This window comes from Vibrio sp. vnigr-6D03 (assembly GCF_002835515.1).
Taxonomy (GTDB): Bacteria; Pseudomonadota; Gammaproteobacteria; order Enterobacterales; family Vibrionaceae; genus Vibrio; species Vibrio penaeicida.
Genome location: NZ_PIZL01000019.1, coordinates 288,357 through 346,027, shown reverse-complemented (window position 1 = coordinate 346,027; position 57,671 = coordinate 288,357). Strand labels below are relative to the sequence as shown.

The 57,671-nt window shown below is 44.8% G+C and carries 52 protein-coding genes and 1 tRNA gene (2 of these 53 cut by a window edge); 31 read left to right on the top strand and 22 right to left on the bottom strand.

Features of this window, described 5'->3' with window-relative positions; genetic code table 11:
- The 6 genes in view from mreD to tldD are tightly spaced (at most 38 nt apart) and all read left to right on the top strand, a layout consistent with a single transcriptional unit that may run on beyond the window.
- On the top strand, positions 1-319 hold the 3' portion of the coding sequence (mreD, locus tag CW749_RS16665) for a rod shape-determining protein MreD (RefSeq protein ID WP_101113394.1). 170 nt of this gene lie to the left of the window's left edge; the window shows 319 of its 489 coding nt (coding positions 171-489); the start codon falls outside the window, past its left edge; it ends in the stop codon at positions 317-319.
- Positions 320-336: 17 nt separating this feature from the next.
- Positions 337-909, top strand: a complete 573-nt coding sequence (locus tag CW749_RS16660) for a Maf family protein (RefSeq protein WP_101113393.1) — start codon at positions 337-339, stop codon at positions 907-909.
- Positions 910-928: 19 nt separating this feature from the next.
- Positions 929-2,398 (top strand): ribonuclease G, encoded by a 1,470-nt coding sequence (rng, locus tag CW749_RS16655; protein WP_101113392.1) that lies wholly within the window; start codon positions 929-931, stop codon positions 2,396-2,398.
- 11 nt (positions 2,399-2,409) lie between these two features.
- Positions 2,410-6,282, top strand: coding sequence for a YhdP family protein (locus CW749_RS16650; RefSeq protein WP_272897859.1), 3,873 nt, complete (start codon positions 2,410-2,412; stop codon positions 6,280-6,282).
- Between the two features lie 38 nt (positions 6,283-6,320).
- Positions 6,321-7,148 carry a carbon-nitrogen hydrolase family protein gene (locus tag CW749_RS16645; RefSeq protein WP_101113391.1) on the top strand — a complete coding sequence of 276 codons (828 nt, stop codon included), beginning with the start codon at positions 6,321-6,323 and terminating at the stop codon, positions 7,146-7,148.
- On the top strand, positions 7,145-8,590 hold the full coding sequence (gene tldD / locus CW749_RS16640; RefSeq protein WP_101113390.1) for a metalloprotease TldD: 1,446 nt from the start codon (positions 7,145-7,147) through the stop codon (positions 8,588-8,590). Before CW749_RS16645 ends, tldD begins: the two co-directional genes overlap by 4 nt.
- Positions 8,591-8,699: 109 nt before the next feature.
- Here tldD and yjgA read toward each other — a convergent pair whose 3' ends face one another.
- Entirely contained in the window at positions 8,700-9,227 is a 528-nt protein-coding gene (gene yjgA, locus CW749_RS16635; RefSeq protein ID WP_101113389.1) for a ribosome biogenesis factor YjgA, read from the bottom strand.
- A 121-nt stretch (positions 9,228-9,348) separates the two neighbouring features.
- On the opposite strand from yjgA, the gene pmbA reads away from it, so the two are divergent.
- Together pmbA and CW749_RS16625 are read left to right on the top strand one after the other, a co-directional pair.
- On the top strand, positions 9,349-10,692 hold the full coding sequence (gene pmbA, locus CW749_RS16630; RefSeq protein ID WP_101113388.1) for a metalloprotease PmbA: 1,344 nt from the start codon (positions 9,349-9,351) through the stop codon (positions 10,690-10,692).
- Positions 10,693-10,916: 224 nt separating this feature from the next.
- The gene (locus tag CW749_RS16625; protein WP_101113387.1) at positions 10,917-11,927 is read left to right on the top strand and encodes a DNA cytosine methyltransferase; all 1,011 of its coding nucleotides are present in this window, start codon (positions 10,917-10,919) and stop codon (positions 11,925-11,927) included.
- Positions 11,928-12,043: 116 nt separating this feature from the next.
- On the opposite strand, the gene CW749_RS16620 is transcribed toward CW749_RS16625, so the two are convergent.
- Both CW749_RS16620 and CW749_RS16615 read right to left on the bottom strand, forming a co-directional pair.
- The gene (locus CW749_RS16620; RefSeq protein ID WP_101113386.1) at positions 12,044-12,859 is read right to left on the bottom strand and encodes a hypothetical protein; all 816 of its coding nucleotides are present in this window, start codon (positions 12,857-12,859) and stop codon (positions 12,044-12,046) included.
- A 678-nt stretch (positions 12,860-13,537) separates the two neighbouring features.
- A tRNA-Leu gene (locus tag CW749_RS16615) sits at positions 13,538-13,622 on the bottom strand.
- Positions 13,623-13,815: 193 nt separating this feature from the next.
- On the opposite strand from CW749_RS16615, the gene CW749_RS16610 reads away from it, so the two are divergent.
- Positions 13,816-14,286, top strand: coding sequence for an RDD family protein (locus CW749_RS16610; RefSeq protein ID WP_101113385.1), 471 nt, complete (start codon positions 13,816-13,818; stop codon positions 14,284-14,286).
- A gap of 266 nt (positions 14,287-14,552) precedes the next feature.
- Here the strand turns inward: CW749_RS16610 and lptG are convergent, their stop codons facing one another.
- Positions 14,553-15,623, bottom strand: a complete 1,071-nt coding sequence (gene lptG / locus CW749_RS16605; protein ID WP_101113384.1) for an LPS export ABC transporter permease LptG — start codon at positions 15,621-15,623, stop codon at positions 14,553-14,555.
- Between the two features lie 3 nt (positions 15,624-15,626).
- Positions 15,627-16,724: an LPS export ABC transporter permease LptF gene (gene lptF / locus CW749_RS16600; RefSeq protein ID WP_101113383.1), complete on the bottom strand. Its 1,098-nt coding sequence runs from the start codon at positions 16,722-16,724 to the stop codon at positions 15,627-15,629.
- 191 nt (positions 16,725-16,915) lie between these two features.
- Here lptF and pepA point away from each other — a divergent pair, with 191 nt between their 5' ends.
- From pepA to CW749_RS16585, 3 genes are all read left to right on the top strand, one after another.
- Positions 16,916-18,427 (top strand): leucyl aminopeptidase, encoded by a 1,512-nt coding sequence (pepA, locus tag CW749_RS16595; RefSeq protein ID WP_101113382.1) that lies wholly within the window; start codon positions 16,916-16,918, stop codon positions 18,425-18,427.
- Positions 18,428-18,560: 133 nt separating this feature from the next.
- Entirely contained in the window at positions 18,561-19,010 is a 450-nt protein-coding gene (locus CW749_RS16590; RefSeq protein WP_101113381.1) for a DNA polymerase III subunit chi, read from the top strand.
- Between the two features lie 106 nt (positions 19,011-19,116).
- Positions 19,117-21,990 (top strand): valine--tRNA ligase, encoded by a 2,874-nt coding sequence (locus CW749_RS16585; RefSeq protein WP_101113380.1) that lies wholly within the window; start codon positions 19,117-19,119, stop codon positions 21,988-21,990.
- Between the two features lie 131 nt (positions 21,991-22,121).
- Here CW749_RS16585 and CW749_RS16580 read toward each other — a convergent pair whose 3' ends face one another.
- From CW749_RS16580 to mlaF, 8 genes are all read right to left on the bottom strand, one after another.
- On the bottom strand, positions 22,122-22,853 hold the full coding sequence (locus tag CW749_RS16580; RefSeq protein WP_101113379.1) for a 1-acylglycerol-3-phosphate O-acyltransferase: 732 nt from the start codon (positions 22,851-22,853) through the stop codon (positions 22,122-22,124).
- A gap of 135 nt (positions 22,854-22,988) precedes the next feature.
- Entirely contained in the window at positions 22,989-24,251 is a 1,263-nt protein-coding gene (murA, locus tag CW749_RS16575; protein WP_101113378.1) for a UDP-N-acetylglucosamine 1-carboxyvinyltransferase, read from the bottom strand.
- A 9-nt stretch (positions 24,252-24,260) separates the two neighbouring features.
- Complete coding sequence (gene ibaG / locus CW749_RS16570) at positions 24,261-24,515, bottom strand: BolA family iron metabolism protein IbaG (RefSeq protein ID WP_101113377.1); 255 nt, start codon at positions 24,513-24,515, stop codon at positions 24,261-24,263.
- A gap of 12 nt (positions 24,516-24,527) precedes the next feature.
- Positions 24,528-24,887 (bottom strand): lipid asymmetry maintenance protein MlaB, encoded by a 360-nt coding sequence (locus CW749_RS16565; RefSeq protein ID WP_101113376.1) that lies wholly within the window; start codon positions 24,885-24,887, stop codon positions 24,528-24,530.
- Entirely contained in the window at positions 24,887-25,546 is a 660-nt protein-coding gene (gene mlaC / locus CW749_RS16560; RefSeq protein ID WP_101113375.1) for a phospholipid-binding protein MlaC, read from the bottom strand. Before mlaC ends, CW749_RS16565 begins: the two co-directional genes overlap by 1 nt.
- Positions 25,546-26,037 (bottom strand): outer membrane lipid asymmetry maintenance protein MlaD, encoded by a 492-nt coding sequence (gene mlaD, locus CW749_RS16555; RefSeq protein WP_101113374.1) that lies wholly within the window; start codon positions 26,035-26,037, stop codon positions 25,546-25,548. Before mlaD ends, mlaC begins: the two co-directional genes overlap by 1 nt.
- A gap of 2 nt (positions 26,038-26,039) precedes the next feature.
- Positions 26,040-26,828, bottom strand: a complete 789-nt coding sequence (mlaE, locus tag CW749_RS16550) for a lipid asymmetry maintenance ABC transporter permease subunit MlaE (RefSeq protein WP_101113373.1) — start codon at positions 26,826-26,828, stop codon at positions 26,040-26,042.
- Positions 26,825-27,640: a phospholipid ABC transporter ATP-binding protein MlaF gene (gene mlaF / locus CW749_RS16545; protein ID WP_101113372.1), complete on the bottom strand. Its 816-nt coding sequence runs from the start codon at positions 27,638-27,640 to the stop codon at positions 26,825-26,827. Before mlaF ends, mlaE begins: the two co-directional genes overlap by 4 nt.
- Positions 27,641-27,896: 256 nt before the next feature.
- Here mlaF and CW749_RS16540 point away from each other — a divergent pair, with 256 nt between their 5' ends.
- The 15 genes from CW749_RS16540 to CW749_RS16470 all read left to right on the top strand — a co-directional run bounded on the left by CW749_RS16540 (position 27,897) and on the right by CW749_RS16470 (position 41,203).
- Positions 27,897-28,862 (top strand): calcium/sodium antiporter, encoded by a 966-nt coding sequence (locus CW749_RS16540; protein WP_101113371.1) that lies wholly within the window; start codon positions 27,897-27,899, stop codon positions 28,860-28,862.
- 26 nt (positions 28,863-28,888) lie between these two features.
- Complete coding sequence (gene kdsD, locus CW749_RS16535) at positions 28,889-29,860, top strand: arabinose-5-phosphate isomerase KdsD (RefSeq protein WP_101113370.1); 972 nt, start codon at positions 28,889-28,891, stop codon at positions 29,858-29,860.
- Positions 29,860-30,417 carry a 3-deoxy-manno-octulosonate-8-phosphatase KdsC gene (gene kdsC / locus CW749_RS16530; RefSeq protein WP_180958431.1) on the top strand — a complete coding sequence of 186 codons (558 nt, stop codon included), beginning with the start codon at positions 29,860-29,862 and terminating at the stop codon, positions 30,415-30,417. Before kdsD ends, kdsC begins: the two co-directional genes overlap by 1 nt.
- Positions 30,414-30,977 carry an LPS export ABC transporter periplasmic protein LptC gene (gene lptC, locus CW749_RS16525; RefSeq protein WP_101113368.1) on the top strand — a complete coding sequence of 188 codons (564 nt, stop codon included), beginning with the start codon at positions 30,414-30,416 and terminating at the stop codon, positions 30,975-30,977. The genes kdsC and lptC overlap by 4 nt, the downstream gene beginning before the upstream one ends.
- The gene (gene lptA / locus CW749_RS16520; protein WP_101113367.1) at positions 30,958-31,455 is read left to right on the top strand and encodes a lipopolysaccharide transport periplasmic protein LptA; all 498 of its coding nucleotides are present in this window, start codon (positions 30,958-30,960) and stop codon (positions 31,453-31,455) included. The genes lptC and lptA overlap by 20 nt, the downstream gene beginning before the upstream one ends.
- Positions 31,456-31,460: 5 nt before the next feature.
- A complete protein-coding gene (lptB, locus tag CW749_RS16515; RefSeq protein ID WP_101113366.1) occupies positions 31,461-32,186 on the top strand; it encodes an LPS export ABC transporter ATP-binding protein in 726 nt (241 codons plus the stop codon).
- A gap of 61 nt (positions 32,187-32,247) precedes the next feature.
- Entirely contained in the window at positions 32,248-33,720 is a 1,473-nt protein-coding gene (locus CW749_RS16510; protein ID WP_101113365.1) for an RNA polymerase factor sigma-54, read from the top strand.
- A 23-nt stretch (positions 33,721-33,743) separates the two neighbouring features.
- Positions 33,744-34,031 carry a ribosome hibernation promoting factor gene (gene hpf / locus CW749_RS16505; RefSeq protein ID WP_101113364.1) on the top strand — a complete coding sequence of 96 codons (288 nt, stop codon included), beginning with the start codon at positions 33,744-33,746 and terminating at the stop codon, positions 34,029-34,031.
- 1 nt (position 34,032) lies between these two features.
- Positions 34,033-34,476, top strand: coding sequence for a PTS IIA-like nitrogen regulatory protein PtsN (gene ptsN / locus CW749_RS16500; protein ID WP_101113363.1), 444 nt, complete (start codon positions 34,033-34,035; stop codon positions 34,474-34,476).
- Positions 34,477-34,478: 2 nt separating this feature from the next.
- Positions 34,479-35,372, top strand: coding sequence for an RNase adapter RapZ (gene rapZ / locus CW749_RS16495; RefSeq protein WP_101113362.1), 894 nt, complete (start codon positions 34,479-34,481; stop codon positions 35,370-35,372).
- Positions 35,373-35,401: 29 nt separating this feature from the next.
- Positions 35,402-35,674, top strand: coding sequence for an HPr family phosphocarrier protein (locus CW749_RS16490; protein ID WP_101113361.1), 273 nt, complete (start codon positions 35,402-35,404; stop codon positions 35,672-35,674).
- A 134-nt stretch (positions 35,675-35,808) separates the two neighbouring features.
- Positions 35,809-37,167, top strand: coding sequence for a magnesium transporter (gene mgtE, locus CW749_RS16485; RefSeq protein WP_101113360.1), 1,359 nt, complete (start codon positions 35,809-35,811; stop codon positions 37,165-37,167).
- A gap of 283 nt (positions 37,168-37,450) precedes the next feature.
- Positions 37,451-39,088, top strand: coding sequence for an AMP-binding protein (locus CW749_RS16480; protein WP_101113359.1), 1,638 nt, complete (start codon positions 37,451-37,453; stop codon positions 39,086-39,088).
- Entirely contained in the window at positions 39,085-40,425 is a 1,341-nt protein-coding gene (locus CW749_RS16475) for a hypothetical protein (RefSeq protein WP_101113358.1), read from the top strand. Before CW749_RS16480 ends, CW749_RS16475 begins: the two co-directional genes overlap by 4 nt.
- 13 nt (positions 40,426-40,438) lie before the next feature.
- Positions 40,439-41,203, top strand: a complete 765-nt coding sequence (locus CW749_RS16470) for an enoyl-CoA hydratase (RefSeq protein ID WP_101113357.1) — start codon at positions 40,439-40,441, stop codon at positions 41,201-41,203.
- A gap of 82 nt (positions 41,204-41,285) precedes the next feature.
- Here the strand turns inward: CW749_RS16470 and CW749_RS16465 are convergent, their stop codons facing one another.
- From CW749_RS16465 to CW749_RS16455, 4 genes are all read right to left on the bottom strand, one after another.
- On the bottom strand, positions 41,286-42,731 hold the full coding sequence (locus CW749_RS16465; protein ID WP_101113356.1) for a HAMP domain-containing sensor histidine kinase: 1,446 nt from the start codon (positions 42,729-42,731) through the stop codon (positions 41,286-41,288).
- Positions 42,728-43,534, bottom strand: coding sequence for a response regulator transcription factor (locus CW749_RS16460; RefSeq protein WP_101113355.1), 807 nt, complete (start codon positions 43,532-43,534; stop codon positions 42,728-42,730). Before CW749_RS16460 ends, CW749_RS16465 begins: the two co-directional genes overlap by 4 nt.
- 189 nt (positions 43,535-43,723) lie before the next feature.
- Complete coding sequence (locus CW749_RS28230) at positions 43,724-43,900, bottom strand: hypothetical protein (protein WP_180958430.1); 177 nt, start codon at positions 43,898-43,900, stop codon at positions 43,724-43,726.
- 187 nt (positions 43,901-44,087) lie between these two features.
- Positions 44,088-45,461: a PhoH family protein gene (locus CW749_RS16455; RefSeq protein ID WP_101113354.1), complete on the bottom strand. Its 1,374-nt coding sequence runs from the start codon at positions 45,459-45,461 to the stop codon at positions 44,088-44,090.
- Positions 45,462-45,864: 403 nt separating this feature from the next.
- Between CW749_RS16455 and rapA the strand changes: the two genes are divergently transcribed.
- The 3 genes from rapA to CW749_RS16440 all read left to right on the top strand — a co-directional run bounded on the left by rapA (position 45,865) and on the right by CW749_RS16440 (position 50,565).
- A complete protein-coding gene (rapA, locus tag CW749_RS16450) occupies positions 45,865-48,774 on the top strand; it encodes an RNA polymerase-associated protein RapA (protein ID WP_101113353.1) in 2,910 nt (969 codons plus the stop codon).
- A gap of 75 nt (positions 48,775-48,849) precedes the next feature.
- Positions 48,850-49,587, top strand: coding sequence for a bifunctional tRNA pseudouridine(32) synthase/23S rRNA pseudouridine(746) synthase RluA (gene rluA / locus CW749_RS16445; protein WP_101113352.1), 738 nt, complete (start codon positions 48,850-48,852; stop codon positions 49,585-49,587).
- 24 nt (positions 49,588-49,611) lie between these two features.
- Positions 49,612-50,565 carry a D-2-hydroxyacid dehydrogenase gene (locus tag CW749_RS16440; protein WP_101113351.1) on the top strand — a complete coding sequence of 318 codons (954 nt, stop codon included), beginning with the start codon at positions 49,612-49,614 and terminating at the stop codon, positions 50,563-50,565.
- Between the two features lie 74 nt (positions 50,566-50,639).
- Here CW749_RS16440 and CW749_RS16435 read toward each other — a convergent pair whose 3' ends face one another.
- The 4 genes from CW749_RS16435 to argR form a co-directional block, all read right to left on the bottom strand.
- Positions 50,640-51,080, bottom strand: a complete 441-nt coding sequence (locus CW749_RS16435) for a universal stress protein (protein WP_101113350.1) — start codon at positions 51,078-51,080, stop codon at positions 50,640-50,642.
- A 54-nt stretch (positions 51,081-51,134) separates the two neighbouring features.
- Positions 51,135-53,714, bottom strand: coding sequence for a TRAP transporter permease (locus CW749_RS16430; protein ID WP_101113349.1), 2,580 nt, complete (start codon positions 53,712-53,714; stop codon positions 51,135-51,137).
- Between the two features lie 261 nt (positions 53,715-53,975).
- Positions 53,976-54,944 carry a TAXI family TRAP transporter solute-binding subunit gene (locus CW749_RS16425; protein WP_101113348.1) on the bottom strand — a complete coding sequence of 323 codons (969 nt, stop codon included), beginning with the start codon at positions 54,942-54,944 and terminating at the stop codon, positions 53,976-53,978.
- A gap of 316 nt (positions 54,945-55,260) precedes the next feature.
- Positions 55,261-55,731: a transcriptional regulator ArgR gene (argR, locus tag CW749_RS16420; protein ID WP_101113429.1), complete on the bottom strand. Its 471-nt coding sequence runs from the start codon at positions 55,729-55,731 to the stop codon at positions 55,261-55,263.
- Between the two features lie 397 nt (positions 55,732-56,128).
- Here argR and mdh point away from each other — a divergent pair, with 397 nt between their 5' ends.
- A complete protein-coding gene (mdh, locus tag CW749_RS16415) occupies positions 56,129-57,064 on the top strand; it encodes a malate dehydrogenase (protein WP_101113347.1) in 936 nt (311 codons plus the stop codon).
- A 211-nt stretch (positions 57,065-57,275) separates the two neighbouring features.
- Here the strand turns inward: mdh and ispB are convergent, their stop codons facing one another.
- Positions 57,276-57,671, bottom strand: partial view of an octaprenyl diphosphate synthase gene (gene ispB / locus CW749_RS16410; protein WP_101113346.1) — the 3' end only. It continues 576 nt past the right edge of the window; only the last 396 of its 972 coding nucleotides appear in the window; the start codon falls outside the window, past its right edge; the stop codon is at positions 57,276-57,278.

The following is a 57,671-nucleotide window of genomic DNA, read 5'->3' as shown; positions in this document are numbered from 1 at the left end:
TACTGCGTTAGTACTTGGGTTGATTTGGGACCTACTACTGGGCTCCACTCTAGGTATACGTGGCATGATGATGTCAATCACCGTTTACTTAGTGGCCATGAACTTCCTTGTTTTAAGAAACATGGCACTGTGGCAGCAAGCCATTATTATCGGTGCGTTGACGGCATTGGCTGAATTATTGGAATTCTTTGGTGAATACCTCATTCAGGATGTTACGTTTAATCCACTGTCCCTGTGGGCTGCGGTAGTGAACTGTATTTTGTGGCCATGGATATTCCTTTTGCTGCGTCGAGTGAGACGCCATTGGCATATTCGGTAATTGATAAGGAAAAAGGTATGTCCCAGACAGAGCGCAGGTTAACCTTAGCTTCTAGCTCACCAAGACGAAAAGAATTGCTTGGTAAATTGGGCTACCCGTTTGACACGGTTTCTCCCGATATCTTAGAAGAAAAAAGCGAAAGTGAGTCCGTTTCCCAATATGTGGTACGACTTGCGAAAGAAAAAGCGCAAGCCGGTTTATTGATGACCGATCAAGCAGATATTGTTATTGGCTCTGACACCATTGTCGTCGTTGATGGTGAAGCGCTAGAGAAACCAGAGAATTTTGAATGCTCACGAACTATGTTGAGCCGCTTGTCAGGACGCAGTCATCAGGTGCTAACCGCCGTGACTGTATTAGACAAAACTCGCAGCGAGTCTGTACTTGTTGAAACAAACGTATGGTTTAAATCCCTGTCAGAACAAGAAATAACAAGTTACTGGGAAACAGGCGAACCGTGCGATAAAGCTGGCAGTTATGGAATTCAGGGGATTGGTGGGAAGTTTATTTCTCGCATTGAAGGGAGTTACCATGCCGTTATGGGGCTACCATTGATGGAAACTGACCAGCTCTTGCACAAGTTTTTCTAATTTAATTTGAGGCACACGAATGAGTGCAGAGTTGTTGATAAACGTTACTCCGAGCGAAACTCGGGTAGCGATGATTGTAGGTGGAATACTACAAGAAGTTCACATTGAACGAGAGTCGAAAAGAGGCATAGTCGGTAATATTTACAAAGGTCGTGTGAGCCGAGTATTACCAGGAATGCAAGCCGCCTTTGTTGATATTGGTTTGGAAAAAGCCGCTTTCCTACATGCTTCTGATATCGTCCCGCATACAGAATGTGTTGCTGAAAATGAAAAGCAGCAATTCCAAGTCAGAGACATCTCTGAACTGGTTCGCCAAGGGCAAGACATTGTCGTACAGGTCGTAAAAGATCCGCTTGGCACAAAAGGTGCTCGCCTTACGACAGACATTACGCTTCCTTCCCGTTATTTAGTCTTTATGCCTGGTGCAAGCCACGTGGGTGTATCTCAACGTATAGAAAGCGAAGATGAACGCGAACGATTGAAAAAAACGGTCTCCAGTTATTGCGATGAGCACGGTGGTTTTATCATTCGCACCGCTGCTGAAGGGGCGGATGAGCAAGAATTATCTCAAGATGCCGCTTTCCTAAAGCGTTTATGGATGAAAGTCATCGAGCGCCGCAAAAAATACAAAACTCGTTCGACGCTTTACGGTGAACTGGGCTTGGCGCAGCGAATTTTACGCGATTTTGTCGGAACAGAACTCGATAGCATTCAAGTCGATTCAAGACTTGTGTACGAAAACCTTAGAGAATTCGTATCGGAATTCGTGCCTGAGCTGCATGAAAAACTGAAGCTTTACGAAGGCGATAAGCCTATTTTCGATATGTACGATACCGAGAATGAGATTCAGCGTTCTTTAGACAGAAAAGTTGAGCTTAAGTCGGGTGGTTATCTTATTATCGATCAGACAGAGGCGATGACAACAGTCGATATCAACACAGGTGCTTTTGTTGGTCGTCGAAATTTGGAAGAAACCATATTCAATACGAATGTTGAAGCGACTCAAGCCATTGCCCGTCAGCTTAGGCTGCGCAATCTTGGGGGCATCATTATTATCGACTTCATTGACATGATGTCAGATGAACACCGTAAGCGAGTGATCACTTCACTGGAATTGGCGCTCGCTCACGACAGAGTTAAAACGAACATCAATGGATTCACACAGTTGGGTTTAGTTGAGATGACACGTAAGCGAACTCGTGAAAGTATTGAACATGTTCTGTGTTCCGAGTGTCCAACCTGTAAAGGTCGTGGTTCAGTGAAAACGGTCGAGTCTGTGTGTTATGAGATCTTACGTGAAGTGACTCGTGTAAACCGCGCTTACGATGCTGATAAGTTCGTTGTGTATGCGTCTCCTGCGGTTTCAGATACCCTGACCGGCGAAGAGTCACATGCATTGGCAGAGCTTGAAGTCTTTATTGGAAAAGAAGTAAAAATTCAACCTGAACCACTGTATGTCCAGGAACAATTTGATGTCGTTATGATGTAAATGGAGCAACAGTGAAGTTTCTGCCATCTCTACTTTGGCGTACGCTCATTTGGAGTTTAGTAACCGTAATGGTGATCCTAGCGATCACCGTTACTGTTTTGCGTGTCTCTCTTCCTCGCTTAGACAAGTATCAAGCCGATATCGAAACGTGGGTTTCTCAATCTACCGGAATAGAATTCCAAAGTGAAAAGGTCAGTGGATATTGGAAAAATACTCACCCTTTCATTGCATTAGAAAACCTGCAAGCCATTCTTCCCGATGAAGAAAAAACCCAAATTCTCATCCGAGAAGCCGAAATAGAATTGGACGTTTTTGCATCTCTCCGCAACCTAACACCTGTCGTGTCGACGCTACGTGTTGATGGGCTGAGTCTAGATGTTCAGCACATCAAATGGTTGAAAGAAGGCAATCAAGCCATCGGAAAACCCGAAGCATCTTCCCCGTCATCTGAAAGTGTTTTAAACGATATTGAATACTTGCTTCTGCGCCAATTGAACGATTTTTCTATTGCCAATTCCAACGTAACTTATCAGACGTTTACCGGAGATATAAAAACGTTAGAAATTGAACATTTAAAGTGGCGGAACTTTGGAGATCGGCATCGCGCTGATGGCGTTATTGGTATTGCAGATAACGACATAAACAGCTTAACGGTGAAAGCTGACTTTATCGAGTCGGGAGACTTGTCTCGAATCAGTGGTGATTTCTTTGTTAGCGCTGAAAATCTTCAAGTGACGCCTTGGCTCACGAAATACTTGAAAGATAAAGTGGGCATTGCTCAGGGACACGCGAGCTTTAATTCTTGGATTACGTTGGACAAAGGCCAGCCTAAAAATGCTTACTTAGAAATTCTGCCAAGCGAAATCAGTTGGAATAAAGAAGCGCAGCATAGCTTAATGCTGGAACACGGTATTGTCAGTATGGCGCCGTCAGGCTCTGGTTGGCAAGTGAATGCCCACTCACTAAGACTCCGAACAGATGATACACCTTGGCCTTTTTTGGATGCAGCATTTAAATTTAACAAAGAAAACTGGCAGTTAAATGTATCTGAATTGAATGTCGCAACCCTAACGCCATTTGTTCATTTGATGCCAGAGTCGGATAAGCTTAACCAGTGGCTGGATACCGTTCAGCTCGGGGGCAGGGTAGAAGATATCCGTGTTTCTATGGGGAAAGACCTATCAAGTATGCGCTTTTCTGCCAACCTAGAAGATGGAGCCATGCAACAGTGGGAGCTGCTACCTGAGTTGCATCACCTAAGTGCCCAATTGTCTGGTTCGCTCGATCAGATTAATGCTCGTGTTTCTCTGATTGATGATGAACTGCCTTATGGTGATGTATTTCAAGCCCCGCTTAAAATTCGCCAAGCGCAAGTGGACATTACATGGAAAGATCAGGGAGATTGGGGTTGGAGTTTATGGGCGGACAAAGTCACAGCAGCCACACCTGACCTCCAAGTGTTAGGTGCCTTTAAATTAGATTTCCCCAAAGGGAAAAGCCCATTCCTTTCTTTTTACGCTGAAGCTGATGCCTTCAACGCAGGTGAAACGTGGCGTTATCTTCCAACTCTGGCGTTAGGTACGGAGTTGACGGATTACCTGTCAACGGCGATTCAGGCAGGTAAAGCGAGCACATCTAAGTTGCTTTGGTATGGTAGTTTGGATCGATTCCCATACTCTAACAATGACGGCATGTTCCAAGCATTGGTAAATTTAAAGCAGTCGCAGTTTAGCTTTGACACGGCGTGGCCGCCACTTAAGAACCTTCAGCTTGATTTGTTGTTCCAAAACGAAGCCATGTTTATGGACTCTCGAAGCGCGACACTCATGGACGTGAAGGCAAGTCGAATTACGGGAAGAATCCCATCGCTGTCGGAAAATGGTCATATAGAAATTGAAGCCACAGCAAAAGGCAAAGGTGATGCTGTTCGTGATTACATGATGGCCACACCTTTGGTTGATTCTGTTGGTGCTGCTTTAACTGCCGTTCAAGTAAAAGGCTTGGTTGATGCGGATTTTCAGCTAAAGATTCCTTTTGATGGAAGCGATACTCGAGCTTGGGGCTGGGCAAAACTGCCGGATAATCAAGTTAATATAAAAACGCCATCAATGACGTTAAGTAATGCCTCTGGTCTCATTGAATTTGATAATGATGTGGTTCGATCGTCTGGTCTATCTGCAGAACTCTTGGGTCAGCCCATTTCCTTAGACTTTTTAGGGCAAACTCAGAGTAAGAACTACAATGTGAACATCGATGTTCTTGGAGATTGGGATGTACAACCATTAGTTCCCTATGTCGGCGAAACGTGGCTGAAGCGTGTTCAAGGTCATGCGCCATGGAGCATGGACGTTGATTTGCAAATCAACGATGTCGGCTTTACTTATCAAGTTGATGTGAAAGCGGAAACCCAATTTATTGCCAGCCAATATCCAGAGCCTCTCGGTAAAGCATTGGGCGAGAAAGGCAGTGCTAGGTTACAAGCCTCTGGCAACCAAGAAACCATTTCTGCACGCCTACAGCTTCCTGAATTTAAATATCAGGCTGAAATTGATATTAGCAATGAAAGACCCGAGTTCGGAGCCTCTCACCTAGTGGTTGGGCGTGGCGCATTCCGAGTCAGTCCTATTGTTGGTCACAGTGCTGTTGTACGCCGTGACAACTTCGATCTCGACCAATGGTTGGAACTCTTTTTGGGTCCCGTCACCGGACCTCAACCTTTGGTCAGCGAACTTGACGTTCCTAAAATCCCAATCCCAGAAAGCGTTAAGGTGGAAAGCAAAGCGCTGACGTTAGCTGGGGTGGAATGGCATGATCTAGATTTCAGTGCTCGCAAGAAGAGTCTTGGTTGGAAGATGGAAGTGGAGGGGGCTGAGATATCAGGTCAAGCAAGCTACCTTGAACCGTATGATTTAACGGTTTCACTGGATAGGCTGCAGCTTTATATTCCAGGTTTAGATGAATCAACGGATCCTGAACCGCTCGCTTTGGATGATGAAAAGCCCCAACCTTTGATTCGACCTTTTGACCGAGTGTTTCATGATGCGGTACCTAACCTAACGCTGGCAATAAACGACTTTTGGTTACAAGGCTACAAGATCGGAAAGGTCAATGTGGATTTCTTAAGGCAAGGCGATCGTCTTGAATGGAAGAATATTTCCTTTTCAAGTGGCGACAATAAGTTTAAGGCTTCCGGTTGGTGGATGCTCAAAGAGAACCAAAGTCGCTCTAAATTTAAAATGTCGATGTCTGGTAAAAACAATACGGAAGTGATGGAACGTTTTGGTATTACGTCAGGCATTCAAAAAGCCCCATTTGATGTGGAAACAGATCTAGAATGGAATGGAGCACCTTGGTTACCTCAGATGACCTCTATGAATGGAACCATTTCCTCAAAGCTCGGGAAAGGTGTCATTTCCGATGTGAGTGGTGCGGCGCGTCTTCTGGGTCTATTCAGCTTAGACTCCATTATTCGTAAAATGCAGCTGGATTTCAGTGATGTGTTTGATAAGGGCATGGCGTTCAATAGCATTACGGGGTCTGGTGAAGTGAAGAACGGTATTTTCGTCACCAATGACATTAAAATGGATGCTGTAGCAGGACGTATGTCGATTAAAGGTTTAGCAAACCTAGAAACACAAATAGTGGATGCTGAAGTAGAGTTTGTGCCCGATCTAACATCCGGTATTCCCGTTATTACCGCGTTTGCCGTGGCACCACAAACGGCAATTGTCGTTTTTGCAATTACCACGGCGTTGTCCCCAGTCGTTGAAGTGATTACCAAGGTAAACTATGCCGTGAAAGGGGCTCTGGATAATCCAAGTGTAACTGAGATTTCAAGAAGCAAGGGTGAATATACAGTGCCCAAAAACGCCACTCAAAACTGAGTGAGTAGTTTGAGGTTGTGAGGTCTAAGGAGAGGGACATGCGAGTAGGACTGATTCAAATGACGTCAAATGCTTTGCCTCAACATAACTTAAATGTGATTGAGCAAGGCATCGAATCTTTGGCCGAACAAGGGGCTGAGCTGATTTCCACCCCAGAAAATGCACTTGTATTTGGCGGTCGAGATGAGTATCACACCGTTGCCGAAAAGCTTGGTGAGGGTTTGCTTCAACAGACTTTTCAAAACTTAGCTCAAACCTATGGTATCTGGCTTCATATTGGCAGTTTTCCAATTCAACAAACCAAAGGTGTCACGACAACGTCATTGCTTTATAGCCCGCAAGGTGAATGCGTTGCACATTACGACAAACTTCACCTATTTGATGTGGACGTCGCAGACAAACAGGGGAGCTATCGCGAATCCGATATTTTTGCCTACGGCAACAAGATTTCGCTAGTTGATACACCCTCTGCTACACTTGGTCTAACAATTTGTTATGACTTAAGATTTCCTTCTCTATTTAGCGAACTTAGAAACCAAGGTGCGGATATTATATTTGTACCAGCCGCATTCACTGCCGTTACCGGTCAGGCACACTGGGAAACTCTGTTAAGAGCGAGAGCCATTGAAACTCAGTGCTTTATCATTGCCGCAAACCAAGGCGGAACACATGAATGTGGGCGTGAAACCTGGGGGCACTCAATGGTGGTAAGCCCGTGGGGTGAAGTCATCGCTTCATTGGAACAAGAATCAGGAACATTATTGGTAGAGCTGGACTTAGAACAGCTTGCCTCAATCAGAAAGAATATGCCGTTGATAGAGCACAATCGCTTTAGCAACGTAATGAAGAAAGAGCCGATCAAATGACAATAAATCAAATTGAACAAGAATTACTGGCACCTACGGGTCTCACTGAGAAAGATCTTGCTGAGACATTAGGTCTGATTGCCAGCCGAGATGTGGATTATGCGGATCTGTACTTTCAGTCGAGCTGGCATGAATCTCTGGTTCTGGAAGACAGTATTATTAAAGATGGCTCTTTTAATATTGACCGTGGTGTGGGCGTTCGTGCTATCACCGGAGAGAAAACGGGTTTTGCTTACTCAGATCAAATCGATCTTAACGGATTAAAGCAAAGTGCCATTGCCGCTCGCGGTATTGCATCCCAAGGTCAAACGGGTTCAGTTAAAGCGTTCTCTCGCAGTCAGGCTCCAGAATTCTACCGTTCAGTTAATCCGCTAGAAAGCTTGCAGAAGCAGCAAAAAATAGAATTGTTGAAGCAGCTCGATGCATACATTCGTACTAAAGAACCTTTGATACAAGAAGTTTCTGTTAGCATCAGTGGCGTTTATGAGCAAATGCTGGTCGCAGCAACAGATGGTACTTATGCCGGCGATATACGACCTCTTGTCCGATTGTCTATCAGTGTATTGGCGAAGAAAGGCGATCGCCGAGAGCGTGGCAGTTCTGGCGGCGGTGGTCGATATGGCTATGAATTCTTCTTGCAAGAAGAAGGCGGTCGAAAGCGTGCTTTTGATTTTGCGGATGAAGCCATTCGCCAAGCTATGGTTAACTTAGAAGCGGACGCAGCTCCTGCTGGTACTATGCCCGTTGTTTTGGGTGCAGGCTGGCCTGGTGTTCTATTGCATGAAGCGGTTGGTCATGGATTAGAAGGTGATTTTAACCGAAAAGCGTCCTCTGTGTTTTCAGGTAAAGTGGGTGAACAAGTCACATCAAAACATTGCACCATTGTTGATGATGGAACCTTACCAGACCTGCGTGGTTCATTGAATGTTGATGACGAAGGTGTCGCTGGAAAATACAACACTCTTATTGAGAATGGTGTGTTAAAAGGCTACATGCAAGATAAGCACAATGCCCATTTAATGGGGGTTGCGCCAACAGGTAATGGTCGTCGTGAATCATACGCGCACCTTCCAATGCCTCGTATGACCAATACTTACATGCTGGCTGGTGAACATTCTCCTGAAGAAATCATCTCAACGGTGAAAAACGGTCTTTACGCCCCTAACTTTGGTGGGGGACAAGTGGATATTACTTCGGGTAAATTTGTATTCTCAACATCAGAAGCGTATTTGATTGAAGACGGTAAGGTTACTCGACCTGTTAAAGGTGCGACGCTTATTGGTTCAGGCATCGAAGCGATGCAGCAGGTATCGATGGTAGGTAACGATCTTGCCCTAGATCGTGGCGTTGGAGTCTGTGGTAAAGCTGGGCAAAGCGTGCCTGTTGGTGTCGGTCAACCGACACTGAAACTGGACTCCATCACTGTTGGTGGTACCGAGTAAGTACTTAACCTGAACTCGGGATAGCAGCTTGCTTTGTTTACTGTGACCTAGTTGCTGAAATAAATCAGTTAGATATAAAAAAGCTGCCTAGGCAGCTTTTTTTGTGTCTCTACTCTGTCTCTTCGAAAAGCACTTTTAGAGTTTGGAAAATCTCTCTAGAGGATTTTGGCGGTTTGTTGTTTTGTTTTTCCCTTTTTGCCTGACGAGAAAGCTGACGTAAGCGCTGTCTGTCTGCTGATGGGAATCGCTCTAACACTTCCGCAATCGCACTATCACCTTCTTCTATAACGCGATCTCTCAATTGCTCCAATTTATGCAATTCCGCAGTGGCTTGGGAGTGCTTGTTGCGAACTTTATCCAATGCGGCTTGAATAGGCTCTGGATCTTCTGTACGCATCAGTTTCCCAATGTACTGAAGCTGACGACGCTTGGCTTCATTTTTGAAACGTTGCGCGTCTGCGATGGCGTCTCGCAGATCTTCACTGAGTGGAAACTTTTCCAATACCGCTGGTTTTAGCTCCACCAGTTCTTCACCTAGCTTCTGCAGTTCTTCCATATCCTGCTTCATCTCGGATTTACTTACCCAGATGATTTCTTCTTCCTCTTCCCACGGCGCTTTTTGGTTTTTACGTGCCATTTCTGTCTGCCTACTTCGATATCAGTGTTCAATTATCGCTTATTTTAACAAGAATTATGGGGCGAAAGCGAAAACCTTGTTATCCTTAATCAATAATCCCTTAAACAACAGTTATTTCGGTATGGACGTAAAAGCGCAAATCGCACAACAAAAGTTGGAATTAGAGGAAGCTGTCAGCAAAGCATTGGAAATTGCGACAGGAACGGCAGACGCTGCTGAAGTCGCTATTAGCAAAAGCACTGGTATCAGCGTATCAACTCGCATGTGTGAAGTTGAAAATGTCGAATTTAATAGTGACGGTGCTTTAGGCATCACTGTGTATCGTGGCCAGCGTAAAGGCAGCGCATCGACTTCTGATCTGAGTGAAAAAGCAATTCAACAGACAGTGATGGCAGCGCTCGATATCGCAAACTACACATCTGAAGATCCTTGTGCGGGCCCTGCACCGAAAGAACTGATGGTTAAGGAAATCCCTGATTTGGATCTTTTCCACCCAGACGAACCGGAACCAGACCAAGCGGCTAAGCTTGCCATTGCAGCCGAAGAAGCGGCACTCAGTTACAGTGACAAAATCAAGCAGAGTGACGGTGCAAGCTACGATAGCCATTATGGCTTAAAAGTGTATGGTAACAGCCACGGTTTACTGGCGAGTTATGCTTCGAGCCGACACAGCATGAGCTGCTGTGTGATTGGTGCGGGTGAAAATGGCGATATGGAGCGTGATTACAACTACACTGTTTCACGTCGAAAAGAAGATTTATGGTCACCTGAAACGGTTGGCTTAAAAGCGGCTGAAAAGACTATAAGCCGTTTGGATGCACAGCGTTTACCCACTGGGAAAATGCCCGTTATGTTTGCTGCGGATGTCGCAACTGGTTTGATCGGTCATCTTGTGATGGCTATCAGCGGCGGAAATCTCTACAGAAAATCTTCATTCTTGCTGGACAAGTTAGGCGACCAGATCCTGCCATCTTGGTTTAATATTCATGAAAAGCCGCACGTGCTTCGTGGTTTGGCTTCCAGTCCATTTGATAACGAAGGTGTCTTTACCCAAGACAAACAAATCATTACGGATGGTGTTCTATCTACTTACCTACTGACGAGCTATGCAGCGCGTAAAATGAACATGACACCAACGGGGCACGCTGGTGGTATTCATAACTGGTTTGTGGAATCTACTGGTCAAAACTTTGAAGCCATGCTTAAAGAGCTTGGTACTGGCTTTCTAGTGACAGAACTTATGGGACAAGGTGTGAACTCTGTAACGGGTGATTACTCTCGCGGTGCGGCTGGTTTTTATGTCGAGAACGGAGAAGTGAAATACCCAGTATCAGAAGTCACAATTGCTGGAAATCTCGTGGATATGTATCAGCAAATTGTTGCCGTGGGTAGTGATGTGGAAACACGCTCTCAGATTCAGACTGGCTCTATATTAATTGAATCTATGAAGATTGCAGGCGAGTAGAAACATACGGTTTAAGTGAAAAGGACCACGTTTCTATATTTACCTTAGTACCTATGAAAAAGCGCCAATGACTTATTGGCGTTTTTTTGTTTTTACCCTTGCCTCTCCTACCATTGTTCCTCACAAAAATGAATGTATATGGTATAATCCCCGCCCTTTTTACTGACGTTTTGTACAGTAAAATGCTTTAATCTTGTCATAACCGATACCAAACGAGTGCATCAATGAAATTAACGGTCGCTTCTTTTTTCAGTGGAGCTGGTGGCTTAGATCTTGGCTTTGAAAAAGCGGGATTCCACATCCCTTTCGCCAATGAGTACGATAAGCAAATCTGGGATACGTACGAGCATAATCACCCATCCACTGAGCTGGATCGTCGAAGTATCGTTAATATTGAAAGCGAAGAAGTACCAGACTGCGATGGCATAATTGGTGGTCCACCATGCCAAAGCTGGAGTGAAGCGGGCAGTAAGCGCGGAATAGACGATCACCGCGGGCAGTTGTTCTACGAGTTCATTCGTATTCTTACCGATAAAAGGCCGAAATTTTTTCTAGCAGAAAACGTGAGTGGGATGCTGGCGCCAAGGCATAAACAAGCACTCGAAAACATAAAAGAAACGTTCCGAGAAGCAGGGTACGATCTTCATTTTAAGTTGATGAATGCCGCAGATTACGATGTCCCTCAGGATAGAAAGCGAGTGATATTCATCGGTTTTCGCTCCGATCTCAACATCGATTATCATTTTCCTGAACCACACGAATATAAGCCAAGTTTAAAAGATTGCCTGAAAGATTTAGACGGATTAGCCGTCCCTGCTATAGCAAAGTCCAAGCCTAATCCAGAGGTTGCAATTCCTAATCATGAATACATGACGGGAGGCTTTTCAAGCATGTTTATGAGTCGAAACCGAGTCCGTACTTGGGATGAACCCTCATTTACGATTCAAGCGGGTGGACGCCATGCACCGTTGCATCCTAGTGCACCGAAAATGCAGAAAGTCGAAACCGACAAATTTGTCTTTGTGGATGGGTATGAATACCGTCGTTTAAGTGTTCGAGAATGCGCTCGAATCCAAGGTTTTCCGGACAGCTTTGAATTTCTTTACAAGGATCTTGGGGCGGGCTACAAAATGATTGGCAATGCCGTGGCGGTGAATTTTGCTGCGGCTATTGCTGAAAGTATTAAAGAGGCATTGGCTAAAGCAGGAGCGATTGGTAAATCTCAAGCTGCATAATCATGACATTCGTTTACTTTTCGTTGTCTAATTGCGCCTTTTAGAATCTCCCTTTGGTGCTATCTAAAAAAAACCTCAGTTTCTTGCCGAATACTGAGGTTTTTTTATTTCGAAGGTTATTTCTTGGTGGGAATATCGATATTAAAGGTTCGCAAATTTTGAATGAGACGATTGTGGTTTAATCCATTAGGCGAAACGAGTTCAAAGGTGCCTAGTTTTGTTAGATCTTTTAGAGTGTCGACTTTTGTCATCTTACTCAAGCGTTTTGTCGGACGAAATTGAGTATAAGTACACTTCCCTCGGTTACTTCTTTCTGTTTTGGGATTAATTGGGCGGTAAACGACCTTAAAATTACGACTTATGGTTTGTATTACTTCATTGCTTATTGGTTGCAGTTTTTGTATGAGATCGAGTAGGTCACTGGGGATTTTATTGCTCACCAAGAGGCAATTCGCCACCGAATTTCCTTTGCCAGTACCCGCTACAATTTTCACGATATCTTGATAGTCAAACACTTGAGTAAACTCTCGGGCGGTTTTCCCTGAACGTTTTCCAAAACAAATACTCACGCCTACGAAGAAAGATGCGGAAGGACTTTTTGCCCATTGCTTCGCCCATTGAGTGCAATCTTTTGTGAGGTTGTTAAACGCTCTGACTCCAAAATCTTGAAGGATTCGATTGTGTGAGTACCAGTTACCAAAGTAATGGGCGCTGCTCATTTTTGCTGAAATCTTGATGGGGGAGCCATCCGACAATTTTATGAGGATATCTGTTTTACCGCCAATCGCCCCTTGCGCTTGAACAGAAGTGACTTTGGCTCCAGGTTTTACACCGATCTCTCTCATCCATGCCGGTATGTCATTGGGTAGCGTGTCTCCAATGTTTACACTCGCAGCAACGTCTTTTTCAAATTTATCGGTTTTCTTAGACATGTTTTCCCTACAACCATCATCAGCAATGTTGAAAGATGGGTATTATGCACTTATGTGATTAATACATGTGGATTGTGGATCAGTTATTGCCATATTTGCGAGCAACTAAAATATTTCAGGCAATTGATAACCAACTAATTTTCTTGAGTAGGGGGAGGTGGGTATTGCTCGGAAGCTGTTTGAAGAGAATTCAATGAGTGGGTGTTTTTGAGAATCTAACACGACAAAAGGTCGTTAAAATCGTGGCTTTTGAATAGTGGTATCGTGAGGCGGATTGATTGGACAGGCATCCCTGACGCTACACCGAATGTTTTGAGATTCTAAAACGATAAAAGATCGTTAAAATCGTAGCTTCTGAATAGCGGTATCGTGAGGTGGATTGATTGGACAAGCATCCCTGACGTCACGCCGAATTTATTGAGATTCTAAAACAACGAAAGATCGTTAAAATCGTGGCTTTTGAATAGTGGTATCGTGAGGCGGATTGATTGGACAGGCATCCCTGACGCCACACCGAATTTTTTAAGATTCTAACACGACAAAAGGTCGTTAAAATCGTGGCTTTTGAATAGTGGTATCGTGAGGCGGATTGATTGGACAGGCATCCCTGACGCTACGCCGAATTTTTTGAGATTCTAAAACGACGAAAGGTCGCTATAAAAGCGACCTTTCTTTATATGGTACCGGTGGGCGGACTTGAACCGCCACGCCCGAAGGCAACGGATTTTGAATCCGTCGTGTATACCAATTTCACCACACCGGCATCTCTGGGCTATTGCCCTTTCGATGATTGGCATTATACGGATGACTTAAGCGGGTGCAAGGGTTAAATCTTTAAAAACCATTCGTTTGGCGATTATTTCAGCATAAGTGCTCGTGCTGTGCGCTATATCACTTCCAAATTCTTGTACTAGTTTATATTCTGTCGCTTTCCAACGATTACCCATGTGAGAACTATGTCTTTTCAAACGAAACCTGCAGGATTACTTCGAAGGCTAGGCGCATTGATGTACGACGCCCTGATTATACTCGCCATAGAAATGATGGCAGGGGGGCTAGTGATTGCGATTCTCTTTGCCTTTCACGCGGCAGGTTTGATGAGTTATGGAAGCTATGCTGACGCCAGCGATTTGCTCACTAACCATCCTGTATGGAGTACTCTGTACACGGCGTATCTCGCTACTGTGTGGATTGGGTTTATTGTGTTCTTCTGGACAAAAGCGGGACAGACTTTAGGCATGCGAGCATGGAAGCTGCGTGTGCAAAACGAAGATGGTTCATCCATCTCGTTGACTCAAGCGCTCATCCGAGTCGCAACCTCTGGTTTTGGCTTAGCAAACCTTACGGTGCCATTTGATCCCAAGAAGCGTGCCTTTCATGACATTTGGGCAAAAACACAAGTGGTTGTTCTGCCGAAAGCAAATTAACTCAAAGCACGTTTGCTTAAATAACCTGAACTCGGGATAACAACTTGCTTTCTAATGGCTCTTTTCACTTATTACTGCGTTGAATCCTCTCCCAATAACCTGTTATTGGTTCGTGGCTTCGCCTTGTCTTAAGTGAAAATTTCTCATTAGAGTGCCTCAATAGAAAATGTTTATTTATTTTAATGGGTTAGCTAACCTCTTATCCCGAGTTCAGGTTAAATAATTTGAAAAGGAGGGTGCCCTCCTTTTCTATTGTTAGGGAGTGCTTACATTTTTCGCCGCATCAATAAAATTGCGATGCTCATAAATACGATACTGGGAACCAGTGCACCAACAGGGGCAGGAAGCTTATAGAGTAAACTGACGTTACTGAAGGTTTCGGCAAAAATGTAGAAACCAAATCCCGCAATAACACCAGAAAGAATTCTTGCCCCCATGGTCACGCTTCGAAGTGGACCAAACACAAAAGACATGGCCACAAACATCATGACTCCGACCGATATGGGCTGAGTGGCTTTACGCCAGAAAGCCAAATCATAGCGGCTTGCATCCTGCTCTGAATCTTTTAGGTAGGTTACGTAGCTCCAAAGCTCAGTTAGGGGCAGCTCTTCAGGTTGAACGGTTACTACGGCTAGCTTGTCTGGGGTTAATGTGGTTGTCCAACTTTGGAGTGCAATTTTTTCTTTTGATATTTCAACGTCATTATCAAAGCTGGTTTTGACGACATCTTTTACTTCCCAAGTACGATCTGAGGCGTAGTTAGCTTCCTTTGCAAACATGGTGTGGGCTAATTTCTTATCCTCATCAAAGAACCAAACGTTAACACCTTGCAATTGCTCCCCATTTACTCGCCCTACATAGATGAAGTTGCCGCTATCTTTCGCCCATACGCCACTTCGTACAGATACGATGTTGCCCCCCGATACCGCGAATGTCCGTAATTCTCTCGCCATTTTTTGGGTGGCAGGGGCGCCCCATTCACCAAGCATCATTACAATGACCATGATAGGAATGGCTGTTTTAAGTACTGAGAAACCGATATCTAGCTTAGAGTAACCCGATGCCTGCATGACTACTAATTCGGAACTTGCGGCTAACATTCCAAGACCAATTAGAGCACCCAGTAATACAGCCATTGGAAAAAACAGTTCCACATCACGAGGTAGAGCCAACATTACGTAATAGAAAGCGAGTAATGCATCGTAGCTGCCTTCGCCGACAGCCCTAAGCTGTTCAACGTATTTGATGATGGCGGATAAACCGACCAAAGTTGTCAGAGTTAAAGCGGTGGTCGAGATGATAGTTCGACCAATGTACCAATCGAGGATCTTAAACACGCTTTACGCCACCTTTCTTCTGAAATTTTCTTTTAACTGTCGCACGAAAGTACTGTCCATACTATTGAGTAATATACCCAAAAGAAGTGTTACACCATTGATTGACCATAGCCCAATTGACGCCGGTAAACTGCCCTCTTCAATGGCTGATTTTCCAGAACTCAGCAGCAGGAAGTAGGTAAGGTAAATGAGTACCGCTGGTGCCATTTTCGCAAAACGACCTTGGCGAGGGTTTACCGCGGAAAGCGGAATAACAATCATTGTAAGCAGGGGAATACAAACGATAAGAGAAATTCGCCATTGAAGCTCGGCTTGAGATCGCTTGTCGTCGGAGTTGATAAGATCAAGCGTTGGCGTGGCCATTAAACTTAGTGAACGTTGTGTAGCCGCTCTTTGTCCTATCAAGGCTTCATACTCTTTGTAATCGGCTATCATGTAATCGAGGCGAGTCGGAATACCTTCGTATCTTTTACCATTATAAAGATTAAGAACTTGGCGACCATCAGATAGCTCTTGCATCTTTCCTGTGTCTGCAAACATGACACTTGGGCGAATAGAATCTCTCGGTATTAGCTGAGCAATAAAGACGTTTTTTAACTCTTTATTTTCAATATCATCGACAAAGACGACGGCAGAACCATCAGGAGAGGCTTGAAATTGCCCTTTTTGCAGCAGGTCGATACTGTTATCCGATTCGATTTCCGAGAATATTTGGGTGATTTGTTGTTGGCTCCAAGAGGATAACCACAAAGAGTTAAATGCCGCTAAAGCTCCTGTGATTACCGCTAAGCTAAGTGCCGCTTGAATCAAGAATTTATTCCCGATTCCGGTCGCGTTCATTACGGTAATCTCACTTTCAGCGTACAACCGCCCGAAAGTCAGTAAGATCCCAAGATATAAACTTAACGGCAGCATTAACATTCCCATTGTGGGCATGTTTAAACCGACTAACGTTAAGATCAAGCGAGCGGGCACATCGCCATCAGAGGCGTTAGACAATACTCGAATGAATTCTTGGCTAAGAAAGATCAAAAACAGGACTAAAAATACCGCAAATTGAGTCTTGATTGTCTCGCGGATCAAATATCTAACAATAATCACGCTGAAATCACCTATAGAAAACTTGTTTTTTTAATTGAATCACTATAATTTCTCGTTGAATCTTTTATTTTTAAATCTTTGGCTAATTGTTAGTCAACATAATGGGCTTAGCGTTCCAACGTGAATATTTTAAGCTAAGTCGCCATTATCTAACATTTAGTTCAGTTTGTCTTCAGGATGTAGGAGTACGCATGGAGTTCAGTGTAAAAAGTGGCAGCCCTGAGAAACAGCGCAGCGCATGTATCGTTGTTGGTGTTTTTGAGCCTCGCCGTCTTTCTCCAGTAGCGGAGCAGCTCGATAAAATTAGTGATGGCTACATCAGTTCACTATTACGACGCGGTGACTTGGAAGGAAAACCAGGACAGATGCTACTTTTGCATCAAGTACCTGGTGTTTTGTCTGAGCGCGTTCTACTCGTAGGCTGTGGTAAAGAGCGTGAGCTTGGTGAGCGCCAATACAAAGAAATTATTCAGAAAACCATCAGCACACTTAATGAGACAGGCTCAATGGAGGCAGTTTGCTTCCTAACAGAATTACACGTTAAAGGTCGAGATACTTACTGGAAAGTTCGTCAAGCTGTTGAGTCAACGAAAGACGGTTTGTACACGTTTGATCAATTCAAAAGCACGAAGCCAGAAACTCGTCGTCCTTTGCGCAAGCTTGTATTCAACGTACCAACTCGTCGCGAATTGAATTTAGGCGAAAAAGCGATCAGCCACGGTTTAGCCGTCGCGTCAGGCGTGAAAGCGTCGAAAGATCTGGGCAACATGCCGCCAAACGTAGCGAATCCTGCGTATCTTGCATCTCAAGCTCGCCGTTTAGCTGATGAGCACGAAACGGTAACGACCAAGATCATTGGTGAAGAAGAGATGGAAAAGCTGGGTATGACTTCTTACCTAGCTGTTGGTCGTGGTTCTCACAACGAATCTCTTATGTCCATTATGGAATACAAAGGCGCACCAGATCCTGACACCAAGCCAATTGTATTGGTCGGTAAGGGGCTGACGTTTGATTCAGGTGGTATTTCATTGAAGCCGGGCGCAGGCATGGATGAAATGAAGTACGACATGTGTGGTGCTGCATCTGTATTCGGTACGATGAAGGCTCTCGCAAAGTTAAATCTTCCAATTAATGTTGTTGGTATCCTAGCTGGTTGTGAAAACATGCCTGGTAGCAATGCTTACCGTCCTGGCGACATCTTAACGACGATGTCAGGTCAAACGGTTGAAGTATTGAACACCGATGCAGAAGGGCGTTTGGTTCTTTGTGATGCACTAACGTATGTAGAACGTTTTGAACCAGAATGTGTGGTTGACGTAGCGACGTTGACTGGCGCATGTGTTGTCGCCTTGGGTCATCACATCAGCGGCGTAATTTCGAACCATAACCCGCTTTCTCATGAATTGATCAATGCTTCTGAGCAAGCTGGTGATCGCGCATGGCGTTTGCCTATGGGTGAAGAGTACCAAGAACAAATTGCTAGCCCGTTTGCTGATATGGCAAATATTGGTGGCAAATCAGCTGGCACGATTACCGCGGGTTGTTTCTTGTCTCGCTTTACTAAAAAATACAACTGGGCGCACCTTGATATAGCAGGTACGGCTTGGCGATCTGGCGGTAAAGACAAAGGCTCTACAGGTCGTCCCGTCTCAATGCTGGTCCAATTCCTTCTGAACCGAAGCGGCCAGGATACTGAAGAGTAAATCTTCAAATTTTAGAAAGGGCCGAAAGGCCCTTTCTTTTTAATTGTATTTAGCTTTTTAACTGCGTTTGGCTTTTTAACAGAAGGTTCCGTATTGAACCACATGCCGCATTTTGAATGAGTTGTGATAGCAGATGGCAACAGCAACATTTTATTTGATCAAAGAAAGTAGCCCTCAGTCTGAAGAGTTGGGGTTTCACACGTATGTTGTATTTCTTGCTCATCATTTTGCCAAGCTGGGTGCGAAAGTGTACGTCAATGCAGAAAACAAAAAGAGTGCAGAAGCGGTTGCAGAACTGTTTTTTCAGGCGGAGCCTGAAACGTTTGTTGCGCATAACTTGGTGGGTGAGGGACCCAAATCAGGGACGGGGATCGAAATTGGTTACTCAAATGTGAAGCCTGCGTGGAACCGACAGCTCGTTATAAATATGGCGAATGACAAGACAACTTTTGCTCCAACCTTTGGTCAAGTGGTAGACTTCGTTCCCTGCGAAGAAAAAGCTAAGCAACAAGCTCGAGAAAGGTATAAAATTTACCGTCAAGCTGGGTATCAGCTGGAAACTATCGAGATTCAAAACCCTTAGTCAAACCTTATAGTTAAGAGATTTCGCAAGTACTTACCGTACTGAGAGTTCTCAATTATAAAGTTTGACCAAGATTAACCCGTAAACGTATCCATCTAAGAGCACTATGGAAAAGACATATAACCCAACATCTATTGAACAAGCTTTGTATCAAGCTTGGGAAGAGAAAGGCTACTTTAAGCCACACGGTGACACGACCAAAGATTCATACAGCATTATGATCCCACCGCCGAATGTCACGGGTAGCCTGCATATGGGCCACGCATTCCAAGATACCATCATGGATACTTTGATTCGTGCAGAGCGTATGAAGGGGAAAAACACCCTTTGGCAGGTTGGTACTGACCACGCGGGTATCGCAACTCAGATGGTTGTAGAGCGTAAGATCGCTGCTGAAGAAGGCAAAACAAAACACGACTACGGACGTGATGCTTTCATCGACAAAATCTGGGAATGGAAAAATGAATCAGGTGGCACGATCACTCAGCAACTTCGTCGCCTTGGTGCATCTGTAGACTGGGATCGTGAACGCTTTACAATGGATGATGGCTTGTCTGCTGCGACTCAAGAAGTGTTTGTTCGTTTATACGAAGAAGACTTAATCTACCGTGGCAAGCGTCTAGTAAACTGGGATCCTAAGTTGCACACTGCAATTTCTGATCTTGAAGTTGAAAACAAAGACAAAAAAGGTTTCATGTGGCACTTCCGTTACCCGCTAGCGAATGGTGCGAAAACTGCTGACGGCAAAGACTACATTGTCGTTGCGACTACTCGTCCAGAAACCATGCTTGGCGATACCGGTGTTGCGGTTAACCCAGAAGATCCACGCTACAAAGATCTTATCGGCAAAGAAATCCTGCTTCCTGTTGTAAATCGTCTTATCCCTATCGTAGGTGATGAACACGCTGACATGGAAAAAGGCACGGGTTGTGTAAAAATTACGCCTGCTCACGACTTTAACGATTACGAGGTAGGTAAGCGAAACAACCTACCAATGATCAACATCCTAACGTTCAACGCTGATATCCGTGATGCTGCTGAAGTGTTCACAACTAACGGCGAAGAAAGTGATGTGTACTCGACAGAAATTCCAGCTAAGTACCAAGGCATGGAGCGTTTTGCTGCTCGTAAAGCTATTGTTGCTGAATTCGAAGAACTTGGTCTTCTAGACGAAATCAAAGATCACGACCTAACGGTCCCTTACGGTGATCGTGGTGGCGTAGTTATCGAACCAATGCTAACCGACCAGTGGTATGTACGTACTGCACCTCTTGCGGAACCAGCAGTAAAAGCGGTTGAAGATGGTCAGATTCAATTCGTGCCTAAGCAATACGAAAACATGTACTTCGCGTGGATGCGTGACGTACAAGACTGGTGTATATCTCGTCAACTTTGGTGGGGACATCGCATCCCTGCATGGTACGACAACGACGGTAAAGTTTACGTAGGTCGCACTGAAGAAGAAGTTCGTGAAAAGAACAACCTAGCACCTGTTGTTGTGCTTAAGCAAGATGACGACGTACTCGATACATGGTTCTCTTCTGCACTTTGGACGTTCGGTACACAAGGCTGGCCGGAAGATACTGAGGCTTTGAAAACGTTCCACCCATCTGAAGTACTAGTATCTGGTTTCGATATTATCTTCTTCTGGGTTGCTCGTATGATCATGATGACCATGCACTTCGTGAAAGACGAAGATGGCAAACCGCAGGTACCGTTCAAAACGGTTTACATGACGGGGCTTATCCGTGATGAGAACGGCGACAAGATGTCTAAGTCGAAAGGTAATGTACTTGATCCTATCGATATGATTGACGGCATTGACTTAGAGTCTTTGGTTGAGAAGCGTTGTGGAAACATGATGCAGCCAAAACTAGCCGCTAAGATTGAAAAGAACACACGTAAAACATTCGAAAATGGTATCGAACCATACGGCACCGATGCTCTGCGTTTCACTCTTGCTGCTATGGCTTCAACAGGCCGTGACATCAACTGGGATATGAAGCGTCTAGAAGGTTACCGTAACTTCTGTAACAAGCTATGGAACGCAAGCCGTTACGTACTGATGAACACAGAAGAGCACGATTGTGGCATGTCACTGTCTGTTGAAGATCGTGCAAACATGGAATTCTCTCTAGCAGACAAGTGGATTGAATCTCAGTTTGAAGTGGCTGCGAAAGAGTTTAATGCTCATCTAGACAACTACCGTCTAGACATGGCTGCTAACACGCTTTACGAATTCATCTGGAACCAATTCTGTGACTGGTACTTAGAGCTAACTAAGCCTGTGCTTTGGAAAGGGTCTGAAGCTCAACAACAAGCGACTCGTTACACACTGATCACTGTTCTAGAGAAGACGTTACGTCTTGCTCACCCAGTGCTTCCTTACATCACAGAATCTATTTGGCAGAGCGTTAAGCCGCTAGTAGAGGGTGTTGAGGGCGAGACTATCATGACTCAAGCGCTTCCTCAGTTTAACGAAGATAATTTCAATGCAGAGATCGTCGAAGACATCGAATGGGTTAAGACTTTCATCACCGCTATTCGTAACTTACGTGCGGAATACGACATTGCACCTAGCAAAGGCCTAGATGTAATGATCAAAGTTGCAAACGAGAAAGACGCTGCGCGTATCGAAGCGAACAAGGTGGTTCTGAACTCTCTTGCCAAGCTAGATAGCCTGACAGTACTTGCAGATGGTGCTGAGACTCCAGCGTGTGCGACTAAACTGGTTGGCAAGTCTGAACTGATGATCCCAATGGCAGGCCTTATTGACAAAGATGCAGAACTTGCTCGTCTTGATAAAGAAGTGAAGAAAACACACGGCGAAATCAAGCGCATCGAAGGCAAGCTGAGTAACGAAGGTTTTGTTGCTAAAGCGCCAGAAGCGGTAATCGCTAAAGAGCGTGAAAAACTTGAAGGCTATCAAGACACTTTGGTGAAGCTTGAAGAGCAAAAAGCAACGATTGCTGCACTATAACGTTAGGCTTCCTTACCTTTGGTTTGGAAGCTTGAATCAAAAAAATCCGGTCATCTTAGATGACCGGATTTTTTATATCTAAATACTGGCAGAATCGTTTCTAAACTAAGACCTCGATTTAAGGTCTTGAATTATTTTTGAGTATTTAGTTGCTCGACTTCTGCGTCTAACTCTTCAAGTTTTTGCTTCATTTGTTCACGGCATAGATTGGCCAATTCACGGACATTCTCTTTGCCATAACCGTCAATACTGATTGGCGGAAGCATTTCAACAATGACATGACCATTGTTCCAGCGATTAAGCTTAAACTTACCTTCTGTAGTACTGCATACAATTGGAATGATTGGCACTTGAGCCCCAACTGCGGCATGAAAAGCGCCTGTTTTAAACGGAAGTAAGCCTCTGCCACGAGAGCGTGTACCTTCAGGGAACATCCATACCGAAATGTCACGACCTTTGATTTTTTCAACGACTTGTTCAATCGTACCCATGGCTTTACTGCGATTGGCGCGATCAATGAGGATATTACCGGTGATCCAGTAAAGTTGACCAAACAGTGGCATGTAGGCAAGGCTTTTCTTTCCGACCGTTACCACATTTGGTGTCACGGCAGATGAGACAGTAAAGATATCCCAGTTATTTTGGTGATTGGCAATGTAAATATGCTGACCACGCTTATACGCATCTTCTGGGATCCTAAGATCCAATTTAATGCCGAATACTCTGGACATACGTCCAAAGTAACGACCAAAGGTAAAGACGTGTTTAGGGTTTCTTGGGCTCAATAGGCAGTAGCCACACCCAAATACAAACATTAAGACGGCGAAGATTGCCACCGCAATGAGACGCAATAAAGCGATCATAAAATTCTCTTTGATAGTTATTCTGCTTACGTTTGAACCATACGATCGGAAAATAAACGGAAGCGGGGTAATACGCAACAAAAAAGCCGAAACCTGAGATAGACAGTTTCCGGCTTTTAGATTCAAAGCTCGAGTTTAACTAGACTCTCTGAATCGCTCAATGTTAGCACCAAGTGCAGACAATTTGTTTTCGATTTTTTCGTAACCACGATCGATGTGGTAGATGCGATCAACAACGGTTTCGCCCTCGGCAATACATCCGGCAATCACTAAGCTTGCAGAAGCACGCAGGTCGGTTGCCATAACTTGAGCGCCACTCAACCCATCGGTATCGCCACAAATAACCGTATTGCCTTCGATCTCAGCTTTTGCTCCCATACGCATTAGCTCTGGAACGTGCATAAACCGATTTTCAAAAATGGTTTCAGTAATGACCCCACTTCCTTTTGCCATCATGTTCAACAGCGTAAATTGAGCCTGCATGTCGGTTGGGAAGCCAGGGTGAGGCGCTGTGCGAATGGATACCGCTTTCAGATCGCGACCAGTCATATCTAAGCTGATCCAATCCTCGCCTGTTTCCACCAAAGCACCCGCTTCTTCTAGCTTCGCAAGAGCAGCTTCAAGTAATGACGCACTGGTATTCTTACATAGGATCCTACCGCCAGACACTGCTGCAGCGACAAGGAAAGTACCGGTCTCGATGCGGTCAGCTACGACGGAGTGTTTACCGCCACCCAAGCGCTCAACGCCTTCAATAGTAATTGTATCGGTACCAGCACCTGAGATTTTAGCTCCCAGTGTGTTTAGGAACGCTGCAGTATCAACAATTTCAGGTTCACGAGCTGCGTTATCTAAAACCGTTTTACCTTCTGCAAGAGTGGCTGCACACATAACGGTAATGGTTGCGCCGACACTGACTTTATCCATCACGACGTGAGCACCTTTAAGGCGCCCATCGACTTCGGCTTTTACATACCCTTCTTCAAGAGTAATAGTGGCCCCAAGCTGTTCAAGACCATAAATATGGAGATCAACAGGTCGTGCGCCAATTGCGCAACCGCCTGGTAGCGAAACCTGGCCTTGACCAAATCGAGCAACCAGAGGGCCTAATGCCCAAATAGAAGCGCGCATGGTTTTTACTAAATCATAAGGCGCGCAGTATTGATCAATAGAGCGACCATCTACATGCACAGAACCATTACGCTCAACTTGAGCGCCTAAACGCTTCAGTAACTCCATTGTCGTATCAATGTCACGCAACTTAGGTACATTGGTTACTTCAACAGGTTCTTCTGCGAGAATGGAAGCAAATAAAATCGGTAGGGCGGCGTTTTTAGCACCAGAGATTGAGACCTCACCAGTTAGAGGACCCGAACGTTTAACTCGAAACTTTTCCATCAATCAACCTTAAAGAGACATCAGTTTCTTATCGCGTTCCCATTCTTCCGGCGTGTAAGCCTTAATCGAAACTGCATGAATATCGTTTCTTTGAATGTATTCCATCAGCGGAGCGTAGATGAGCTGCTGTTTTTTTACACGGTTCATTCCATCAAAACTTGGGTCTACAGCGATCACTTCGTAGTGGCTGCCTTCCCCTTTTACGTGTAACTCTTCTAGATTAAGAGCTTGATCTAAAATGTTTTTTACTTCAACGCTGTCCACGGTAGATCCTATTTAAACTTCAATGTGATTGCGTTCACCCGATGATTCAAACTGAGACTTTTGTGCGGTTTCAGTTTCGGGGAATAGCATTGCTTCGACATTACTCAGTTGGCACAAAGTGCGCAGCTGGTCAGGCACGAAACTGAGCATTATATGACAGTTTTGCTTTTTTGCATGCTCTATTAAGTGAATCAGCATCACCATACCAGCGGAATCGACGCGTTTCACTTCGCTCATGTCAATATTTAGCTGAGTCGTGTCAGTTTTTCGTTTCTTCAAAAATTGCCATAAACCGGGGACACTTTCATGATCCAAGTTCCCGGAAAGTTGGCACTGAGTCGGGGCGACTTGCAGCCACTGGGGATGACTCATTATTTTGTGTCCTTGAATTGAATTGGTCTAGCTGCCAATTCTTGCAAATCTTTGCTGACTTCTAAGAGTCCATCTCTTCGAATTTTACTGTTCCATTCTGATTGCTTACTGGAGAGTAGGCTTACCCCTTCAGCTACCATATCAAACGCAGCCCATTCGCCGCTTTTTTTATCTTTTCTCAATTTAAAGTCGAGCTTAATGTTTGGGTTTGGGTTGTCGATGATTTCTACTCGAATAGAAATAATACGGCTTTTAGGATCGAGTGGTCTTGCAGGGGCGAATTCTATTGATTGATCGGTGTACTGAGTCAAAACTTGAGCGTAAGACGTCACAAGGTAAGCGCGAAAAGCTTCAACAAAAACTTTAACGTCTTCTTTTTTCGATTTTTTTAAGTTCGGTCCAAGCAGTTTCAACGCAGCGTAGCGATTGTTTACAAAGGGCATCAGCTCCTCTTCAACCACAACTTTTAGTGTGTCAGGGTTGGATTTGATCTGGTTTTGCTCGTTTTTTAGGCGAGAGAACGTCTTGTCGGCGACTTGTCGCATCATGTCGTATGGCTTGGTGGCATCAATAGTTTGTGCCGCGCTAGTCTGTACAATACTGACAAGCGAGAGAGCGCCTAGCGTTGCTGCTAATGTCCATTTTTTAAACCATTTCATTACGGTTCCTCCGAACTCTCTGAATCACCACCGACGCGATACAAGACCTGTCCAATGAGATCTTCGAGTACTAGTGCTGACTTCGTATCCTCTATATAGTCGCCATCCTGCAACATGTCGATGTCTTCATCAACAAAACCGGGTACCAACCCGATATATTGCTCACCAATTAATCCTGAAGTGAGGATTTGTGCGCTAGATGTTTCTGGAAATTCACCATATTGCTTATCAATAGTGAGCGTAATAACGGGCAAGTAGCTTTCAATGTCCAAAGTGATGTCCGAAACACGCCCAACAACAACACCACCAATTTTAACAGGGGAGCGAAGTTTTAAGCTGCCGATGTTATCGAACTGGGCTTTTAGCTGATAGGTTTCCCCTGAGCCAAAACTTTTTACATCGGCGACTTTTAGAATCATAACAAGAATGGCAATCACACTCGCGATGACAAAGCTTCCTACTAATAATTCCAGTTTACGAGTTTGTTGCATCTTTAGTTCCCAAACATAAGTGCTGTCAGGACGAAATCGAGTCCCAGAACAGCCAGTGATGAGTGCACCACTGTTTTAGTTGTAGCACGACTGATCCCTTCAGATGTTGGAATCGCATCGTATCCGTTAAAAAGTGCTATCCATGTAACCGTTAAAGCAAAGACAGCACTTTTAATTAAACTGTTACCAATATCTTGTCCTAGTTCTACTGAGGACTGCATCGAAGCCCAAAAGCTTCCGTGGTCGATGCCTTTCCAGTCAACACCAACTAGTTGACCGCCCCAAATACCAACAGCCATAAAAATCATTGCAAGAAGCGGCATTGAAATGACGCCAGCCCAAAAACGAGGAGCGATGACTCTTCTAAGTGGATCAACGGCCATCATTTCCATACTGGATAACTGCTCGGTGGCTTTCATTAAACCAATTTCAGCTGTTAAAGCAGAGCCTGCTCGCCCAGCAAATAACAGCGCAGTCACTACTGGACCTAACTCTCGCAGAAGCGAAAGAGCCACCATCTGACCTAACGCACCTTCTGCACCGAAATCGACTAAAACAACATACCCTTGCAGGCTAATGACCATGCCGATGAACAACCCAGATAGCACAATGATGACCATGGACTGCACACCAACACTGTAAAGTTGTTTTACCAGCAACGGAAAGTGTTTGATTGGCTGAGGTTTGGCAACCAGTGCACCAAAAAGCATGAGTGTCGCTCGTCCCCAAGCTCGACAAATTGACAGTGTGCTGTGCCCAACACTTGTTATAACATTCAGCAAAGTGTTCATTGAGCACTTCCCGGTGTATTGAAAAGATCTTGAGTCAGGTCACCTGCTGGGAATTGGAATGGGACAGGACCGTCTGCCATTCCAGTCAGGAATTGCTGTACATTTTGATCTGGATTCGCCATCAATTCCTCAGGTGTTCCGCTCGCTATGATTTTGCCGTTGGCAAGAATGTAAGCATGGTCTGCGATACTCATAACCTCCGGCACATCGTGAGACACGACAATTGAAGTGAGGTTCAGCGCTTGGTTTAAATTCTGAATGAGCTTCACCAACACGCCCATGGTGATTGGATCTTGTCCGACAAATGGTTCGTCATACATAATGAGCTCGGGGTCTAGAGCGATAGCTCTTGCTAAAGCCGCTCTGCGAGCCATACCACCGGAAAGTTCACTGGGCATTAATTCTGCTGCACCTCGTAACCCTACGGCTTCAAGTTTGAGTAAAACAATACTACGAATGAGCTCTTCGCTAAGTTCAGTGTGTTCTCTTAGAGGATACGCAACATTTTCAAAGACATTGATGTCAGTAAAGAGTGCACCAGATTGAAAAAGCATGCTCATTTTCTTACGCGCTTCGTACAGTGCATGTCGAGAAAGGCGAGGAATATTATCGCCATCAAAGATGACATCGCCATTATCAGGGTGAATTTGTCCCCCGATCAGGCGGAGTAAGGTTGTTTTTCCGATACCAGAAGGCCCCATGATGGCAGTAATTTTTCCTTTGGGAACAGATAAGGTGACATCATCAAAGATTTTTCTTGTTCCACGATAGAAAGTCAGGTTTTGAATGGTGACTAAATCCGCTGTCGACATAAAGTTCTTCTAATATGCTGCTAGTTGAGCTGAGGTGAATTGGCAATGATAAGCACTAAACGCGTTGAATTCAAAGTAAAGCTAACGAATATGACCTTAATTTAACCCAAAACTCAAACCGAGCATCCTTTCTTAATACCGTTAGTCTGTCGCGAATCCTTGTTTCTTTTTACTATAATGGCTTCCATTTTGGGTCACGAACCGTCAAAATTAGCGGCTACTTGTCTTTCTACTCAGTTAATTTAAAGGGAACATCATGCTTGAAGCCGTTGCGTTGCTTGTCGTAGGCTTAACTTTGCTCGTCTGGAGCGCAGATAAATTGGTCTTAGGAGCTGCGGCTCTTGCCCGAAATTTTGGTATCTCACCATTGGTAATCGGTATGACCATTTTAGCAATGGGTTCCTCTGCACCAGAGATGATGGTTTCTGCTACCGCTGCTTTAGATGGAAAGACAGACACAGCGGTAGGAAATGTCTTAGGTTCAAACATCGCCAATATAGCCCTTATTTTGGGTATTACCGCTCTTATTAAGCCTTTATCTATCAGTTCTGTCGTGGTTCGACGCGAACTTCCTCTTATGATCGTCGTCACCGTCGTGGCGGGCGCATTGATGTTCGACAATTTCCTTGGTTTCTACGAAGGTATTTTGTTGTTTGTTCTTTTTGCTGCGTTCATTCTTGCGATGCTGCGAATTAGCCAAAAAGAAAAACAAAATGGCGATGCATTCGTTGAAGATCAAGAATCTGAAATTCCCGAGGGTATGCCAAATTCTAAAGCGGTGATGTGGGCGGTTATCGGTCTTATTCTGCTGCCACTATCAGCGGATATCTTGGTGGATAACGCTGTAATCATTGCAAAATACTTTGGCATGAGTGATTTAGTCATTGGGTTAACCATTATTGCGATTGGTACCAGTTTGCCTGAATTGGCCGCTTCTTTAGCTGGTGTAATGAAGGGTGAAGATGACATGGCTGTCGGGAATATCATTGGCTCAAATGTTTTCAATATTCTTGCCGTAATGGGTATTCCGGGAATCTTAAACCCATCTATTCTTAATGAGCATGCAATGGGACGTGACTTTTGGGTCATGCTTGCTGTTTCGTTATTACTCGTCGTAATGACACTGGGCAAATCACGAAGCGTCAACCGCATTGAAGGTGGCATTCTGTTCACCATTTTTGCGGTCTACCAAGGTTATCTTTTTTATAATGTAGCTGCTTAGTCTATTTCTTCTTCAGGAGCCTATCCATGTCGAAAACATTCGATTTCTGTAGTGCCGCGAGAAAAGTCTTGGAAATTGAAATCCAAGGGCTGTCTCAGCTTGAGCAGTATTTTGATGCTTCTTTTGTCCAGGCTTGTGAGGCAATCCTCGAGGCTAAAGGCAAAATTGTGGTCATGGGCATGGGTAAGTCCGGTCATATTGGTAAAAAGATAGCCGCGACGTTGGCAAGTACTGGTACTTCTGCTTTTTTTGTTCATCCTGGAGAGGCGAGTCATGGCGACTTAGGCATGGTGGAAAATGGCGACATCGTGCTGGCCATCTCGAACTCTGGTGAGTCCTCAGAAATCTTAGCGCTTTACCCCGTTTTAAAGCGCAGAGGTATCGGTATTATCGGAATGACGGGTAAGCCGTCTTCCAATATGGCAACACAGGCCGACGTCCACTTGTGCATTCATGTGCCCGAGGAAGCTTGCAGTTTAGGGCTTGCTCCTACGACAAGTACGACAGCAACACTAGTGATGGGGGATGCACTGGCGGTGTCACTCCTCCAAGCGAGAGGTTTCACCGCAGACGACTTTGCGCTTTCTCATCCTGGCGGTGCATTGGGGCGTAAACTTCTCTTGAAGCTCGCTGATATCATGCAAATTGGCGATGCGCTTCCCAAGGTATCACCAGAAGCGTCAGTAAAAGATGCGTTATTAGAGATATCTCAAAAAGGTTTGGGAATGACGGCGGTTGTGGATTCAAGCGATCAAGTCCTTGGTATCTTTACAGACGGTGATCTGCGTCGTCTTCTTGATAAAAAAGTCGATATTCATACCGCATCTATAGGTTCTGTTATGACAGAGAACCCTATGATGGCTTCACCGGACATGTTAGCGGTAGAAGCGGTGAATATGATGCAAGCACGGAGCATAACCAGTTTATTGTTGTCTGAGAATAATACGCTTGTTGGTGCCCTCAATATCCATCATCTTTTGAAAGCCGGAGTTATGTAGTGAGTCAGATGATTTCAACGATTTATGGCGATGTTAACCGCGACGTATTTAACATAGCAAAGAACCTAAAATTACTGATTTGCGATGTGGATGGCGTATTTTCTGATGGTCTGGTGTATATGGGGAATCAGGGAGAAGAACTGAAAACGTTTCACACAAGAGACGGTTACGGTATTAAGGCTTTAATGAGTGCAGGTCTTGAAATTGCGATTATTACAGGTAGGCAGTCTAAGATAGTCGAGAACCGGATGACCGCCTTGGGCATATCCTTGATCTATCAAGGACAGGATGACAAGTTAAAAGCTTATGCAGATATTTGTGAAAAACTGAATATTGCGCCAGAACACACAGGGTACATCGGCGATGATTTGATTGACTGGCCAGTGATGGAAAAAGTTGGGTTAAAAGTGTGTGTGGCAGATGGTCATCCATTGTTGGTGAAAAGAGCCAATTACGTGACGCACATTAAAGGTGGTCATGGTGCTGTGCGTGAAGTATGCGACCTTGTATTGGAAGCGCGTGGTGAGTTGGATAGTCACAAAGGTTTGAGTATATGACGCTTCCTCGTCCTATATACCTTGTTCTTATTTTTATATCTTGCTGGTGTGTGTATTATCTATACGGTAAAAGTGAACCGGAAATACTTCAGGTGAAGCCAGATATTGAGCTCCCTGCATTTTCTGGCAAAGACTTGCTTAACACCAGTTACACCGAAGGTGGTGTAAGAAATTTTGATATCCGCTCTAGCTATTTGGATCACTTTGCAAAAAGCGGTGATACCATTTTTGAGAAGCTGGAGCTGAGTGTATTTCGCGAAGGTCATACAAAAGAGTGGCGAGTGACTGCCGACAAAGGTGTTTTGGATGATGATAATGTACTTACCTTGACGGGTAACGTGCTCGCAAAGAATCTCAACCCAGAGGCGGGATTTGATTCTATGACGACAGAAAAGCTCATCATTGAGTTGATCAGTAAAGATTTTAATACCGACGAGCCTGTAGCGCTTGTTGGTCCGACATTTATTTCAAATGGGAATGCGATGGTGGGCAATTTTGGCGACAACACCGCAACCCTGTTAAAACAAGTGCAAAGTAAATATGAGACGAAGACTCCTTAGCTTAATTTCTTGCTTAGTTTTATCTGCTCCTGTCTGGGCTTTAAGCACAGATTCAGAGCAGCCTATCTATATAAACTCTGACAGCCAAGCGCTGGATATGATCAGCAACAAAGTGACTTTTGTGGGTGATGTAGTTCTGAAGCAAGGCAGCATCAATATCACAGCAGACAAAGTGATCGTGATTCGAAATTCCGAAGATGAGAGTATCGAGCAAATAGAGGCGTTTGGTAAGACGGCAGTCTTTACTCAGCTTACAGATGATGGCAAAACGTTACATGGTGAAGCCAATATTTTGCTCTATCAAGTTCGCAAAGACTTGCTGACGATGACTGAGAATGCTGTGTTGTCTCAAGATGATAGTGTGATTAAAGGTCCACTTATTAAGTACTTGATTACGCCTCAAAAATTGATTGCCGATAGCAAAAAAGGCGAACGTGTATCGACTGTCCTACAACCCACTCAGACGAAGAAACAATAATTTAGATGGCAATCTTAAAAGCGGAAAATCTGGCGAAGAGCTATAAAAAACGAAAAGTAGTTACTGATGTCAGTTTAGAGGTAAAATCGGGTCAAATAGTAGGGTTATTGGGGCCAAATGGTGCGGGTAAAACGACATCGTTTTACATGATCGTTGGATTGGTTGGTCGTGATGAAGGCCGTATCTCTATTGATGATCAAGATATCAGTATATTGCCTATGCACTCGCGTTCAAGACTTGGTATTGGGTACTTGCCTCAAGAAGCGTCTATCTTCCGAAAATTGTCGGTGGAAGACAATATTATGGCCGTGCTGGAAACTCGTAAGGAACTCTCGCGTGAGCAGCGCCAAGACAGGCTTGAAGATTTGTTGGATGAATTCCATATTCAGCATATCCGTAAAAGTAATGGTATGGCACTTTCTGGTGGTGAAAGACGCCGAGTAGAGATTGCCCGAGCGTTGGCAGCAAATCCGAAATTTATTTTGCTGGATGAACCGTTTGCAGGGGTAGACCCCATTTCAGTCATTGATATCAAAAAGATCATTGAGCACCTGCGAGACAGAGGATTGGGTGTATTGATTACCGATCACAATGTTCGTGAAACCCTTGATGTGTGTGAGCGTGCGTATATTGTGAGCCAAGGGCATTTGATCGCGGAAGGAACACCGGAACAGGTTCTCAATAATGAACAGGTAAAACGGGTTTATCTGGGTGAGCAATTCCGTCTATGATTAAATAGAGGATACCAATTGGCACATCCTTCCCGAATTAGAAAGATAAGAAAAGGACTACATGAAACCCTCATTACAATTAAAGCTAGGTCAGCAACTGGCGATGACGCCTCAGTTACAACAAGCGATTCGTTTGTTGCAACTGTCAACGTTGGACTTGCAGCAGGAGATTCAAGAAGCCTTGGAGTCAAACCCACTTTTAGACGTGGATGAAGGTAGTGAAGAAAGCCCCTCCAATGAAGAAGCCGCCAAAGAAGCTAGCGCTAATGAGAAAGAGTCCAACGAAGAAATTACTGTAGAACCAGAATTAAGTGACAGTTCGGATTTGATTGAAAAGTCCGAAATCAGCAACGACCTAGAAATCGACACAACATGGGAAGACGTTTACAGCGCAAATACTGGTAACACAGGTATTGCATTAGACGATGACCTACCTGTCTATCAGGGTGAGACCACCCAAAGCCTTCAAGACTACCTGACTTGGCAACTCGACCTGACCCCATTCACCGACACAGATAGAACCATTGCAATGGCGATCATCGATGCGGTTGATAATCATGGTTACCTCACCATCGATACCCAAGATATCTTGGAGAGTATGGGGAACGAAGAAGTCGAATTGGATGAGGTAGAAGCGGTTCTCAAACGCATCCAGCAGTTTGATCCACTTGGCGTTGCATCCCGAAATCTGCAAGAGTGCCTTTTATTGCAACTGGCGACGTTTCCAGAAGATACGCCTTGGTTATCTCAGGCTAAATCATTACTTGAAAATCACATCGACCATTTGGGCAATCGTGATTACAAGTTAATCATCAAAGAAACGAAGCTAAAAGAATCCGACTTACGCGATGTACTGTCATTGATTCAACAGTTGGACCCTCGTCCTGGCAGTAGTGTGACACCGGATGAAACGGAATACGTTATTCCCGATGTTTCTGTATTTAAAGAACATGGTCAATGGCGAGTGTCCATTAATCCAGACAGCGTTCCAAAGCTTAAAGTGAACCAGCAATACGCTGCGTTAGGTAAGGGAAACAGTTCAGACAGTCAGTTCATAAAAACCAACTTACAAGAAGCAAAATGGCTGATTAAGAGCTTAGAAAGTAGAAACGAGACATTGCTCAAAGTTGCACGTTGCATTGTTGAGCATCAGCATGATTTCTTTGAATATGGTGAGGAAGCGATGAAACCAATGGTGCTAAACGATATAGCGCTGGCGGTGGATATGCATGAATCGACCATTTCAAGGGTCACTACTCAAAAGTATATGCACACTCCGCGTGGTATTTTTGAACTGAAATATTTCTTTTCTAGTCACGTCAGTACCGATAACGGTGGAGAGTGTTCGTCAACGGCAATTCGCGCATTAATTAAAAAGCTGGTGGCTGCGGAAAACATCGCTAAGCCTCTCAGTGACAGCAAGATTGCCGCTTTGTTAGCTGACCAAGGGATACAAGTTGCGAGGCGAACGATCGCAAAATACAGAGAGTCCCTCGGCATTGCGCCATCCAGTCAGCGTAAACGCCTACTCTAGGCCAACAGTAAGAAGGAAAGTCTATGCAAATCAATATCCAAGGGCACCACGTTGATCTTACCGATTCAATGCAAGACTACGTTCAATCCAAGTTCCAAAAGCTAGAGCGATTCTTCGATCACATCAATCAAGTTCAAGTAGTACTGCGTGTTGAAAAGTTGAATCAAATCGCAGAAGCTACACTTCATGTCAACCAGGGAGACATTCATGCGACTTCGACAAACGAAAGCATGTATGCTGCCATTGACTCTTTAGTCGATAAATTAGTTCGACAACTCAATAAGCACAAAGAAAAGCTAAGTAGCCACTAACATGCAATTAAGCGAAGTACTTGCATTGGACTGCACAAAAAGTGCAGTCCAATGTACAAGCAAAAAACGAGCGCTGGAAATTATCAGTGAAGTTGCCGCCACACACACGGGGCAAAACTCTACAGAGCTGTTCGAATGCATGCTCAACAGAGAAAAAATGGGCAGTACTGGAATCGGCAATGGTATTGCTATTCCACATGGTCGTATGATGGACAGCGACCAAGCTGTCGCCGTTCTACTGCAATGTCAGGCGCCGATTGAATTCGATGCTATAGATAATCGTCCAGTGGATTTGCTTTTTGCATTATTGGTACCCGATGCTCAATGCAAAACTCACCTGAAAACCTTATCTGCTATGGCTGAACGCTTAAACGATAAGTCGACCCTTAAATCTCTTCGTAATGCTCAGTCCGATCAAGAGCTTTACGACATCATAACGCAATAGTCATGACGAACTCTTCTCAGCCATCAGACAAAAAACGCTTGATTGTCATCAGTGGTCAATCCGGGGCAGGAAAGAGTGTGGCGCTTCGAGTTTTAGAAGATCTCGGTTATTACTGTGTCGATAACTTGCCTGTTTCACTGTTAGAAAACTTTGTACAGTCCATTCAGGGGGGCCAGCAAAACGTAGCCGTAAGTATCGACATCCGAAACCTTCCTCAAGATCCAGCTTTGGTTACGACGACGTTGACCAAACTTAAATCCGAACTTGATGTGAATGTTCTGTTTTTAGATGCCGATGAAAACACTCTACTAAAACGCTACAGCGAAACCCGCAGAATCCATCCATTGTCGATGAGACCGAAAGAAAAGCTATCACTTGAACAAGCGATTCGGTTAGAGAAAGGGCTATTGTTAAATCTCAAAGAATACGCCGATCTGGTGTTAGATAGCAGTAATCAATCACTGCACGATTTGAGTGAAACGGTACGCCAGCGAGTTGAAGGTAGAGAAAGTAAAGAACTCGTGATGGTGTTTGAATCTTTTGGATTTAAATACGGGCTACCTAACGATGCGGACTATGTATTTGATGTTCGTTTTTTGCCTAACCCACACTGGGAACCTGAATTGCGTCCGCAAACTGGGTTAGATGCGCCCATAAAAGCTTTTTTAGAGAAGCACGATGCAGTGCTAGAACTGAAAGAGCAGATACAAACCTTTATCGAACACTGGCTACCATTACTGCAGAAAAACAATCGCAGTTATCTAACCGTGGCTATTGGGTGTACTGGCGGTAAGCATCGTTCAGTGTATATAACGCAACAGCTTGGTGAGTATTTTACGAAGCAAGGCCAACAAGTACAGATTCGTCATACAAGCTTGGAAAAACACCACAAATAATTATTGGACTAAGAGAGTAAAAATTGGCAATGGAATGCTGTAGAACTGTTTTTATTCAAAATCGCCTCGGCTTGCACGCCCGTGCAGCCATCAAACTCGTTGAACTCGCCCAAAGCTTTAATGCTGACATCAGTGTCAGTAACGGTGAAAAAACCGTGGTTGCTGAAAGCGTCATGGGGCTACTTATGTTGGAATCTTCTCAAGGGCAAAGCGTTACCATTTCTGCTGTTGGTGAAGATGCCGAACAAGCCTTAAGCGCTGTTTGTGACTTGATTGAGCATCGTTTCGACGAAGAAGAGTAATTTTTCGCCTCTTTCACCTATTTTTCGGCTGTTTCACATATTGTTGGTCATGTCCTTCTCCCTGAACCTAGCATCTTCAGGCAGTTTGGGTATACTCAACATATTGTAAACGAATGTAAAAATAGGGGACGAGAATGGCTGAGCAGTTAGAAATTGACCAAACTCATCAAACCCTACAAGAAGTAAGCGATGCGTTAGACAGCGGTCGATTTGTCCATGTTCGCCGTATGCTCCAAGATATGGAGCCGGAAGACATCGCCCACCTCCTGCAAGCTTCTCCTCGTAAAAGCCGTGATGTGCTTTGGCAACTCACGGATCCGGAAGATTACGGCGAAATCCTTGATGAGCTTTCTGAAGATGTGAAAGACAGCCTAGTGTCCAAAATGGCACCAGAGAGGCTGGCTGAAGCAACGGAAGGGCTTGAAACGGATGACGTAGCCTACGTACTTCGAAGCCTTCCTGATGACCTTTCTCGTGAAGTTCTATCTCAGATGGATACCGCGGATAGGCATCGGATCGAAACCGCATTGGCGTATGACGAAGATACCGCCGGCAGTCTAATGAGCACCGACGTCATCACAATCCGAAGCGATGTTGATGTTGATGTGGTTTTGCGTTATCTGCGCATTAAAGGGGAGCTCCCAGAGGCGACAGATGCACTCTATGTGATTGACGAAACCAGTAAGTTGACAGGGTATTTGCACCTAACAACCTTACTGACTTCGCAGCCAGATGTTCAAATCAGTGAAATCATGGAAGACGCGGACGAAGCGATTTCCGTCAATGCCAGTGATAGCGATGTCGCGAGTCTGTTTGAGCGGAGAAATTGGGTTTCCGCCCCAGTGGTTGATGAAGACAATCATTTGGTCGGTCGAATTACCATTGATGACGTTGTTGACGTAATCCGTGAAGACGCCGAGCACTCTATGATGAGCCTAGCGGGTTTAGACGATGAGGAAGATACCTTCGCACCTGTCGTTAAGTCGGCTCGTAAGCGGAGTATTTGGCTCGGTGCGAACGTGTTAGCCGCATTAACGGCAGCTTCTGTTTCTAACCTCTTTGAAGCCACTCTACAGGAAATGGCAGCAATAGCCGTATTGATGACCATTGTTCCTTCCATGGGGGGAGTCGCAGGAAATCAAACTGTTGCACTGGTGATCCGTGGTTTGGCGCTAGGGCACATTGGTGATACCAACAAACGCGAGTTATTGCTTAAAGAAGCGGCGATTGGTTTTCTGAATGGCTTGCTTTGGGCATTGATTATTGGTGGCATTGTTGTTGTTTGGAAAGATGATTGGCTGCTTGGTGGGGTGATTTCTGCTGCCATGATGACGAACCTATTGGTTGCGGGAATAGCCGGCGTGAGCATTCCAATCTTTTTGAAAAAGAGAAATATTGATCCGGCTTTAGCTGGAGGAATGGCGTTAACGACCGTAACGGATGTTGTGGGGCTTATGGTCTTCTTAGGGCTTGCTACCTTGTTTATCGTCTAACTATTTATACTCAAATTATTTATTTTCAAACTACCTACAGATGGGTTTTGTTTGAAATAGCCTTCAAAAATCATCGCGTTTACTGTTTCAGTAAGCGCGATTTTTCCTTTTATGAGAGTGCTTTTTGTAGCCCCTAAAACGTTTTATCAATGAATGTCAGAAAAGTTTCAGGTGTTTTTCACAAAGCTGCTTAAGAAACTTGTGACAAACTCAGTACCTCTTTGTGAGAAATTTGTGAACTTCTCTTGTTAGGTTTTAGCAAACCAATAACAAGGAGAAGTTTATGAAACTCCCTAAATTAAAGTCAGGGCATAGCCTCAACAGTTCGCAGTATTACAATTCCCTTCAACCTACGCGACGCTTTCATTTTCTACGAGGCGCGATTTCTGAATTGCCGTTGAGTGATCAGATTTTGTTTGAGCAATTTGGACAAGGTCCTTACGCCATTCCTGAATACTCTTGCCTTCACACTGCTATTGAAGCTCAAGCGATCTTCATGCCCAATCAAATAGCAGCAATTCATGAAGAAGAAAAAATCACATATGGAGAGCTGAATCTAAAAGCAAACCAACTTGCCTCTTTCCTACAAAAGCGAGGTATTAAGCAAGGTGATGCCGTAGGTATTTTTCTCACGCGATCAATCCCAATGCTAATTGGCATTCTGGCAACCCTAAAACTGGGTGCCTGCTATGTTCCTCAGCATGCTGGCGTGGCACCCCAAAAAGTACTTAAACATGTCTGTGAAACAGCGGACGTAAAAATAGTACTGAGCCTTTCACACCTAGAACAGCATTTACCAGAACTCAGCCATCAAAACCTGTATTTCTTAGATGAGCTACTACCCGAGCTATACGACAGCGAAGGTTTGGAATTACCAGATGTAGAGCCAGAATCACGATGCTTTATTTTGTTTACTTCGGGCACAACAGGTACTCCGAATGGTGTGCAAGTGACGCATCAGAATGTTGCGAACATCGTGATGACATCACCTGGAGATCTGGGTATAGAGCCCGGAATGAAGGTTGGACAAATTCTGAGTATTGCCTTTGATATGTGCGCTTGGGAGATTTTTGTCACTCTTTGCCACGGTGCCACATTGTTGATTCGCAATCGCGATATTGAAGCCACAGTAAGCCAAGCGGATGCAGTGATTGCGACACCATCTATTCTCGCAAGTTTGGATGCTAAGCATTGCCAATCTATTCAAGTTGCGGCTGTCGCAGGTGAACCTTGCTCTCAACCCTTAGCAGACCAATGGGGATCCTTTTGTCGTTTTTACAATGCTTGTGGTCCAACCGAAACCACCATTATCAACACTGCACAGCATTATTCGGATCAATGTGAAGAACTCACGATAGGCAAGCCAACGCCCAATAATACCGTGTACGTATTGGACGATGATCTTAAACCCTGCGCTATTGGCGATGTTGGTGAAATGTGGGCTGGCGGCTTATGCGTTACAGCTGGGTACATAGGTAATGAGGTACTGAATGCCGACCGATATCGACCTGACCCATTTCTAGGGGGTAAGCACAAAATGTTTCGAACACGCGATCTTGGAAAGTGGACAAAAAGCGGCGAGCTCCTCCATCTAGGTCGTACTGACGATCAAGTGAAAATCCTTGGTTTTCGTGTTGAATTAGATTCGGTTTCTCGGGTTTTGGAAAAGACGGAAAACTGCCACCAAGCTGTGACAATGAAGGTGGATTGCAAAACACTCATCGCATTTGTTACCCCTGCTCAAGTCTGTGAATCTGAAGCACAAAATCAAGTAAAGAAACATCTGCCTTACTACTGCGTCCCCAATACCGTAATTGCGCTCGATAGCTTACCTAAAACCTCACGAGGAAAAATTGATAAACGTGCTCTGATGGCACATTACGAGAAAAGCCAGTTAGCCATTACGGAGGAAACACCATGAGTTCAATAGATCAAAGCGCCGTTGTTTTACCAGAGCAGCGTTCGTTACTTCGTCGAATTTGGTCTTACCCAGCGATGGAACATTATTATCGATTGGTGATTCTCGTGTTCATGGCCAATATTGCTACATTGGTCTATGGCGTAACGGTTGGAGAATGGTTTAAAACCGACGGGATTGCACTCCAAACGCTTTCAAATATGGTTGTTTTGAATCTGATGGTTGCCGTGTTGGTTCGCCAGCAATACGTGATCAATTTACTTTTTTGGTTGGCAACAAGAGCACCCACATCTCTGCCTTTGTCGATTCGTTGGCATTTAGGAAAAATCTACCACCACGGAGGGTTACACAGTGGAAGCGCCATGGCAGCAACGTCTTGGTTTGCTATTTTTACAGGTGCGTTAGCTTTCAGTTATCAGCATCAGCTGGCTTCCATTTCATCCCTAACCCTCGGAATTACCTATGCGATATTAGCATTGCTAATGCTGATCATTTTTATGGCATTACCGAATATTCGCAAGAAGTATCACAATGCGTTTGAAAGAACCCATCGCTTTGGTGGTTGGAGTGTTTTGATTCTGTTTTGGGGGCAAACGTTCACATTGGCCGCCGACTTAAACCCGAGCCAGAATATCAGCAGCATCTTGTTGGATTCCTATTCTTTTTGGGCATTGGTTGCGGTGAGCATTAGCATCCTACTTCCATGGCTTCGCCTTCGCCGTGTTCCTGTGAAAATTGAAACACCCTCTAATCATGTAGCGCTACTGAAATTTGATTATGGCGTTACACCGTTTGCCGGCTCATCAATGGCAATAAGTCGTAACCCATTACTGGAGTGGCACCACTTTGCCAATGTACCAAGCCCAGGAGAGTCGGGGTATCGATTAACGGTATCGCGTGCAGGCGACTGGACTGGAAAGCTCATCGAAGACAGACCTAGCCACGTATGGGTTAAGGGTATTCCAACTGCTGGCGTTGCGAATATCGAAGTGCTGTTTAAACGCGTTGTGTACATTGCCACCGGAAGTGGAATCGGCCCATGTTTGCCTCATCTACTCGCGAAAGAAGTGCCGATGCATTTGGTTTGGTCTACTCGAACACCCAGAGAAACATACGGTGACGAGCTTGTAGATGAAATCCTATCGGTTCAACCGGATGCCGATATTTGGGATACCACAGAAAAAGGCAAACCCGATATGGTGAAACTGGCGTATGCCGCCTACAAGAAATTTGATGCGGAAGCAGTGATATGCATTGCTAATCAAAAACTAACCCAACAAGTGGTGTTTGGCTTAGAGAGTCGAGGCATTCCTGCCTATGGCGCCATCTGGGATTCATAACGAGGACAGAATTATGATTATCCAAACTGAGCAAATAGGTCGAGTGGTTTTAATTCGACTCAACCGCCCCGACAAACTCAATGCGCTCAACAGCGAAGTTATGTCTGCGATTACGCAGACATTGACGGAGTATGACCAAAATCCAGACATTGGGTGTTTTGTGATAACGGGATCGGAGCGTGCTTTTGCCGCAGGTGCCGATATTGCTGAGATGTCGGACAAAAGTTATACCGATATGTTGAGTACAGATTACTTCTCTGGGTGGGATGCATTCTGTGCACTTCGGACTCCTAAAATAGCGGCGGTTTCAGGGTATGCATTAGGGGGAGGGTGTGAATTAGCGATGATGTGCGACCTCATTTATGCCTCTGAATCCGCCTTATTTGGTCAGCCAGAAATCAAACTAGGGGTTATTCCAGGTATTGGTGGAACACAGAGGCTCCCCCGTTTGGTAGGCCGTGCTAAGGCGATGGATCTTATTTTAACGGGAAGAATGATGGATGCTGCTGAAGCGGAGCGAGCAGGTCTCGTAGCCAGAGTTATGCCCGATGAAGCGTTACTTGAGGAAACCCTTGCAGTTGCTAAAGTGATCGCCAGCTACAGCAAGCCCTCTGTCATTGTCGGTAAAGAAGCCATCGATCGAGCAGAGCAGGTTTCGTTGAAAGAGGGGTTGTTGTTTGAACGTAGAGTCTTTCACTCGTTATTCTCCACTCACGATCAAAAAGAAGGTATGCGTGCTTTTTTAGAAAAACGAGCGCCGAGTTTTAAAGGGCATTAGCAGGATCTCGCCCTGTTGTGAAAATTACCCTCACTTTGAAATTAAGTGGGGGGTGATTTTTAAGCCTGTTGGAATGGATGGATCAACTCTGCTCATTTGATGCATTTGCCAATAATGGGGCATTGGAATAGGGCTGCGCTGAAAGCTTAAATTTGGCGATAAATAGCCCCGGTTGCTCGGATATTTCTAACTTCGATTGATGTAACGTCAGAATCGCATTGACGGTTTTTAACCCCATACCAAGCTCTCCTCCGCGAATGGCGGGGTCGACCGTATTAATGATGATGATGCTGATATCTTTGACGTTAATTTGAGAGTTTACCCCGCAGTGCGGTTTTACAAATAGTTGAATAGTTGCCTTTTCAGGGCTGTGACGAATGGCATTTTCCATAAGGTTATCCATCAGTCTTACCAATAGCTTTCTATCCGCATTTACTTGGGCGTTGACTGAAATGGTACAAAAAATATCAAGCGACTTCTTTTCGAGCCCGATTTCAAAACGTGCTTTCAAATCATTTATGAACTCAACAATATCGATGATCTCATTTTGGATTTCAGGCTCTATCAACTCTTTTTTTGCCGCATCAAATTGTTCTTGAAGTTGATCGTGTAATCTCAATGCATTGCTATGTGCTGTGGAAACCAACTCCACGTTTTGTTTGCCATTAAGGAGCCAAGTTTCAAGGTAACCTTGTATGTTCGCGAGCGGTGTCTTTAAGTCGTGGCTTAAACGCATTAAGTATTCGCGGCGTGAATGTTCGTGTTGCCTAAGCCGTAAAAATTGCCACTGAATATGATCGAGTAGATACCCAAACTGGCGTGACAACGGAAGCAGTTCAGTGACAGGGACAGATAAATTGGGTTCGACCCGAAAGTGATCTTTTGCTGAATGTTCTATTTGGCGAATGAGTTGCTGGCTGGGGGCAAGCAGATCTTTCTGGATTAACCGATAAATAAGAACAGTAAACAGCAAAATTAGTGCAATACCACCGATCAAAATGGGGGAGTACTGCATCATATAGCGGTTAACTCTCGCGATGTCTGACGATTGCCGACCGATGACGACATACAAATAACCTTCTATACCATTTGGGCTTTCGATAGCGGATACTGAAAACACTTTCTGACGCTCCAAATCGCGTGGGTCATCCCCTAAAATAGGGAAAGTGTCACCGGCTAAGAACCTAAGGATTGGGGTTAAACTCACGTGTGTTGCGATTTCAACATCATCATCTAATGCTGTGGTGGTTATCATCCCATTTTTGTCTAAAAAATAAATTTCAAAATCCGGACCTAACACCATTAAAGTATGGAAGATGCTTTTTAGTGCTTTGGGGGAATAATCGTTGCCTTCCATTAGCGGGTTATCATCGCGCATGTGATTGGCTAAGTTTTTATGTAAAAACTGACGAGCGTGTTGTTCGCTGCCTTGCCATGTAATATGAAAATAATAAGTCAGAAGTGGGATGCTCACTAAAGACCAAATAAGAGAGAGAATAAACAGGCGCCTTTTAAAAGAGCGAGTCACTGTCTCACCTCTTGCTGGAATTTGTAGCCGACACCCCAAACCGTGCGAATAAAACGTGCGTTATTCTTTGGAATTTCGATTTTGTTGCGCAGCCTATTAATGGTGCTGCAGACAGTATGGTGATAGCCGTCGTAGTCGGTGTTCCAGACTCGAATCAGCAGTTCATCTTTGGTGAAGACCCGTCCAGGTTTACTCGCCAAGCAATACAAAAGGGAAAACTCGGTAGGAGTGAGATTGATGCTTTCTCCAGCTAGGCGCACTTCATGCAGTTTTTTTGAAATCACAAGATCATCAAAAATCAACGAAGAGGATACTGACGTATCAATTTGCTCTGGAGCCAGTTGATGTGTTGATTGGTTGGCTAGGTGCCAATCTGGCGTGGTTTGTGGAGGGGCGACATCCGGCTGATTGTCATTGGTTTCCGTCCATCGAGTGTGTTCGGTTCTTCGCAACAGTGCTCGAACCCTTGCCTGAAGTTCAATCACACTGAATGGTTTCGTTAAATAGTCGTCAGCACCGGCTTCTAACCCGTCTACCATGTCGTGTTCGCTGGTGAGTGCTGTGAGCATCAAAACCGGAATCCCAATGTGCTGTTGGCGTAGCAGTTTACACATTTCTGTACCGTCGCCATCACACAGTTTTCGGTCTAAGATCACGGCATCGGCTAACCCTTGGCATGCTATCTGGTAACCTTCGCTGATGTGCGATGTTAATATGGTTTTATAGCCTTGAACTTTTAGGTTCAAGCTAATTAGATTCGCCATATCTTGGTCGTCTTCGACCACTAGAATCGTATATGACATCCTGACTTCCCTCTCTAGTCGATTCAAGAAGTAGACCACTAGATTCTTGTATCTCTTTCAGTGAGGAGTCAGGAATTTGCTTTTTGGAAGGGAAAAGTGGAACTGGTCTCAAAAATGATGATTTCAGACATTAGGTTTTTACAAAGTACCCAAAAAAGTTGGCAGTAAAAGTGCGCTGTAAAGCTAATTCTAATAATCGAATCGCCATGTCCAACGTTCGAAAGGGTTACTTCTATTGGCAGCTTGGAGCTGACGTATCACATCAGACAGCTTCAAATACCCCATATACGTATCTTCAGGTTCAAACTCTTCGATAAGGATTTGGTGGTCACGAGCACTTTCTAAACGAAGAAACAATCTGGCCATGGTTTTCTCGCAATATTCTTTAGGGAGTAAAACTGTATCATTGAGTTAATTATCAGAGTGTAAGCGTTTGTCAGCGAGCGAGAGCAATAGCAATAACCATGTGTATCGGCTGCAACGAAAATGCCTCTCACCAAGTAGGTGAGAGGCATGTACTAAGTTTTAGCTCATGCGATGGTTAAAAGAGAAATTACAGATTTTCTTCTGCAAACTCTGCCAAACGGCTTCTAACTACACCATTGAGGTGAACGTTGGCACTTCCTTCAAAGTTTTTGAATCGCTCTACCATATAGGTTAAGCCAGAAGTGACGGGCGTTAAGTAGGCAGAATCGATTTGGGCAAGGTTGCCCGAGCACACAATTTTAGTGCCTTCTCCACATCGGGTTATGATGGTTTTGATTTGGGAGGCAGTGAGGTTTTGGCACTCATCCAGAAGTACAAAGGCATTCTGGATGGAGCGACCGCGCATAAAATTAATCGACTTAAATTGAATATTGGCTTTATCGCAAATGTACTTGAGCGAGCCTTCGGTGCAGTGATCGTTTTTATGCAGCGCTTCCAGTGTATCGGTAACAGCGGCGAGCCACGGCATCATCTTCTCTTCTTCCGTCCCCGGAAGGAAGCCGATGGATTCGCCAATGTCCGGTGTGTTCCTCGTAACAATGATCTTATCGAATTGATTTTGTTCAATCGACATTTCCAAAGCTGCAGCCATGGCGAGCATGGTTTTGCCGCTGCCTGCTGCTCCGGTTAAAATGACCAAATCGATATCAGGATCGAGAAGGGCATCTAGCGCCATTCCTTGGTAGATGTTTTTAGGGCTGACATCCCAAGCTTGTCGGTTCATTAAGCGCTCTCGGCTTAAATGTTTGAGTGTGACTGTTTGATTCTCCATGGAGTCAACACGGGCAGCAAAGTCGGTATCTTGGTCAACGATGTATTGGTTTATGAAGGTGGGTTCTAGCGACTCTTTGCTGATGTCGTGATAGGTAAGCCCCCCGACGCTGCGGCTTTCCACTTTTTCAATGTTTGTCCAAAAATCCCCAGTATAGGTGTGAAACCCTTTGGTTAGGAATTGGACATCATCAATCAATTGGTCTGTTCGGTAATCTTCAACAAAACGTACTCCCGCTCCTTTGGCGCGCAATCGCATGTTGATGTCTTTGGTGACAAGCACCACTTCTCGGGGTGAACGCTTGTTCTGTAGGTAAATCACCCCGTTTAAGATTCTGTTGTCGCCTGCTTTGTCGGCGAACGCACGTACGGTTTCTTGTAATTCAAAATCAGCAAGAATGGCTAATGTGCCTCCGGCGTTTTCTTTTGAAAGAGGGATGCCTTCGGATATCTGGTCTGGTGTGGCATCGTGGAACAAGTTTTCCATTGTTCGAATCGCGACGCGTGCGTCCCTTGCGACATCGCGTTTACTGTCTTTGATTCGGTCGAGTTCTTCGAGGACGGTCATTGGAATGACCACATCATGTTCTTGAAAGGAATAGATTGCGAAAGGTTCATGCAAGAGGATATTTGTATCCAGTACAAAAATTTTCCGGTCGGTATCGCCCATAAGCGTCTCCTTTTCTGCCGCAGCAGAGTGCTTAGCCAAGCATTTTTTCTGAGGCATAGGTCACTGCTGAAGGCGAGGGGTACCAAAACCCCGAAAAAGGTACCGCTAAGAGAGTGACTTACTTCAGACCCGTTTAGATACCAAACTCAACACCTTGTCCTATTTCGGTGTGAGCTCACTAATAAGTATAAGCAACAGTTCGTGAGTTTGTATTTTAGATTTGTCACAACTTTTTTACACTTTGATTGCAATTGCGAAATGGGTAAAAAAAAGAGGCAAATTACTCGTGTTGAACGTGACGTGAATCACGTGTTCAAGTAAGATGAGCGCCCTTTTGAACAGGGTGAAGCCATAATTATTTACCCTGATAGAAACTGAAATACTCGATGAGGTAGTCAATCACATGACATTTGCTTTAGGCCAACGCTGGATTAGTGATACAGAAAGTGACTTGGGTTTAGGAACGGTGGTCGCACTTGATGCGAGAACCGTTACATTGCTATTTGCGGCGTCGGAAGAGAACCGTGTATATGCTCGTTCTGATGCCCCCGTTACCCGAGTCATATTCAATGTTGGTGATGTGATTGATGCTCAAGAAGGCTGGCAATTAAAAGTCGAACAAGTCGTCGATGACAATGGCGTACTTTCCTACCTTGGTACGCGTTCAGATACGGAAGAATCCGGTGTGATTTTGCGTGAAATTATGCTGAGTAATCAAATTCGATTTAACAAACCACAAGATAAACTGTTCGCGGGTCAAATCGACCGCATGGACAATTTTGTTTTACGTTACCGAGCGCTAACCAACCAGTATCAGCAGCACAAAAGCCCGATGCGTGGCTTGTGTGGCATGCGCGCAGGGCTCATTCCTCACCAGCTTTATATCGCTCACGAAGTAGGGCGTCGTCATGCGCCTCGCGTACTACTGGCGGATGAAGTGGGATTGGGTAAAACCATTGAAGCGGGCATGATCATTCACCAGCAGGTGTTATCTGGTCGCGCGGAACGTATCTTAATCGTGGTGCCTGAAACACTTCAGCATCAATGGTTGGTTGAAATGATGCGTCGCTTTAATTTGCACTTCTCTGTTTTCGATGAAGAGCGTTGCATTGAAGCCTACGCCGAAGCCGATAACCCATTTGAAACACAGCAATACGTTTTGTGTTCGCTTGATTTCTTACGTAAGAGCAAGAAGCGTTTTGAACAAGCGCTGGACGCTGATTGGGATCTGTTAGTGGTGGATGAAGCCCACCACCTTGAATGGAGCCAAGAAGCGCCAAGCCGAGAATACCAAGTAGTAGAAGGGTTGGCCGAACGTACGGCTGGTGTTCTTCTTCTAACGGCAACACCAGAGCAGCTGGGGCATGAAAGCCATTTCGCGCGTCTTCGCCTTTTAGACCCAGACCGTTTTTACGATTACCGTGCGTTTGTTGAAGAAGAAAAACAGTACGCCCCTGTAGCGGATGCTGTGGCCACTTTGTTCTCTGGTGAAAAGCTGGAAAACTCTGCGAAAAACCAAATTACTGAATTGCTTTCAGAGCAAGATGTTGAACCCCTGTTTCGCATAATCGAAGGCAGTTGCGAAGAGCAGGAAAAAGCCAAAGCGCGTCAGGAGTTAATAGATAACCTGATGGACCGCCACGGTACAGGTCGAGTGCTGTTCCGAAACACAAGGGCGGCCATCAAAGGATTCCCTGAGCGTAATGTTCACCTATTGCCAATGGACATTCCAAGCCAATACACCACGGCAATGCGTGTGGCGGGTATGCTCGGTGGGCAAATGAAGCCTGAAGCTCGCGCCATGAAAATGCTTTACCCTGAAGAGATCTTCCAAGAGTTTGAAGGGGATAGTGCAACGTGGTGGCAGTTTGACTCTCGCGTAAACTGGCTCATTGAAAAAGTGAAAGAGAAGCGCAGTGAGAAGGTGTTAGTGATTGCGTCTCGTGCGAACACGGCCTTGCAATTAGAGCAAGCGCTGAGAGAGCGTGAAGGCATTCGAGCTACCGTGTTCCATGAAGGAATGTCGATACTTGAGCGTGACAAAGCGGCGGCGTATTTTGCGCAAGATGAAGGCGGCGCACAGGTTCTGATCTGTTCTGAAATCGGTTCCGAAGGTCGTAACTTCCAATTTGCTAGCCAACTTGTGATGTTTGACCTGCCATTCAACCCAGATTTGCTGGAGCAGCGAATTGGTCGTTTGGATCGTATTGGTCAGCAGCGTGATATCGATATCTACGTTCCTTATCTAAAAGGTACGTCTCAGGGCATTATTGCTCGCTGGTTCGAAGAAGGATTGAGCGCGTTCGGTGAAACCTGTCCAACGGGCAGAGCGGTGTACGACCAATATTCCGAACAACTGATTGAGATGTTGGCATCAGGAAATACCGAAACGTTGGATGAAGTGATTGATCAATCGCGCCACATGAATCAAGAGCTGAAAGCCAAACTTGAGCAAGGTCGTGACCGATTGCTGGAAATCCACTCTAACGGCGGTGAAAAAGCTCAGAAAATTGTTGAGCAAATAGAATCAACCGATGGCGACACCAACTTAGTCACGTTCGCATTAAGCTTGTTTGACACCATTGGTTTGAACCAAGACGACAAAGGCGAAAATGCGCTGGTGGTTACCCCTTCAGAGCACATGATGGTGCCAAGCTACCCAGGCTTACCTTATGAAGGCGCAACGATTACCTTTGATCGTGATACCGCGCTGTCTCGTGAAGATATGCACTTCATGAGCTGGGAGCATCCAATGATCCAAGGTGGTATCGATTTACTGCTTAGCGAAGGTGTGGGAACGTCTGCGGTATCGCTATTGAAAAATAAGGCGTTACCCGTAGGGACCATTCTGCTTGAGCTTGTTTATCTTGTGGATGCTCAAGCCCCTAAGCGCAGTGGTTTATCACAATTCTTACCGCAAACGCCTATTCGCATGATGTTGGATGGCAAAGGCAACGATTTGTCTGAGCAAGTCGAGTTTGAAGGCTTTAACCGCCAACTAAGCCCGGTGAATCGTCATCTTGCCAGTAAATTAGTGAGCTCGGTTCAAGGGGATGTTCATAAGCTTATTGAAGCGGGTGAAGGTCATATCCAAGGTCACTTATCGAAAGTGCGTGATTCAGCCTTGAGTGACATGCAATCTAACCTCAATGGTGAGTTGGAACGTTTGCAAGCACTTAAAGCTGTGAACCCAAATATCCGAGATGAAGAGCTCGAAGCAATTGAGCAACAAATCAAGGAACTGACGGGTTATATCCAAAGTGCTCAAATTCAGTTGGATTCACTGCGATTGATTGTCGTAAGCCATAACTGATAGAAAAAACATAAGGGGAAATGGGCGAGGCTCATTTCCCTTTCACTTATTACCTTCGCGAAAGAAAAACGTTTTATGGCGATGCTTGAATACACCCCTCCAACTACTCCTTGGACAGACATTACGTACGAAGACGATGATATCCTGATTGCGAATAAGCCATCTGGGTTGTTGTCGGTGCCTGGAAGAGCGCCAGAGCATGCCGACTGTATGTGGAGCCGCTTACGTGAAGAATATGCCGAACTAGAGGTGGTTCATCGTTTAGATATGTCGACATCAGGGTTGATGTTGTTTGCCAAGCACAAAGAAGCGGAGCGCTCCTTAAAGAAGCAATTTCAATATCGCCTGACGCACAAAATTTACTACGCTCGTGTCTGGGGACATCCAGAATCTGAAGAAGGTGAGGTGGATTTACCGCTGATTTGTGACTGGCCAAATCGACCAAGACAAAAAGTGTGCTTTGAACACGGCAAACCCTCTTTAACGCGATATCAAGTTGTGAAAAAGGAAGCGCGTACCTCTATTGTTCGCTTGATTCCAATAACAGGGCGCTCTCATCAGCTTCGTGTCCACATGCAAGCGTTAGGTTATCCAATTGTAGGGGATGAGTTTTATGCCACGCCAGAGGCAATGGCACATTCCACTCGGCTTGAACTTCACTCAACAGAGCTGACCTTTTATCACCCTAACTCTCAAGAATTACAGGCGATGTTTGTGCCTTGTGATTTCTATCCCGAAGCTGAAGCTGAAATTTTGCAACAATTTCAGCTTGATAAAATATTGCCTGATTATAAATCCCTGCCTAGACCTTAATTGAAGGCAGGAAAGGAGCCTTCAATGAAAATTGTCTTTTTAGACAGAGACACCATTCCTGCCCAAATTTCTGTTCCAGAGCCTACTTTTGAGCATCAGTGGGAAGAATACCCACTAAGCACGCCTTCCCAAACCGCAGAGCGAATCAAAGACGCAGATATTGTGATTTCCAACAAAGCCATTTTGAATGAGGAAGTGTTGGCACAGGCATCCAAACTCAAGCTGATTGCGATTGCCGCCACGGGAACCAATAACGTCGACTTAAGATATTGTGCTGAGAATGGGATTTCAGTCTGCAACATTCAAGGCTATGCGACCCAGTCTGTTCCTGAACATGTAATAGCGATGTTGTTTGCACTCCGCCGCAATGTAATGGGTTACCACCAAGATATTACAAACGGGGAGTGGCAAAAGAAAAAGCAATTCTGTTTCTTTACTCATCCTATTGGTGATGTTGCAGGTTCAACGCTTGCTATCGTTGGGTCTGGCGCATTGGGTAAAGCTACAGGCGCACTAGGGCAAGCCATTGGCATGCAGGTGATCTACTCCGAGCGTAAAGGGGCAACGGTTTGTCGTGAAGGGTATGTGCCCTTTGATAAAGCGCTGGAAATAGCAGATGTGGTTTCACTGCATTGCCCATTATCCAAGGAAACAACCAATCTTATCGGTCACTCTGAGCTAACGGCTATGAAGCCTAATGCCATTTTAATTAATGCAGGTCGTGGCGGGCTGGTGGATGAGTCCGCCCTTATTGACGCCTTAAAGTCCCAGCAAATTTCGGGAGCTGGAATGGATGTATTTACCGAAGAGCCAGCCGATGAATTCAACCCGTTGATTGCGAATATGCACCTCCCCAACTTGTTGTTAACGCCTCATGTAGCGTGGGGTAGCGACAGCGCCATTACTCGCCTGTGTAAGATCTTGATAGAAAACATCGAGTCATATGTAGCGGGTGATTTGAATAATCGAGTGGCATAAGAAAAGCACGCCGAAGCGTGCTTTAATTTTGTGTTTCTGTTTTCGAACTACCCGATCTCTTAGGTATCGATGCATTAACCTTGAGGCTTTACAACGAGCACGCTAATTTTGGCGTTTTGTACCACTTTGGCGGCAACAGAGCCCAACACGGCTTTGTTAAGCTTTGAACGCTTATGGCTTGGCATAATGATCAAGTCCGCATTCAAAGAATCTGCGTGTTTCAAAATAGCCGCGTAAGGCTTGCCTTCTGCAACGTGCGCTTCGTTATCGATGTTGGCGCTGGTTAAGCTGTTATCTGCCACTTCTTGCAGCTGAGCTTTCACGTCTTTTTTCATTTGGCTAGCGGCATCTTTCGGAAAGTAAGTCGCGACCATAGAATTGTGAATCCCAGGCAATACCGTCAGCAAGTGTACTTTGGCTTGCGAATTCTTCGCGTGCCATACTGCGAGCTCTATTGCTTTATCTGCAAAGCCTTCGTCGTTTAGGTCGACGGGAACCAAAATATTTTTATACATAGCTTATCTCTTTTAAGACAGCGCTGAACTCAACGCTGTCGATTTTAGAATACGTTAAGCTGGAATGGCGTCTTTGTTCGCTCGACGCCTTTGGTTCCAAGCCATAGCAAACAAGATCATCAGAGCGGGAACAAATACCCATTCTTTCATCGGTCTATCTGCTTCCAAGACAACCGATTTGATCTCCCAATCGAAATCGACACCAGATGCCTCTGCTGGGCTACCAAACTCAACCATGTCAACGATCATACGACCTTCAACTTCATTGAGCATTAACCCCATTGATGCCACACGTTCTTCACCGGTTACGGCAGAATCTTCAAATGGTAAACGAACAGTCTTTTCGCTGTAATCACCATCAATATCTTCGCCACCAACACGCAGTTCTAACGTTTGACCAACATTCAGACCTTCAGCCACTTGAGTGATCTCGTGACCTTCATAATAGTCTTTTGCTGGGTAAAGCATGTCCCACCAAAATCCAGGTCGGAAGAAAGAGAACGTCAGTACAAGTAGAAGCACCGTTTCCCACCATTTGTTTCTCGTAAACCACCAACCTTGAGTCGCGGCAGAGAATATCAGCATCGCAATGATCGAAGAGATAACGGTTAAGAATAGGTGCCACCATGAATCAATGCCCATCATCAGCAACTGAGTGTTAAAGATGAACATGAACGGCAATATAGCGGTTCGGATATCGTAGGTGAAACCTTGAATACCCGTTTTAATAGGGTCGGATTTTGCAATCGCCGCAGCGGCAAAAGCCGCGAGACCAACTGGAGGCGTATCATCCGCAAGTATGCCGAAGTAGAACACAAATAGGTGAACCGCAATCAGTGGAATGATTAACCCGTGAGCTGCGCCCAAGGTAACAATAACTGGTGCCATTAGTGTTGATACGACGATGTAGTTTGCTGTTGTCGGTAAGCCCATACCGAGGATCAAACTGATGATGGCTGTGAATAGCAACATCAAGATGATGCTTCCGCCAGAGATGAACTCAACAAAGTCGGTCATCACTAAGCCGATACCCGTCAGCGTCACAACGCCCACAACCGTACCTGCTGCGGCAGTTGCAACACCAATACCGATCATGTTTCGAGCACCAGAAACCAGTGCTTCAGCTAAGTCTACAAACCCTTCTTTCACTTGCTCATTAACGTTGCCTGATTTAGACAAGATAGCCATGAGTGGACGTTGAGTAATCAAGATGAAAATCATGAATACGGTTGCCCAGAATGCAGAAAGACCAGGAGAGAAACGTTCAACGGTTAAACACCAAACCAAAACAACGATCGGCAGTAAGAAGTGCAATCCAGACTTAATGGTAGGACCCGGTTCAGGTACTTCAGTCAATTCCGAATCGATAGAAATAGCGCCTTCTTTAGAGTGCTTCGCTGAAATACGAATTAACACCAAGTAAGCGATAAGCAGAGCGACCGTCACGATCGGGGTAGCTGCATCACCGAAGACATCTTTCGTCCAACCTACACCGTAGTAAACCAAGGCACTGATCACACACAGACCTAGGATGGTACCAGTGAAAGATAATAGGCTCTGCACGAGTGTTGGAACTCGGCGGCGCGGAAGCCCTGTCATACCAGCTTTACATGCTTCTAAGTGAACGATGTAAATCAAAGCAATATAAGAAATAAGAGCAGGAAGCAGTGCGGCTTTGATAACCTCAACGTAGGAAATACCCACATATTCCACCATCAAGAATGCCGCAGCACCCATAATTGGTGGTGTTAGCTGCCCATTGGTTGAAGCTGCAACTTCTACCGCACCCGCTTTAGTTCCGGGGAATCCGACACGCTTCATTAGCGGGATGGTGAATGTACCCGTTGTGACCACGTTGGCAATCGAGGAACCAGAAACAAGGCCTGATAATCCAGATGCAACAACAGCGGCTTTAGCCGGTCCACCACGCATATGCCCAAGCAGCGAAAAGGCAACTTTGATGAAGTAGGCACCTGCACCAGCACGTTCGAGCATGGCACCAAATAGTACGAACAAGAAAACGAAAGAGGTTGAAACCCCTAGAGCCACACCAAACACACCTTCTGTTGTTAGCCATAAGTGAGACATCGCCTTGTTCAGGCTCGCACCCTTGTGTGCAATCACATCTGGCATATATGGACCAGCGAAGGTGTATGTTAGGAATACCGCAGCAACCACCATTAGCGGTGGACCAAGTGCTCGACGAGTGGCTTCTAGTAGCAGCACCATACCCGTTACGGCAGCAACGATATCAAATGTGGTTGGCGCGCCAGAACGACCAGCGAGCTCAGTATAAAATAGGTATATATAAGCGGCGGCAAAACTGCCGGCTAACGCCATCGCCCAATCCACTAATGGGATATGATCGCGAGGCGATGTTTTTAGAGCTGGGTATGCAGTAAAGGCTAGAAATACTGCAAACGTTAAATGGATTGCTCGGGCTTCTGTGTCATTCAGAACGCCAAAATTGAAAATAAATGGCAGGGGTGATGCGTACCACAGTTGGAAAAGAGACCAACAAAGAGGGACAAACCATAAAATCCGACCTGGAATCCCAGCAGGGCTTCGCGCTCCAGTATCGGCTTGTGCCACCATATCTTGCACATCTTGAGACGGTGTTGTTGTCTGCGTCATGTACGTTATCCTTATTATATTTTGGTGTTATATGCTGCAAGTCCAGCAGCAGGTCGTTCAATTAATGTAACGAAAAATTCTTAACAAAATGTTAACAAGTTTCATCAGTCTAGCTATTGAGACTGATGAAGACAATGACTTGTGTTTTGAAACAGTATGTCTGTCAAATTGAAGTTGGCATAAACAGGAATAACGATTGTTTGATATGCCAATAAAAGGAGGCGTGAGTGCCTCCTTTTTGTCAAAGTATTTCTACTGAGTTTATTTTAGTAGACCCACTTCTCTGTAGTACTTCGCAGCACCTGGGTGAAGAGGGATAGAAAGACCTGCTTTTACCATGTCTTCTTTTTTCAGGTTAGCGAATGCAGGGTGCAAGCGCTTAAACGTATTGAAGTTTTCGAATACCGCTTTTGCAACGTTGTAAGCTACTTCATCAGATACGTCTGATGTCGTTACCATAGTTGCAGCAACACCAAAACTCTTAACGTCAGATTCTGTACCACGGTACATACCTGCAGGTACGTTACTGTATGCGTAGTAAGGGTTGCCAGCAACGATTTCATCGATGTTGCTACCCGTTGCAGAAACTAGTTTTGCATCACAAGAGGTTGTGGCTTCTTTGATTGATCCATTTGGGTGACCAACCATGTAGATGAACGCATCGATCTTGTTATCACAAAGAGCCTGAGAACGCTCAGAACCTTTTAGTTCAGATGCTAGCTTGAAGCTGTCGTTCGTCCAGCCAAATGCATCCATAACAACACCCATTGTTGCGCGATCACCAGAACCAGGGTTACCGATGTTTACGCGCTTACCTTTAAGGTCTGCTACGTTATCGATACCTGCATCTGCACGAGCAATAATGTTGAATGGTTCAGTGTGCAAAGAGAACATAGCACGTAGTTTTTTGTACGGACCTTGCTCTGAGAATTTGCTTGTACCATTGTAGCCATGGTACTGCCAGTCAGATTGAACAACGCCAAAGTCCAGTTCACCAGCACGGATGGTATTTACGTTGTAAATAGAACCACCGGTTGATTCAACTGAACAACGAATGTCGTGTTCTTTTCGACCCTTGTTCACAAGCTTACAAATTGCACCACCAGTTGGGTAATAAACGCCAGTTACAGAGCCTGTGCCAATGGTGATGAATTCTTGAGCATGAACAGAACCAGCGCCAGCTACTGCTGCAGCAATCGCACTGATTTTTACAAGGTGTTTAAATGCCATGAATTTCCCTTCCTTATTTTCATTATTCGCCACGAATGTGGAATAGCTTCCTATTGGAAACGGCATCTTTTTCAGTCCATTAGATGAAAAAGTGGCTGAATAATAGCAAAAATCTGGTTGGAAATTACAAGAATGTTAATTTCTATAGATGATAAGTCTAGAGTTGAAAAGGAATAAGGGAAATGCCTAACCCCATAAAGTCTTTATTTTTCATAGGGTTAGATATTTGTGATTAGTTTAGTCGCAGATTGCTTTAAATGTGCGATCGATCACAATAGTAGTGAAATGAGATATTTATCATTTGCACTGGCGTTAATTAGCCATGGTAATCAAATAAATCACAAACGGAGTCATACAGTTCCTTGGTAGGAACGGGGAGCGTCGGTGTAATAAAGATAGTGTCATCACCAGCGACAACACCTAATATGCCTTCTGATTTTCCTAGGGAATCTAACAACCTAGCGATAAGCTGTGCGGCTCCAGGACCGGTATGGATGACAACCAGCGCGTTGTTGTGGTCTATGTCCAACACTAGCTCTCGTAGAGAACTTGATACGGTAGGGACTCCAAGTTCTGCAGGAAGACAGTACACCATCTCCATTTTAGCGTTTCTTGTACGAACAGCGCCAAACTTGGTTAGCATTCGAGATACTTTGGACTGGTTTATGTTTTCAAAACCTTCAGCTCTCAGAGCATCGACGATTTCCCCCTGTGAACCAAAGCGTTCTTCTTTTAATAGTGCTTTAAAAGCACGTACAAGGTTGTCTTGTTTTTCTGTATTTCGCATGATTCTCAATTTCATATAGTTAAAACTATTTTTGTTATTTTTGCATAGATAATGCACCTTCACCAACTTCTGCCCAATTTCTGCTACTAAAGTCACTTGTACTCATTCTTTTACTATTAGGTGAAAAGTTCTAAATTCCTGTGCTTTTAGGTGAGATTTATGCCACAAATATTTTAATCAAACTTGTTGTATGCTCTGGGTTTTAAGAGCATTCTCTTGCTTCATTTTGTAGCACGAAAAGGTCGATTTGCGCGAAGTCGCAAAGATGTCGTTAATTAATTGTAATAAGAACGTAGTTACTATAGTTTCTTATCTACAATTTAGGTTAGAAAAACCAACTTACAAAGGTTTCATACCTTAACGTGAAGTATTGCTAAATTACCCAAGGAGAATAACCATGAAAGTAGCCGTAATTGGTGCCGCAGGAGGCATTGGCCAAGCACTCGCACTTCTACTAAAGAACCGTCTACCAGCTGGATCTGATCTTGCTCTTTACGACATCGCACCTGTTACTCCGGGTGTAGCGGCAGATTTGAGCCACATCCCAACTCCGGTTTCAATTAAAGGTTATGCAGGCGAAGACCCGACTCCAGCACTAGAAGGTGCAGATGTTGTGCTGATTTCTGCAGGTGTTGCACGTAAGCCGGGTATGGATCGTGCTGATCTGTTTAACGTTAACGCTGGTATTGTTAAATCACTAGCTGAAAAGATTGCCGTAGTTTGTCCAACAGCCTGTGTTGGTATCATTACAAACCCTGTAAATACTACTGTACCAATCGCTGCTGAAGTTCTTAAGAAAGCAGGCGTTTATGACAAGCGCAGACTGTTTGGTGTGACCACATTGGATGTGATCCGTTCTGAAACTTTCGTTGCTGAATTAAAAGACAAAGATCCAGGCGATGTTCGTGTACCTGTTATTGGTGGTCACTCTGGTGTGACTATTCTTCCTCTTCTTTCACAAGTTGAAGGTGTAGAGTTTACCGATGAAGAAATCGATGCTCTAACAAAACGCATTCAAAATGCTGGTACTGAAGTTGTTGAAGCGAAAGCGGGTGGCGGTAGCGCAACCTTGTCTATGGGACAAGCAGCATGTCGATTCGGTCTATCACTTGTGAAAGCGCTTCAAGGTGAAGAAGGCGTAGTTGAGTGCGCATACGTCGATGGCGGCAGTGAGCACGCAGAGTACTTCGCGCAACCAATTAAATTGGGCAAGAATGGCGTAGAAGAAGTCTTGAGCTACGGTGAAATCAGCGCTTACGAGCAAGCTGCACTTGATGGCATGCTTGATACGCTTAAAGGCGATATCAGCATCGGTGTGGACTTCGCTAAGTAAGTTCTCTCAATATCGAGAAATAAAAAACCGACCGTGTGGTCGGTTTTTTTGATCTTGTGGAACTACTTTTTACTTATCAACGACAAGTTAAAGATACAGGGCACGCTAAGCCTCATATATAGAGGCTATGTATATAGACGAGCAGGAATATAGAGAAGCAAGTAAATAGAGGAAGAAAATGACTCCCTCTATTATATAGCTAAACCTTCAGCTACTTACTGCGCTTAACCGCCATGTGAGCCAAGGTAACGAGAGCTTGCTTATATTCTGACTCTGGTAGTACGTTGAGCTCTGCAATAGCTTTATCGGCTTCTTGATGAGCAAGACCCGACGTGTATTCCAAAGAAGCAGTATCACGCATCGCTTGCATGATGTCATCAAAGCGCTCCATGCCATTTGATTCTTCAATAGCTTCACGAATCATCACTCTCTGCGCGTCCGTACCATTTTGCATGGCATATAAAAGAGGCAAGGTTGGTTTGCCTTCCGCAAGGTCATCTCCAACGTTTTTACCCATATCTTCGCCGTCGGATGTGTAATCCATCACGTCGTCAATGAGCTGGAATGCAGTGCCTAAGTATTTTCCATAATTCTGCATTGCCTTTTC

Bases quoted from the DNA above. Each gene is read 5' to 3' on its own strand.
- CW749_RS16660 (WP_101113393.1), top strand. From the start codon at position 337: ATGTCCCAGACAGAGCGCAGGTTAACCTTAGCTTCTAGCTCACCAAGA.
- rng (WP_101113392.1), top strand. From the start codon at position 929: ATGAGTGCAGAGTTGTTGATAAACGTTACTCCGAGCGAAACTCGGGTA.
- CW749_RS16645 (WP_101113391.1), top strand. From the start codon at position 6,321: ATGCGAGTAGGACTGATTCAAATGACGTCAAATGCTTTGCCTCAACAT.
- tldD (WP_101113390.1), top strand. From the start codon at position 7,145: ATGACAATAAATCAAATTGAACAAGAATTACTGGCACCTACGGGTCTC.
- yjgA (WP_101113389.1), bottom strand. From the start codon at position 9,227: ATGGCACGTAAAAACCAAAAAGCGCCGTGGGAAGAGGAAGAAGAAATC.
- pmbA (WP_101113388.1), top strand. From the start codon at position 9,349: ATGGACGTAAAAGCGCAAATCGCACAACAAAAGTTGGAATTAGAGGAA.
- CW749_RS16625 (WP_101113387.1), top strand. From the start codon at position 10,917: ATGAAATTAACGGTCGCTTCTTTTTTCAGTGGAGCTGGTGGCTTAGAT.
- CW749_RS16620 (WP_101113386.1), bottom strand. From the start codon at position 12,859: ATGTCTAAGAAAACCGATAAATTTGAAAAAGACGTTGCTGCGAGTGTA.
- CW749_RS16610 (WP_101113385.1), top strand. From the start codon at position 13,816: ATGTCTTTTCAAACGAAACCTGCAGGATTACTTCGAAGGCTAGGCGCA.
- pepA (WP_101113382.1), top strand. From the start codon at position 16,916: ATGGAGTTCAGTGTAAAAAGTGGCAGCCCTGAGAAACAGCGCAGCGCA.
- CW749_RS16590 (WP_101113381.1), top strand. From the start codon at position 18,561: ATGGCAACAGCAACATTTTATTTGATCAAAGAAAGTAGCCCTCAGTCT.
- CW749_RS16585 (WP_101113380.1), top strand. From the start codon at position 19,117: ATGGAAAAGACATATAACCCAACATCTATTGAACAAGCTTTGTATCAA.
- CW749_RS16580 (WP_101113379.1), bottom strand. From the start codon at position 22,853: ATGATCGCTTTATTGCGTCTCATTGCGGTGGCAATCTTCGCCGTCTTA.
- murA (WP_101113378.1), bottom strand. From the start codon at position 24,251: ATGGAAAAGTTTCGAGTTAAACGTTCGGGTCCTCTAACTGGTGAGGTC.
- CW749_RS16565 (WP_101113376.1), bottom strand. From the start codon at position 24,887: ATGAGTCATCCCCAGTGGCTGCAAGTCGCCCCGACTCAGTGCCAACTT.
- mlaC (WP_101113375.1), bottom strand. From the start codon at position 25,546: ATGAAATGGTTTAAAAAATGGACATTAGCAGCAACGCTAGGCGCTCTC.
- mlaD (WP_101113374.1), bottom strand. From the start codon at position 26,037: ATGCAACAAACTCGTAAACTGGAATTATTAGTAGGAAGCTTTGTCATC.
- mlaE (WP_101113373.1), bottom strand. From the start codon at position 26,828: ATGAACACTTTGCTGAATGTTATAACAAGTGTTGGGCACAGCACACTG.
- mlaF (WP_101113372.1), bottom strand. From the start codon at position 27,640: ATGTCGACAGCGGATTTAGTCACCATTCAAAACCTGACTTTCTATCGT.
- CW749_RS16540 (WP_101113371.1), top strand. From the start codon at position 27,897: ATGCTTGAAGCCGTTGCGTTGCTTGTCGTAGGCTTAACTTTGCTCGTC.
- kdsD (WP_101113370.1), top strand. From the start codon at position 28,889: ATGTCGAAAACATTCGATTTCTGTAGTGCCGCGAGAAAAGTCTTGGAA.
- lptC (WP_101113368.1), top strand. From the start codon at position 30,414: ATGACGCTTCCTCGTCCTATATACCTTGTTCTTATTTTTATATCTTGC.
- lptA (WP_101113367.1), top strand. From the start codon at position 30,958: ATGAGACGAAGACTCCTTAGCTTAATTTCTTGCTTAGTTTTATCTGCT.
- lptB (WP_101113366.1), top strand. From the start codon at position 31,461: ATGGCAATCTTAAAAGCGGAAAATCTGGCGAAGAGCTATAAAAAACGA.
- CW749_RS16510 (WP_101113365.1), top strand. From the start codon at position 32,248: ATGAAACCCTCATTACAATTAAAGCTAGGTCAGCAACTGGCGATGACG.
- hpf (WP_101113364.1), top strand. From the start codon at position 33,744: ATGCAAATCAATATCCAAGGGCACCACGTTGATCTTACCGATTCAATG.
- ptsN (WP_101113363.1), top strand. From the start codon at position 34,033: ATGCAATTAAGCGAAGTACTTGCATTGGACTGCACAAAAAGTGCAGTC.
- rapZ (WP_101113362.1), top strand. From the start codon at position 34,479: ATGACGAACTCTTCTCAGCCATCAGACAAAAAACGCTTGATTGTCATC.
- CW749_RS16490 (WP_101113361.1), top strand. From the start codon at position 35,402: ATGGAATGCTGTAGAACTGTTTTTATTCAAAATCGCCTCGGCTTGCAC.
- mgtE (WP_101113360.1), top strand. From the start codon at position 35,809: ATGGCTGAGCAGTTAGAAATTGACCAAACTCATCAAACCCTACAAGAA.
- CW749_RS16480 (WP_101113359.1), top strand. From the start codon at position 37,451: ATGAAACTCCCTAAATTAAAGTCAGGGCATAGCCTCAACAGTTCGCAG.
- CW749_RS16475 (WP_101113358.1), top strand. From the start codon at position 39,085: ATGAGTTCAATAGATCAAAGCGCCGTTGTTTTACCAGAGCAGCGTTCG.
- CW749_RS16470 (WP_101113357.1), top strand. From the start codon at position 40,439: ATGATTATCCAAACTGAGCAAATAGGTCGAGTGGTTTTAATTCGACTC.
- CW749_RS16460 (WP_101113355.1), bottom strand. From the start codon at position 43,534: ATGTCATATACGATTCTAGTGGTCGAAGACGACCAAGATATGGCGAAT.
- CW749_RS28230 (WP_180958430.1), bottom strand. From the start codon at position 43,900: ATGGCCAGATTGTTTCTTCGTTTAGAAAGTGCTCGTGACCACCAAATC.
- CW749_RS16455 (WP_101113354.1), bottom strand. From the start codon at position 45,461: ATGGGCGATACCGACCGGAAAATTTTTGTACTGGATACAAATATCCTC.
- rapA (WP_101113353.1), top strand. From the start codon at position 45,865: ATGACATTTGCTTTAGGCCAACGCTGGATTAGTGATACAGAAAGTGAC.
- rluA (WP_101113352.1), top strand. From the start codon at position 48,850: ATGGCGATGCTTGAATACACCCCTCCAACTACTCCTTGGACAGACATT.
- CW749_RS16440 (WP_101113351.1), top strand. From the start codon at position 49,612: ATGAAAATTGTCTTTTTAGACAGAGACACCATTCCTGCCCAAATTTCT.
- CW749_RS16435 (WP_101113350.1), bottom strand. From the start codon at position 51,080: ATGTATAAAAATATTTTGGTTCCCGTCGACCTAAACGACGAAGGCTTT.
- CW749_RS16430 (WP_101113349.1), bottom strand. From the start codon at position 53,714: ATGACGCAGACAACAACACCGTCTCAAGATGTGCAAGATATGGTGGCA.
- CW749_RS16425 (WP_101113348.1), bottom strand. From the start codon at position 54,944: ATGGCATTTAAACACCTTGTAAAAATCAGTGCGATTGCTGCAGCAGTA.
- argR (WP_101113429.1), bottom strand. From the start codon at position 55,731: ATGCGAAATACAGAAAAACAAGACAACCTTGTACGTGCTTTTAAAGCA.
- mdh (WP_101113347.1), top strand. From the start codon at position 56,129: ATGAAAGTAGCCGTAATTGGTGCCGCAGGAGGCATTGGCCAAGCACTC.